The organism is Variovorax sp. GW821-FHT09B01, from assembly GCF_059418345.1.
In genome coordinates this window covers 1-54,938 of the sequence record NZ_JBWKPQ010000034.1, presented here as the reverse complement: position 1 = coordinate 54,938, position 54,938 = coordinate 1, and the positions used below count along the sequence as shown (strand labels likewise).

Here is a 54,938-nt window from a genome sequence, read left to right as displayed (position 1 = left end):
CTGCGCTCGATCGCGCGCGCCAACGACCGCAACGCGGTGGCGATGCGCGAACTCGAGGCGCGCGGCACGCGCATCGAGGCGCTGCCGCCGGCCGTCGTCGAGGCCCTGCGCGAGGCCACGCGCGTGGAGCTCGATGCCAGCGCGCGCGCCGATGCTGATGCGCGCCGCGTGATCCAGAGCCTGCTGGCCTACAAGGCGCGCGTGGCGCCCTACAGCCTGCAGGCCGACCAGGCCGTGTTCAAGGTGCGTTGAGCCCACCCGCTCAGGGCATCTGGATCGTCGCCAGGTGCGCGCGCACGCCGCGCCTGAAGGTGTAGAGCGCCAGTTGCGGATGCAGCAGGTCGCCCTTGGCATCGAAGGAGATCCTGCCCGTGAGCCCGGCGTAGTCGCGCGTGCGCGCCAGGAAGGGAAGGTAGGTCTCGGGGTTCGCGGAATCGGCGCGGCGCATCGCATCCGCGAGCACCTTCACCGCATCGTAGGAATACAGCGAGACCAGCTCCGGGTCCATGTCGAAGCGCTGGCGGTAGGCCTTCCTGAAGTCGCGCAGCCGGCCTTCGCGGTCGTCCTCGATCTCGCCCGAGGCCGCGCAGAACACCTGGTCGTCGCGCGCCGCGCCGCCGGCCAGCCGCAGCAGTTCGTTGTCGCAGATGCCGTCGCCGCCGAGCACGCTGGCACCGATGCCTAGCTGCTTCATCTGGCGCAGCATCGGGCCGGCCATCGCGTACATGCCGCCGACAAAGATCGCGTCGGGCTGTTGCGCCTTGATCGCCGTGAGGATGGCCGAGAAGTCGCTGCTCCTGTCGCTCGCGTGCTCGCGGCCGACGATCGTGCCGCCCGCGCGCACGGCGGCCTTGGCGAACTCCTCGGCGATGCCGTGGCCGTAGGAGCTGCGGTCGTCGACGATCGCGAAGCGCTTCATGCCCAGCCGCTGCACCGCATGGGTGGCGATGGCGTCGCCGATGCTGGCGTCGCCGGCGACGATGCGGAAGGTGGTCTTGAAGCCCTGGTCGGTGTACTTGGGCGCCGTCACCGAAGGCGAGACCTGCGGAATGCCGGCCTCGCTGTAGAGCCGCGAGGCGGGAATGGCCGAGCCCGAGGTCTGGTGGCCGACCACGCCGTTGACCCTGGCATCGACCAGCTTCTGCGCGGCCGCCGTGCCCTGCTTCGGGTCGCCCGCGTCGTCCTCGGCCAGCAGCTCGAAGCGCGCGCGCTGCCCGCCGATGCGCAACTGCTGGCGGTTGAGTTCGTCCACCGCCAGTTGCCCGCCCTTCTGGTTGGCCTTGCCCGAGACGGCCAGCGCGCCGCTCATGGGCGCGACCAGGCCGATGCGGATGGTCTGCTCCTGCGCGAGCGCGCTGAATGCGAAGCCGGCCAGCGCGCTCGCCAGCATGCGCTTCGCGATGCGTGATGAAGATGGCTTCATGGGGTCTCCCGCGCTTCGAACCAATGGGCCGCGAAATCGCGCACCACCTGCACCAGCTTCTGTTCGCCCTTGCTGGCCAGCCGCACGAGCGCGACCGGGATCGACACCTCGAGCTGCGACTCGACCGTGATGCGCCGCAATCGGCCCGCGGCGATCTGCTCGCCGGCGGCTGCAAGCGCGCCGAAGAAGATCGCGTCGGAGCGCGCCGTCGCGGCGATCAGGGGCTCGAGCTCCTCCGACTCCACGGTGGTCGAGTGGCGCACGTCGTCGCTCAGGCCGTAGTGCTCCTTCGTCAGCGTGGCCACCTCGTCCGACACGTCGGTGCTGAGGATCGGGTACTGCAGCAGGTCCTGCATCGTGACCGCCGCGCGCGCGGCCAGCGGATGGCCGACGCGGCAGATGGCGCCGCCCGCGAGGCCGCCCAGGCGCTCGACCACGAGCTCGTCGGACAGCACCAGCGAGCGCGCGTCGATCAGGATCGCGTCGATCGAGCGGTCGCGCAGTGCGCTCATGAGAAAGCGCGCCGTGCCGCGGCGCACCAGCAGCTTCACGCGTGGATGCGCCTCGAGCACGTGGTTGATGAAGTCCGCGCTCATGCAGGCGCCGGGGCCGGCACCGAAGCCCACGCGCAGCGTGCCTTCGAGCACGGCCTCGTCCTTCACGCCGATCGAGAGGTTGTCGACGTCGACCAGCAGCCGGCGCGCGCGCTCGACCACCAGCGAGCCCGCGGCGGTGGTCGTGCAGCGCCGTCCGAGGCGCTCGATCAGCGGCGCGCCGAGTTCCATCTCGAGCGACTGGATGCTCTTGCTCAGTGCCGATTGCGTGAGATGCAGGTTGGCGGCCGCGCGGCTGAAGGAGCCGGTCATCGCCAATTCGATCAGGTGCGCCAGCTTTCTTGTCTCCATGAGGATCCGGAATAGGTAACTCGAAAATCTTTCGTTAGACGCTGGCTGGACCGGGCACTACAGTCCGCCCCCGGGAGTGCGCACCCCCCAAAAAGCCTGGCGAGCATGCCAGAGATTCACAACTTGAGGAGACTCACAGTGCCCTTCACGCACGCCACGTCGCGCCGCGCATTTCATTCCCTGATCCTGTTCACCACCATCGGTATTTCCGCTTGCGGCGGTGGTGGATCGGGCACTGCCTTCGCACCCATCGTTCCCCCCGCGTCGCCTCCGGCCGAGAGCACCACGCTCAACGCCGGGGCCGTCGCATCGCCCGACCAGTTCGGCGCGGCCGCCGCCAAGCAGATCCTCGACGCGGGCGGCAATGCCGTCGATGCCGGTGTCGCCACGGCCTTCGCGCTCGCCGTGACCCTTCCCGAGGCGGGCAACCTCGGCGGCGGCGGCTTCATGACGACCTGGATGAACGGCAAGCCCTACTTCCTCGACTTCCGCGAGAAGGCACCGGGCGCGGCCACGCCCACCATGTACCTCGACAAGAACGGCGACGTGATCCCGGGCCTGAGCCTCGACGGCTCGCTGGCCGCCGGCGTGCCGGGCTCGGTCGCGGGCATGTGGACCGCGCACCAGCGCTTCGGCAAGCTCAGCTGGGCGCAGGTGCTGGCACCGGCCATCGCCTATGCGCGCAACGGCTTCGTCGCCTACTCGACGGCCGAGCTGACCACCGTCAACAGCCGCTCGAACTTCAACAAGTACTTCGGCGGCAAGATGATCAAGGGCCAGCTGTTCAAGCAGGCCGAGCTGGCCGACACGCTGCAGCGCATCAGCGACAACGGCGGCAGCGAGTTCTACACCGGCAAGACGGCCGACCTGCTGGTGGCCGAGATGGGTCGAACCGGCGGCCTCATCAGCAAGAACGATCTGAAGAACTACCAGGCGGTGTGGCGCGATCCCGTGTCCATCGACTGGAACGGCCACACGGTCTACACCGCGCCGCCGCCGAGCTCGGGCGGCTTCGGCATCGGGCAGCTGCTCAAGATGAAGAAGGACCTCGAACCGCAGTTCGCCAAGGCACCGCTCAACTCGGCGCAGTACGTGCACCTCACGGCGGAGATGGAGAAGCGCGTGTTCGCGGACCGCGCGCAGTACCTCGGCGACTCGGACTTCTACCAGGTGCCGATGCTGAAGCTGCTGGCCGACGACTACCTCAAGGGCCGCGCGGCCGAGGTCAACCCCGCCACGCCGACGCCGCTGGCCAAGGTGAAGCCCGGCCTCGGCACCGACCCCGTGCCGCCGGTCAGCACCGGCGAGAAGCCGCAGACCACGCACTTCTCGGTGGTCGACAAGTGGGGCAATGCACTGGCCATCACCTACACGCTCAACGGCGGTTTCGGCAGCGGCATCGTGGTCGAGGGCGCGGGCTTCCTGCTCAACAACGAGATGGACGACTTCTCCGCCAAGCCCGGCGTGCCGAACCAGTTCGGCGTGGTCGGCGGCGACGTCAACTCGATCCAGCCCAACAAGCGCCCGCTGTCGTCGATGAGCCCGACCATCGCGGTGAAGGACGGCAAGCTCGCGCTGGTGCTCGGCACGCCCGGCGGCTCGCGCATCTTCACGGCGGTCTACCAGGTGCTGGTCAACGTGCTCGACTACAAGCTGCCGCTCGACCAGGCGCAGGCGCAACCGCGCTTCCACCACCAGCTGCTGCCCGACAACGTCATCTACTACGAGGCCGAGCGCTTCCCCGCGGCCACGGCCGACAACCTGCGCGCACGCGGCTGGACCATGCAGGACGGACTGGCCGGCGGCCAGAACATCCAGGCGATCCAGGTCGTGGGCAATGCGCCGGTGCCGGTGTCCGACCCGCGCAATCCCGATGGCCTCGCGCTCGTGATCGCGCCGAAGCCCTGAGGCCCTGACGTGAAAAAGGCGGTGAAGGCGTTGCCGCCTCCACCGCCTTCATCGCCTTACGGATGGCGAACGCCGGTGTGGCGTCAGACCACCGTGCCGCTGACCTCGCCGAGCCCGATGCGCACCGCGCCCGCGCGCTCGCACCAGCCGCGCATCACCAGCGTGTCGCCGTTCTCGAGGAAGGTGCGCTTCTCGCCGTTGGGCAAGGTCACCGCCTGCTTGCCGCCGAGCGTGAGCTCCATCAGCGAGCCGGCCTGGTCGGGCTTCGGGCCCGAGAGCGTGCCCGAGCCCAGCAGGTCGCCGGGTTGCAGGTTGCAGCCGTTCACCGTGTGGTGCGTCACCAGCTGCGCCGCGGTCCAGTAGGCGGCCTCGGTGGTGTTGCCGAGCGTGAGGCGCACCGGCGCTTCGCCGGCTTCGCGCATCTTCGCGGTCTGCAGCAGCACCTCGAGCGTGATGTCGAGCGCGCCGGCGGCGCGGTTCGACGGCGCATCGAGATAGGGCAGCGGCTGCGGATCGCCCTCGGGCCGCTCGAACTTCGCGCGGAAGGGCGCGAGCGCTTCCATGGTCACGATCCACGGCGACAGCGTGCTCGCGAAGTTCTTCGCGAGGAAGGGGCCGAGCGGCTGGTATTCCCAGGCCTGAAGGTCGCGCGCCGACCAGTCGTTGAGCAGGGTCACGCCGAACAGGTGCTCCTCGGCCTCGCCGATGGCGATCGGCTCGCCGAGCGCATTGCCGCGGCCGATGAGGAAGCCGAGCTCGAGTTCGTAGTCCAGGCGCTTCGACGGGCCGAAGCTGGGCTCGGCGGCATCGGGCGCCTTGGTCTGGCCCTGCGGGCGCTTGAAGACCTGGCCGCTCACGCCGATCGACGAGGCGCGGCCGTGGTAGCCGATCGGCACCCACTTGTAGTTGGGCATCAGCGGCTGGTCGGGACGGAACAGCTTGCCGATGGTGGTCGCGTGGTGGATGCCGGTGTAGAAGTCGGTGTAGTCGCCGATGCGGCAGGGCACGGTCATCTCGGCCTGCGCCTGCGCGAGCAGCGCCTTCGACCAGGCGGCCTGCTTGTCGCTGCCTTCGGCGAGGCCGGCCGAGAGCGCGGCGCGCAGCGCCTGGCGCTCCTTGGTGCCCGCGGCCATCAGCGCGTTCATGTCGTCGCTGTCGACCAGGCCCGCGGCGCGCAGGTCGAGCACCTGGTCGCCGATGGCGACGCCGATGCGGAAGGCCTCGGTGCTGCCGGCGGCGCGGAAGCGGCCGAAGGGCAGGTTCTGGATCGGGAAGTCGCTGCCGGCTTCATTGGCCGAGGCGACCCAGCTGCGCAGCTTCGGGTCGTGGGTGGCGTTCAGTGCGGTGGTCATGGATGTGTCTTTCGTTGCGGTGTTCGGTTCACTCGGCCGTCATGCCGGCCTTCTTCGCCACCTCGCCGAGCCGCTGGTACTCGGTCTGCGTGAGCGTGGCCAGTTCCTGCGCGCTCGAGCCGCGCGGCGAGAAGCCGGCCTGCGCCAGCTTGGCCTTCACGTCGGGCTGCGCGAGCGCCTCCACGAAGGCCTCGTTGAGCGCCTTCACGATCGGCGCCGGCAGGTTGGCGGGGCCGTAGACGCCGAACCAGGGCTCGAGCGCATAGCCCTTGAGGCCGGCCTCGGCGATGGTCGGCACCTCGGGCAGCGAGGGCGAGCGCGTGGGCCCGGCCACGGCCAGCGCGCGCAGTTTGCCGGCCTGGATGTGCGGCAGCGAGGCCGGCAGGTTGTCGAACATCAGGCCGATGTTGTTGCCCAGCATGTCGGTGATGGCCGGGCCGCTGCCCTTGTAGGCCACGTGCGTCAGCTCGGTGCCGGTCATCTGCGCGAACATCACGCCGGCCAGGTTCATCGAGGTGCCCGCGCCCGCGGTGGCGTAGGGCATGCCGGGGGTCTTCTTCGCGGCCGCGATCAGGTCGGCCACCGACTTGATCGGCGAGGCCGCCGGCACTTCGAGCACGATGGTCGAGGTGCCCAGCAGGCTGATGGCGGTGAAGTCCTTGCGCGGATCGAAGGCCATCGACTTGTAGATGTGCGGGTTCAGCGCATTGGTCGAGATGGCGCCGAAGCCGATGGTGTAGCCGTCGGGCGCGGCCTTGGCCACGGCGTCCATGCCGATGTTGCCGCCCGCGCCGCCGCGGTTGTCGATCAGCACCGGCTGGCCCAGCTTCTCCGACACCTTCTGGCCCACGGTGCGCGCCACCAGGTCGGTGGTGCCGCCCGGGGTGTAGGGCACGATGAAGCGGATCGGCTTGGCGGGGAAGTCCGCGGCCTGCGAGAGCAGGGGCGTGGCGAGCAGCGCGAGGACCGCGGCGCGGCGCGTCAGGGCGAAGACGGGGCTCATGGCTTGAACTGGTCCTTGAGGCCGGCCCAGCAGTCGGCGTAGTCGGTGTCGAGCGCCTGGCTCTGCAGCGCGAAGTTTGTCGGGATGAAGCGGTAGCGGCTCTCGAACATGAAGGCCAGCGTGTTGTCGAGCTTGTGCGGCTTGAGGTCGGCGTGGGTGGCCTTGTCGAAGGCTTCCTCGTCGGGGCCGTGCGGCACCATGCTGTTGTGCAGGCTCGCGCCGCCGGGCTTGAAGCCGCCGGGCTTGGCGTCGTACTCGCCGAGCACCAGGCCCATGAACTCGCTCATCAGGTTGCGGTGGAACCACGGCGGACGGAAGGTGTTCTCCATCACCATCCAGCGCGGCGGGAAGATCACGAAGTCGCAGTTGGCGGTGCCGGGCGTGTCGCTGGGCGAGGTCAGCACGGTGAAGATCGAGGGATCGGGATGGTCGAAGCTGATCGAGCCGATCACCATGAAGTGCGCGGTGTCGTACTTCACGGGCGACAGGTTGCCGTGCCAGGCGACCACGTTGAAGGGCGTCTGCTTCATCGGCGCGTGCCAGAAGCGGCCGCCGAACTTCTTGACGATCTCGTAGCCGCCTTCTTCCGCTTCGAAGGCCGCCACCGGCGCCTGGAAGTCGCGCGCGTTGGCCAGGCCGTTTGAGCCGATCGGGCCGAGCTCGGGCAGGCGGAAGTGCGCGCCGTAGTTCTCGCAGACGTAGCCGCGCGAGAGTCCGTCGGGCAGCGCCACCTTGAAGGCCATGCCGCGCGGCAGCAGCGCGATCTCGCCGGGCTTCACCTCGAGCACGCCGAGCTCGGTGGTGATGACCAGCCGGCCCTGCTGCGGCACCACCAGCATCTCGCCGTCGGCGTTGACGAAGGCGCGCTTGTCCATCGAGCGGCCCGCCAGGTACATCAGCGAGCCGATGCCGACCTGCGACTCGGCATCGCCGTTGGCCGCGATGGTGTGCATGCCGTCGACGAAGTCATGTTCCCCCGCGCCGTCCAGCGGCTGCGGATGCCAGCGCAGCGGCTCGGGCGGCAGCGCGATCTCGCGGTCGGCGCCGGTGGTCCAGTGCGCCTGCGCATAGGGCTGGTAGCGGCCCGACACCACCGAGGGCTGGCGGCGGTAGAGCCAGGTGCGGCGGTTCTCGTGGCGCGGCGCGGTGAAGGCGGTGCCCGAGAGCAGCTCGGTGTAGAGGTCGAAGGGCCCGCGCTGCGGGTTGTTGCGGCCCTGCGGCAGCGCGCCGGGCACGGCCTCGGACGCGTATTCGTTGCCGAAGCCGCTCTGGTAGCGGCGCTCGGTGGCGGGAGTTGCGGCGGTCATGGTGTCCTCACTGGATGGTGTTCATTTCGCGGCCGCGAGCGCTTCGCGCAGCACGGGCAGCGAGCCGATGTGGTTGGCCAGCAGCAGCACGAGGCGCGCGTTGTACGCATGGCTCTCCTCGGTGCTCAGGCCCTGGTGCGCCTCGATCAGCGCTTCGTAGAAATCGTCGGGCGCCTCGAGGTGCGCGTCGGTGATCAGCGTGGGGGTGGATGCGGTCATGGGCAATGTCTCGCTGCGTGTCGTCTCAGGCCCGGGCCAGCGCGCGGTCGAAGGCCGCGCGGATCTGCGCGGGCGACGGTGCGCGCCAGCGCGCGCTCACATGCTGGTCGGGACGCAGCAGGTAGACGGTGCCGGGCCGCGCATCGTAGCGCCGCACGGCCAGTTCGCTCGCCGCGCCCGCGGGTACGCGTACCGTGCGCAGCGGCAGCGCCGCGGCCTCGATGGCGCGCAGGCTCTGCGCGACCGCTGCGTCGTCGGCATCGCCGAACACCAGCGCCGTGAAGCCGTGCGCGCGGCCGAGCTCGCGCAGCAGCCAGCCGCTGCCGCCCTCGGCGAGCGCCACCGGCGCGTCGGCTGCGGCCGCGCCCGGCACCATCGCGCCCGCGAAGCCGTCGCCGTGTGCGTCGGGCGTGTTGAGCGGCGAGCCGCGCAGCACCGAGGGCACCGACAGCCGGCCGCTGTTGACCAGCGTGCGCGCGAAGGCGTGCCGCCGCGTCAGCGCCAGCACCGCGTCGCGGAACAGCCGGCTGACCTCGCTCTTGGGCGTGATGAAGTCGGTGGCGCGCGTGGAGTTGCGGATGTTCTCGTCGGCCGCGTATTCGCGCTCGCCGGCGTAACTGTCGAGCAGCGCATCGGGCGCCTCGCCGCGCACCACGGCGGCCAGCTTCCAGGCCAGGTTGTCGGCGTCCTGCACGCCCGAGTTGGCACCGCGCGCGCCGAACGGCGACACGCCGTGCGCCGAGTCGCCCGCGAACAGCACGCGGCCGTGGCGGAAGCTGTCCATGCGCTGGCAGGCGAAGGTGTAGACGCTGGCCCAGCCGATCTCGAACTGCACGCCCGCGTGGCCGATGCTGTCGAGCAGCGCGCGCACGCGCGGCACGATGCGCTCGGGCTTGCGCTCCTCCACCGGGTCGGCCTCCCAGCCGAGCTGGAAGTCGATGCGCCACATGCCGTCGGCCTGCTTGTGCAGCAGCACGCTCTGGCCCGGATGGAAGGGCGGGTCGAACCAGAAGCGGCGCTCGGTCGGCAGCTGCGCGTCCATCGTGATGTCGGCGATCAGGAAGCGGTCGCGGAACACGCGACCCTTCGATTCCTGGCCCAGCAGCTGGCGCAGGTTCGAGCGCGAGCCGTCGCAGGCGCTCACGTAGTCGGCGGCCAGGCGGTACTCGCCCTCGGGCGTTTCCACGGTCAGCGTCGCGCCCTCGGCGTCCTGCGCGATGCCGGTGACCTTGTTGTTCCAGCGGATGTCGATCAGCGGCAACTGCGCCGCGCGCTCGGCCAGGTAGCCCTCGACGTAGTACTGCTGCAGGTTGATGAAGGCCGGGCGCTCGTGGCCGGGCTCGGGCAGCAGGTCGAAGCGGTAGACCTGCTCGTCGTGGAAGTAGACCTTGCCGATGTTCCACGACACGCCCTTGTCGACCATGCGGTCGCCGCAGCCCAGCCGGTCGAAGACCTCGAGCGTGCGCTTGGCGAAGCAGATCGCGCGCGATCCGGTCGACAGCGTGTTGTCGTTGTCGAGCAGCACCACCGGCACCTGGCGCAGCGCGAGGTCGATGGCCAGCGCCAGGCCCACGGGGCCGGCGCCGACCACCACCACCGGGTGGCGCGCGGGCGGGGCCGCGTCCTGGTCGGGGTGGCGGCGGTAGTCGAAGCGCAGGCTCTGGTAGTCGACCTGCGCGGCTTCGGTGGCGAGTGCGTTCACGTCCGTTGTCTCCGTCTCTTCTGTCCTGCCGCTCCCTCGGCGGGGAGGGAGCGCCCGTCTCAGCCTTCGAGCGCCTTCCACATCTCCACGTCGCGCTCGGCGGTCCACACGCGCGGGTCGACGTGGCCCGAGGCCTCGTCGTAGGCGCGGCTCACGTCGAAGGGCATGCAGTGGTCGAAGATCACCCACTGGCTGTACTTGGGCTTGAGCTTCTCGTAGGTGTCCTTGTAGACCGCGTTGAGGTCGCGCCCGGCCTTCACGCCTTCCTGCACGCTGGCGTAGACGTCGGCGATGAAGTCGCGCGTGCCCGTCAGGCCCTCGGCCACGGCCTCGGGCGTGGTCAGCGCGGCGCCGCGGCCCGGCACCAGCGCGGCGGGCTTGAGGGCGGCGACGTTGTCGAGCGTCTGCGGCCAGTCCTTGAAATAGGCGTCGCCCGCGTACGGCGTGGCGCCGAACTCGACCAGGTCGCCCGAGAGCAGCGCGCGTTCCTGCGGCAGCCAGACCACGGTGTCGCCCTTGGTGTGGCCGCGGCCGAGCTGCAGCAGCTGCACCTCGAGCTTGCCGAGCCACAGGGTCATCTTGCCGGTGAAGGTCATGGTGGGCCAGGTCAGGCCCGGCGGCACGGTCTCGACGTTCTGGAACAGGCGCGGGAAGCGGCCGATCTCGCTGGCCTTGTCCTGCTCGCCGCGCTCGACGATCAGGTCGCGCGTGTCCTGGCTCGCCAGGATGTGCTCGGCGCCGTAGCCGGCCGCGCCCAGCACGCGCACCGCGTGGTAGTGCGTGAGCACCACGTACTTGATCGGCTTGTCGGTCACTTCGCGGATGCGGCGCACCACGTCGGCCGCCATCGCGGGCGTGGCCTGGGTGTCGGCCACCAGCACGCAGTCGTCGCCGATCACGATGCCGGTGTTCGGGTCGCCCTCGGCGGTGTAGGCCCAGGCGTGTTCCGAGATCTGGCTGAAGGTGACCTTCTTCTCTTCCATGTCGGCCTGGCTGGCGAATTTCTTGGCTTGGCTCATCGTGTGTCTCCGGTGGAGTGTTTGGAGGGTGGGGTGGCGGGTGGTTGAAATTCGTTTAGGGCGAACGAATTTGCAGTTAACGAATTTGCGCGAGTGTAAGCCGCGAATCGCTTCATGTCTAATCCCCACTCCATGAACGAAGCACAACCTGACGCCGACCGCGCCCAGCGCGGCATCCAGAGCATCGAGGTCGGCGGCCAGCTGCTGCGCGCGCTGGTGCACCACGGCCGGCCGATGGCGCTCAAGGACCTGGCGCGCGAGGCCGACATGACGCCCGCCAAGGCCCATCCCTACATGGTGAGCTTCGGCCGGCTGGGGCTGATCGAGCAGGACCGCGCGAGCGGCCACTATCTGCTCGGCCCGCTGGCGCTGCAACTGGGCCTGATCAGCCTGCAGCAGGCCGACCCGGTGCACATCGCCACCCCGGCCATCGCCCAGCTCGCGCAGCAGACCGGCCACACCATCGCGCTGGCGGTCTGGGGCGCGCGCGGCGCGACCATCGTGCGCACCGCCGAATCGCCCTCGCCGGTGCACGTCAACATGCGCCACGGCACGGTGTTCTCGCTGACCAACACGGCCTCGGGCCGGGTGTTCGCGGCCTACCTCGATGCCGAGCGCGTGCGCGAACTGCTCGAGGCCGAGCGCCTGCGCCAGAAGCAGCGCAAGGCCGAGCCCGCGCCGCCGGCCGGCATGCCGCCGGTGCAGCCGCTGCCTTCGTGGGCCGATTTCGAGCGCCAGCTGCAGGAAGTGCGCGCGCACGGCATCAGCCGTTCCGACGGCGAGGTGATCGAGGGCGTGAGCGCCATGGCCGCGCCGGTGTTCGACCACACGGGCGCGATCGTGCTCGCGATCACCGCCATCGGCCCGGCCGGCATCTTCGACACGACCTGGGACGGCGCCATCGGCACCGCGCTCAAGGGCTGCGCGGACGCGGTGTCGCAACGGCTGGGGGCGAGCCGCCGATGAACGCGTCGCACGCCATGGCCGCGGGCCTCCAGGCCCTCTCGCTGTCCGTTTCCCTCGCCTTCGCCGGCGGTGCCGCCGCGGCCGACGACGGCCCTTGGCCCACCGCCGGCTGGACCGTCGCCACGCCCGCCTCGCAGGGCATGGACCCGGCCGAGCTCGCGCGGCTGGTCGAGCTCGGCGCCACCCACCAGCTCGACAGCCTGCTGGTAGTGCGCCACGGCCGCATCGTGGTGGAGGCCTACTACGCGCCGTTCCGCCCCGGCCTGCGCCACGCGGTCAACTCGGTCACCAAGGCCGTGGTCGGCACGCTCGCGGGCATCGCCATCGAGGAAGGCAAGCTGCGCCTCGACGACCCGGTGTTCGACGGCGCCACCGATCCCCAGCGCGGCGCGGTCACGGTCGCGCACCTGCTCGACATGACCTCGGGCATCGACTGGACCGAGCCGCTCAACGACCGCGGCAAGCCGGTCTCGCTGATCGAGATGGAGCGTGCGCGCGACTGGGCCGCCTACGTGCGCGGCCGCCCGATGGCGCAGGCGCCCGGCGCCGGCTTCAACTACAACAGCGGCAACTCGCAGCTGCTGTCGGCCCTGCTCGCGGGGCGCACCGGCGGCGACCTGCAGGCCTATGCCACCGAGCGTCTGTTCAAGCCGCTGGGCATCGCCGACCTGCGCTGGCGCCAGGACCCGCAGGGCGTGCCCGTCGGCGGCTTCGGCTTGGCGCTGCAGCCGCGCGACATGGCGAAGATCGGCCAGCTCTACCTGCGCGGCGGCCGCTGGGAAGACCGCCAGCTCGTGCCGGCCGCCTGGGTCGCGAAGAACCTCGCGGCCACGGTCGAGATGAAGGACCTCGGCACGCCGGGCTTCTTCTACGCCAACGGCTGGTGGACCCTGCCCGCGCGCCGCATCTACATGGCCATGGGCCACAACGGCCAGGGCATCGTGGTGCTGCCCGAGGCCGACGCGGTGGCGGTGTTCACGAGCACGCGCGCGGCGCCGGTGCCGCTCTTGATCGAGCGCATCCTGCGGTCGGTCAAGGCCGGCGGCGCCGTCGCCGACGATGCCGCGGCCCAGGCCGCGCTCGAGGCCGCGGTGGCGAAGGCCACGGCCGAGAAGCCCTCCGAGGTCGGCCCGGTGCCCGACGCGGCGCAGCGCCTCGCGGGCCGCACCTGGCGCTTCGGCGCCAATCCGATCGGGCTGCGCAGCTTGCGGCTCGAGCTCGATCCCGCGAACCCGCGCTACGAGGTCGTGACCGCCGCGCGCCGCCCCGGCGGCGCCGACGAGCGCTTCACCGCGCCGATCGGCCTCGATGGCCTGTTCCGCACCAGCCCCGCGGGCGGCCCGATGCCGGTGGTCGCCACCCGGGGCCGCTGGAGCGATGCGCGCAGCTTCGACGTGGAGGCGCGCATCCTCGGCGAACCGCTGCGCACCCGCTACCTGCTGCGGCTGCGCGAAGATGGCGCCGAGGGCATCGACCTCGTCTTTTCCAACTCCTATGGCTTCCAGGCCGAGATGCGCGGGGAGACCGCGCCATGACAATGAATTCTTCCTTCGCCAGGCTGTGGCTCTGGATCTTCGGCATCGGCTACGCCGTGTTCGTCGGGCTGCTGCTGCAGACCCTCTTCACGCCCGCGCCCTATGGCGACCTCGCGCGCATCGGGCGCATCTCCGACCATGACTTCGGCTGGCGCATCGACCCGCCGCGCGTCGACCCCGCGCTGCTGCGTGGCGTGCCGCTCGAGCAGGCCGACATCCTGGTCATCGGCGACAGCTTCTCGGCCACGCACCGCTGGCAGTCGCAGCTCGCGAAGGCCGGCTATGGCGTCGCCACCACCTACTGGCAGGGCATCGACGAAACGCTGTGCGATGACTTCGATGGCTGGCTCGCGGCCGGCGGCTTTCGCGGCAAGCTGGTGATCGTCGAGAGCGTGGAGCGGCTGGTCGATTTCCGGCTCGAGCGCTCGCAGGCCTGCCGCGAGATGAAGAAGCCGCTGGCGGCGAATCCCGAGGTGCCGTCGCCGCCGCTCGACAGCGTGCCGGGCTTCGCGCTCAACTGGGAAGGCCAGCTCTACGCGGGCTTCCTCACGCAGCGCTGCACGCGCGCGGCCATCGCCGGCAAGAAGCGCAGCGGCTGCGACCAGCAGACGCGCGCGCACGCGGTGCCCGACGGCTGCGCCCTGTTCAGCAACCGGCGCTGCGAGATGGCGCTGTTCCTGGGCCAGGACGAGGCCAGCCACGAACTCACGGCCGCGCACGCCGCGCAGCTGCAGGCCTTCGGCAAGGCGCGCGGCACGGTGCCGATCCTCTGGATGATCGTGCCCGACAAGACCACCACCTATCTCAAGCCCGCGCATTCGCGGGACTTCGTGAAGGCCTTCGGCGACGCCGGGCTCGGTCCCGACCTGTTCGCGTTCGCGCAGCAGCAGAAGACCGCGATGCGCGACTTCTACATGCCCAACGACACCCACATCTCGATGCAGGGGCAACTGGTGCTGGGCGACCGCATGGTGCAGGCGGTGAAGGAGAAGCTGGCCGCGCCGGCCGCGCCGCGCGGGGGCTGAGGCCGCGAGGCCGTTCAGCCCTTGCGGCCGCCGAACAGCACCAGCACCCCGCCCACCACGATCGCCGCGACACCGGCCCAGGCCGGGAAGTTCACGGTCTGCTTCTCCTTGACCGACAGCTCGATCGGCCCGAGCTTGGCCTGATGGGTCTCGCGCGTGAAGCTGAAGCCGCCGAGGCCCAGCCCGGCGATGCCGGCGACGATCAGGATGATGCCGACGATGCGGGTGGCGTTCATGGTGCGTGTCCTCCGTCCGTGGGCCGATGCGGGGTGCCGCGGCTGGCGGCAGCTTACTACCGCGGCTGCTGCTGTTGCTGCTGGTCCACCCACTGCACGATCTCGGCGATCGCCGCGTCGCTGGCCGCGGCCAGCGCCTTCACGCCGCCCGGTGCATCGGCGCTCGGCGCGGGCCGGCGCACGGTGATCAGCTTCTGGCCCATCACGCGGTCGCCGCCGGTGCCGCTGCGCACGAGCGTGACGCGCAGCCGCACCAGGCCCACGCTCGCGCCCGGCGAATCGAAGTAGTGGCTGAACTCGTCGAGCGACAGGCGCAGCGTGTCGGGCACGCGGCCCTCGGCGCGCGCGATGGTCGCGCTCTCTTCGGGGCCCAGCACGGTGCGGCGCTCGGCCAGCGTGTCGCGCAGCCGCTGGCGCAGCAGCTGCGCGGGCGACAGGCTCCAGCGCGACTGGCCATAGGGCTTGAGTTCGTTGGCGTCGGCATAGCCGAGCCGGTAGAGGATCTGCGTGCCGTCGAGCCGCGGATTGGCCTCGATCTCGGGCAGCGCGATCATGGCCTGCGCCGCCGGCGCGCTGCTCGCCTGCTGCGCCGCCATCGGCCCGGGACCGAAGTCGTAGAGCGTGGCGCGCTGGGGCTTGTCGGGCAGCGCGCCGCAGCCGGCCAGCAGCAGCGCGAGGCCAAGGCCGAGAGCGAGAAGGGGATGCGTGGCGTTCTTCATGGTCGTTGTCCTGCCATCGTGGATGCCGCGGCCTCAGGGCCTGGCGCCGTTGCCGCTCGCGGCCGGCGGCGTGAAGCCCGGCTCGCCCGGTCCGGCCGCCGCGCCGCCGTTGCCGAACAGCAGCGATTGCGGGTTGTCGTTGATGCTGTCGGCCGCGCGGCCGAGCCGGCGCACCGCGTGCGAGGTGTCGTCGGCCACGCGGTTCACGCGCGGCAGCGTGGCGGCATTGAAGGAGTCGACCGCCTGCGCCAGCGCCTTGGTGCCGTCGCCCAGGCGCTGCACCGGGCCGTCGGGCGCATTGAGCCGGGTCACGGTGCCGTTGAAGTTGTTCGCCACGCGCGAGACGTCGCCCGCGGCCTTCTTCACCGAGTCGAGCGTGTCGGGCAGCCGCTGCAGCACGGGGGCGACGCCGGTCTTCACGGTGCCGTCGAGGCGCAGCATCAGCTGGTTGGCGCTCGAGGTCGCGGCCGCGATGTTCTCCAGCGCATCGGCCACGCGCTTCTGGTTGTCGTCGTTGAGCAGGCGGTTGGCGCGCTTCGTCACCTCCTCGACCTGGTTGATGATCGCCTCGCCGCGGTCCTGCAGCTGGGCCAGCATCGAGGGCTTGAGCGGGATGCGCGGCGGGTCGCCGTTGTCGGGCTTGAGCGCCACGTTCGATTCGCCCTTGTCGTCCAGCGCGATGAAGGCCAGGCCGGTCACGCCCTGGTAGCTCAGCGTGGCGAAGCTCGAGGTGGTCAGCGGCACGCGCTCGTCGACCGTGATGCGCACGCGCACGTTGCCCTTCACCTTGGGATCGAAGTCGATCAGCGTGACCTTGCCGACCGCGATGCCGCGGTAGCGCACCATCGCCTGCGGCTGCAGGCCGCTGACCGCGTCGCGCGTGGAGAGCTCGTAGATGTTGCGCACGGTGTTGTCGCGCGTGAACCAGACCACCAGCCCCACGAGCACGGCGAGCAGGCCGAGCACGAAGGCACCGGCGGCGAGGGCATGGGCTTTGTTTTCCATGGACTACCTTTCGGCGCCGCCGGCCTCGGGCCGCGGCGCATGTCGTTCGGGGGCGGGTCGGTCGTGCAGCGCCTCCAGGGCGCGTTGGCCGCGCCCACCGAGAAAGTACTCGTGGATGAAGGGATGCGGGTAGGCGATCACCTCGCGCGCGGTGCCGCTGGCGATGACCTTCTGGTCGGCCAGCACCGCGATGCGGGTGCTCAGGTCGAACAGCGTGTCGAGGTCGTGCGTGACCATCACCACCGTGAGGCCGAGCTCGCGGTGCAGCCCGCGCAGCAGGTCGCAGAAGCTGTCGGAGGCCTCGGGATCGAGGCCGGCCGTGGGTTCGTCGAGCAGCAGCAGCGGCGGGTCCATGATCAGCGCGCGCGCCAGCGCCACGCGCTTGATCATGCCGCCCGACAGGTCGGCCGGGCTGCGGTTCGCATGGCGCGGCTCCAGGCCCACCATCTGCAGCTTGACCAGTGCCGCGTTGCGGATCAGCTCGTCGGGCAGCAGCTTGAGCTCGCGCAGCGGAAAGGCGATGTTCTCGAGCACGCTGAAGGCCGAGAACAGCGCGCCGTGCTGGAACAGCATGCCGACGTTGGCCGCGCCCGCCGCGCTGAGTTCGCCGGGCGCCTGGCCCAGCACCTCGACCGTGCCCTTCGAGGGCTTCTCGAGCCCGAGGATCTGGCGCAGCAGCACCGTCTTGCCGGTGCCCGAGCCGCCGACCAGCGACAGCACCTCGCCGCGCGCGATGCGCAGGTCGAGGTCACGGTGCACCACCTGCTCGCCGTCGGTGTTCTTGAACACCGTCCACAGGCGGCGGATGTCGACCACGGTCTCGGGCGCGGCGGAAGAGGGCGTGGCCTGCGTGTTCATCCGCGGAACCCGATGCCCTTGAACAGCACGGCGAACAGCGCGTCGACCAGGATCACCGCGGTGATCGAGGTCACGACCGACGAGGTGGTGCCGCGCCCCAGGCTCTCGGTGTTGGGCTTGACCTTCATGCCGAAGTAGCAGCCGATCAGCGCGATCAGGATGCCGAACACCGCCGACTTGGCGGTGGCCAGCCAGAGGTTGGCGATCGGCACCGCGCGCGGCAGCGCCGAGAGGAAATAGGCCGGCGAGATGTCGAGCGCCGCGTCGGCCGCGAGCATGCCGCCCAAGAGCGCCGCCATCGAGGTCCACAGGCTGATCAGCGGCATCGCGATGGCGAGCGCCAGCACGCGCGGCATCACCAGCCGGAAGCCGTGCGGGATGCCCATCACGCGCATCGCGTCGAGCTCCTCGGTCACGCGCATCACGCCGATCTGCGCCGTGATCGCCGAGCCCGAGCGGCCCGCGATCAGCACCGCCGCCAGCACCGGCCCGAGCTCGCGCACCAGCGACAGGCCGAGGATGTTGACCACGAAGGTCTCGGCGCCGTACTGGCGCAGCTGCTGCGAGATCAGGTAGGCCAGCACCACGCCGATCAGCAGGCCGACCAGCGCCGTGATGTGCAGCGCCGTCGCGCCGAACTGGTAGAGATGGCCCGAGAAGTCGCGCCAGGGCCCGCGGTGCGGCGCCGCCAGCAGCCTGCCGACGTCGATCGTGAGCTGGCCGATCAGGCCGACGAAGTCGCGCGTCACGCCCATCGCGCGCGGGCCGTTGTGCGAGAAGTCGCGCAGCCGCTCGACCAGCGTCTTCGGCGGTTCCTCGGGCGTGCCGACGGTGTACTGCGCCACCTGGTCGAGCACCGCCTTGTGCTGCGGCGCCAGCTCGAGCGTGGCCGGCCAGTCGTGGCGCCAGCGCTCCCACAGCAGTTGTGCGCCGATGTGGTCGAGCTGCGCGATCGGGCGCAGGTCCCAGGCCGCGTCGTCCTGCTTGGGCAGCGCGTCCAGGCTCTTCGCGAGCGCCTGCCAGTCGGAGGCCGAGGACATCGCCAGCGTGGTCCAGCGGCCGCTCGCCACGATCCAGCGCTTGCCGTCCTGTTCGCGCGACTCGATGCGGGGTCTCGCGGCGACGTCGGCTGCAGCGGGGCTGTCGGCAGGCGGCGTGGTGGAGGGCATGGTCCGGGGGAGCGGGTGGGAAGAGGAGGAGGAAGAAGGCGGAAGAGGCGCGGGACGAACCAAAGGTTTCAAAATGCAGCGCGCATCGTAACCGTAGGCCCCGGGGCGCCATGTGCGACCGAACCCTCGATTACGTAGGGAAGCACGCCGTTTTTCCTGAGGCCTTTCTTAACTTTTCGTGAAACCGTTCGGGGCGCGCAGCAGGGTCATTCATACCTTCTCAGGTCCAGGCGCGCGTCAGCGCATCCCAGGCGCTCGCGATCACCGGCTCGTTGCGCCGCGCCGCCAGCGACACGAAGCGCAGCGCGCAGTCGAGCTGCACCCGATCGGCCAGCACCAGCCCGTGGGCCTGGCTCTCGCGGATCGCGATCGAGTCGCGCAGCAGGCTCAGGCCCACGCCCGACTTCAGCAGGTCGAGCATCGAGGCCTCCTGGTCGACCAGCGCCACGCGGCGCGGTGCCAGCCCCAGCGGCCCGAACACGCGCTCGAGCAGCCGGTGGTGCGCCGATTCGGGCGGCGTCGCGAGCCAGGGCAGCGCCGCCAGTGCCTTCCAGTCGCGCCCCGTCACCTGCGGTCCCCAGCCGGCCGGCGCCACCACGCGGTAGGTGAAGCGCGTGAGGGTGCGCGCGGCCAGCGCGGCATCGCCGCCGGCCGCATCGCCCTCCGCATCGAGATGGAAGCCCACGTCGAGCTCGCCGCGCAGCACCTGTGCCAGCACCGTGCCGCTCATGCCGTGGCGCAGCTCGGTCTCGATCTGCGGCGCCGACTCGACCAGTTCGCGCAGGAACATGCCCAGGCGCGTGAACTCGGGATCGAGGATGGTGCCGATGCGCAGCGCGCCGCGCACCGTCGACTGCAGGTTGCGCGCCGCCTGCTGCAGGTCGCCCACCGCGGCCAGCACGCGCTCGGCCTGCGGCAGCAGCGCCGCGCCGTCGGCCGTGAGCGCCAGCCCGTGCGGCGTGCGCGTGAACAGCTGCAGGCCGGTGTCCTCGGCCAGCCGCTTGAGCTGCAGGCTCACGGCCGGCTGCGTGAGGTGCAGCCTGGCGGCGGCGCGCGAGACGCTGCCTTCGCGCGCGGCCAGCACGAAGGCGCGCAGAATTTGCAGGTCCATCGCGGCGGCGGCAGTCATATAAATCGGATTTATACGCCATCTGATTCGATTTCATTGGCATTCCTGGCGTGGATTGGGCCAAATCAGGCGCAGCGGCTCAGAGCCGCTCCATGAGTACGGGAAATATCGATGACGGAGACAAGCCCCTTGAGCAACGACACCACCTTCGACTACATCGTCATCGGCGCCGGCACCGCCGGCGCGCTGCTCGCGAACCGGCTCAGCGCCGACAAGGACAAGCGCGTGCTGCTGGTCGAGGCCGGCCGCAAGGACGACTACCACTGGATCCACATTCCGGTGGGCTACCTCTACTGCATCGGCAATCCGCGCACCGACTGGCTCTACAGCACCGAGCCCGACGCCGGCCTCAACGGGCGCGTGCTGCGCTATCCGCGCGGCAAGACGCTGGGCGGCTGCTCGAGCATCAACGGCATGATCTACATGCGCGGCCAGTCGCGCGACTACGAGCAGTGGGCCGCGCTCACCGGCGACGAGGACTGGCGCTGGCAGAACGTGCTGCCGGCCTTCAAGAAGCACGAGGACTTCTACCTCGGCGCCGACGAGATGCACGGCGCGGGCGGCGAGTGGCGGGTCGAGAAGCAGCGGCTGCGCTGGGACATCCTCGACGCCTTCGCGGCCGCCGCGGTCGAGGCCGGCGTGCCGCACACCACCGACTTCAACCGCGGCAGCAACGAAGGCGTGGGCTACTTCCAGGTCAACCAGAAGAACGGCTGGCGCTGGAACACGGCCAAGGCCTTCCTGCGGCCCACCTGCTACGGCCGGCCCAACTTCGAGCTCTGGACCGGCGCGCAGGTCTCGAAGCTGGTGATCGAGCGGCTGGCCGACGGCACGCAGCGCTGCACCGGCGCCCGGATCTGGAACGGCCACGAGATGGTGACGGCGCACGCCACGCGCGAGGTGATCCTGAGCGCGGGCAGCATCGGCTCGCCGCAGATCCTGCAGCTCTCGGGCATCGGCCCGGCCGAGCTGCTGCGCCAGCACGGCATCGAGGTGGTGGTCGACGCGCCCGGCGTCGGCGCCAACCTGCAGGACCACCTGCAGATCCGCGCGGTCTACAAGATCGACGGCGCGCCCACGCTCAACGTGCTGGCCTCGTCGCTGGTCGGCAAGGCGCGCATCGGCCTCGAGTACCTGCTGAGCCGCAGCGGCCCGATGAGCATGGCGCCCTCGCAGCTCGGCGCCTTCACGCGCAGCTCGCCCGACCGCGAGTGGCCCAACATCCAGTACCACGTGCAGCCGCTGTCGCTCGATGCCTTCGGCGAGCCGCTGCACGCGTTCCCGGCCTTCACCGCGAGCGTGTGCAACCTCAACCCGACCAGCCGCGGCACGGTGCGCATCCGCTCGAAGCGCTTCGAGGACGCGCCCGCGATCGCGCCCAACTACCTGAGCACCGATGCCGACCGCAAGGTGGCGGCCGACTCGCTGCGCGTGACGCGCCGCATCGCCGAGCAGCCCGCGCTCGCCAAGTACAAGCCGCAGGAATGGAAGCCCGGCGTGCAGTACCAGAGCGACGAGGACCTCGCGCGCCTGGCCGGCGACATCGCGACCACCATCTTCCATCCGGTGGGCACCACCAAGATGGGCGCCGACAACGATCCGATGGCGGTGCTCGACGCGCGGCTGCGCGTGCGCGGCGTGCAGGGCCTGCGCGTGGTCGATGCGGGCGCGATGCCGACGATCACGAGCGGCAACACCAACAGCCCTACCTTGATGATGGCGGAGAAGGCGGCGGGCTGGATCCGCGCGGACGCCGGGCGCTGAGAGCGAGAAACCGTCCGGGCTGAGCCTGTCGAAGCCTTGCGTGGCGCTTCGACGAGCTCAGCGTGAACGGTTTTCCTTCTTCGAACGCAAGGCAGCAGCCGGGGCACGTCCCCGGCCGGCGGCTTCTTCGAGCCGCACCTTCGCGCCTTCGAGCATCAGGTCCACGCCGATCTCGAACAGCGCATCGGGCCCGGCCGCGCGGTAGGTGGCGAAGGCCTCGGCCAGCAGCGGGCGCGAGGCCGCGGCGGCATCGAGCGTCTGCTGCTGCATCGCGGCGTCGGCCGGCGTCGCCTGCTGCTCGAGCACGCAGCCCACGGTGTAGCGGCCCAGCGCGATCAGCAGGGTCATCGCCTGCGCGGGCGGCACGCCCAGACGCACCACGGCCGCGAGCTGGGCCTCCACCATGTCGAGGTCGCCCGGGTCGGGCTCGGAGCCCGCATGCAGGCGCGCGCCGTCGCGCCGCGCCAGCAGCGCGCGCCGGAAGCTGCGCGCGTTCTCGCGCAGGAAGCTCTCCCAGCTCTCGTCGGGCAGCGGCAGCTTGCGGTGGTGGCTGCGGCGCAGGATCTCGCCGTTCATCGCGTCGAGCAGCGCGCGCTTGTTCTTGAAGTGCCAGTAGAGGGCGGGCTGCTGCACGCCGAGCCGCTCGGCCAGGAGGCGGGTGCTGAGCTTGTCCATGCCGACCTCGTCGAGCAGCGCGAGCGCCGCCTGGAGGATCACGTCGCGGTCCAGTTTCATTCAGTTGTCGTGCTTGCCGGGTGTCGATCCGGGAGGGTACTTCACGGCGCGTAATTTATCGCTGATAATTCCTTATCAACGATAAATTAACCATGTCTTCCATTTCCCTCCCATTCGCCGGAAACCGCCACGCGCAGGCGGTGATCCTCGCGATCGTCACGCTCGATGCCATCGGCATCAGCCTCGTCATGCCGATCGTGCCGAGCCTGCTGCGCGAGGTCGGCCACAGCGGCGAGCTCGGCTGGCACTTCGGCGCCTTCCTCTCGCTCTACGCGCTGATGCAGTTCCTCTGCGCGCCCGTGCTCGGCGCGCTCAGCGACCGCTTCGGCCGCCGGCCGGTGCTGTTGATCTCGGTGCTGGGCGCGGCGGTCGACGCGCTGTTCATGGCCTTCGCGCCCTCGCTGTGGCTGCTGTTCGTGGGCCGCGCGATCGCCGGCATGACGGGCGCGAGCATGGCCGTGGCCTCGGCCGCCATCGCGGACCTCACGCCCGAGCACCAGCGCGCGCGCTGGTTCGGCCGCATGGGCGCCTGCTTCGGGCTGGGCTTCATCGCCGGGCCGGCGCTCGGCGGCGTGCTCGGCGACCACGGCGTGCGCCTGCCCTTCATCGCGGCGGCCGTGCTCAACGGCCTGACCTTCCTGGTCGGCCTGCTGGTGCTGCGCGAATCGCGGCCGCCGGCGCTCGCCGCGCAGCCCTTCGACCGCGGCGTGCTGCATCCGCTCGCGCCGCTGCGCTGGGCAGCGAGCTTTCCGGCGCTGCTGCCGGTGCTCGGCGTGTTCCTCGTGCTGGTGCTGGTGGGCGAGGTCGCGGGCACGACCTGGGTGCTCTACGGCGAGGACCGCTACGCCTGGAACGCCAGCATGGTCGGCATCTCGCTCGCGGTCTTCGGCCTGCTGCAGGCGCTGGTGCAGGGCTTCGTCGCCGGGCCGCTGGTCGAGCGCTGGGGCGAGCGCACGGCGATCGCGGTCGGCACCATCGCCGACGGCACCGGCTATGCGCTGATCGCCTTCGCCTCGCACGGCTGGATGGTGCTGGCGCTGCTGCCCTTCCTGTGCCTGGGCGGCATCTGCGCGCCCGCGCTGCAGTCCACGCTGTCGGCGCGCGTGGGCGAGGCGCAACAGGGGCGGCTGCAGGGCGTGCTCGCGAGCATCGCCAGCCTGGCCTCGGTGTTCGGCCCGCTGCTGATCAGCCCGCTGTACTTCGCGTTCCGCGCGCGCTTCCCGGGCATCGTGTGGCTGGCCGGCGCGGTGCTCTACCTGCTGTGCCTGCCGGTGCTGCTGCGCCGCACGCGCTGAGCACCCGCGCCAGCGCGGTCACTTCTCGATCGACTTGTTCCAGCGCGCGTTCCAGGCCGGCCGGTTGGCGTTGATGCTCTCCCAGTCGATGGTGACCGCGGTCTTCATCCACTGGTTGATCTCGGCCACCTGCGTCGCGCCCTCGCCCACGGCCGGGGCCTTGGGGTTGGTCGGGATCTGCGCGCCATACTGCAGCACGTTGGCCTGCGCGAGCGGGCTCAGCAGGAATTCGGCGAGCTTCTGCGACAGCTCGGGCTCGCTGTTGTTGGCGATCACGCACTGGCCCACCATCAGCACCACCGCGCCTTCCTTGGGCGGCGCGTATTCCACCGGAATACCCTTGACCTTGAGCGCGGCCACGGCCGTCGGCGTGAGCGGGAAGATCGCGGCCTCGCCGGTCTGCACCATCTCCGAGAGCTTGGCCGAGCTCGGGATGTACTCGAGCACGTTCGGGCCGATGGTGGTGGGCCAGGCCTTGAAGCCGGGTTCCACGTTCTTGTCGTTGCCGCCCTGGATGCGGTTGAACATCAGGAAGCCGTGCAGCCCGAAGGACGAGGACGACATCGACTGGAACACCACCTTGCCCTTGAACTTCGGATCGGCCAGGTCCATCCACGAGGTGGGCGCGGCCCAGCCCTTCTCCTTGAACATCTTCGCGTTGTAGGCCAGGCCGGTCATGCCCAGGCTCACGCCGCTGGCCATGTCGTCCTTGAAGCGCGCGGCCGGGTAGATCTCGGCCAGCGAGGGATTGGGCTTCTGCTTCTGGCACAGGCCCATGCCGATGGCGCGCACCATGATGCCGTCGTCGAGGAACATCACGTGCATCTGCGGCCGGTCCTTGTTGGCCTGGGCCTTGGCGAGGATGTCGGAGGAGGTGCCGGGCACCACCACCACCTTCGCGCCGTAGAGCTTCTCGAAGGCCGGGAAGACGTATTGCGTGTACGCCTTCTCCATCGTGCCGCCGTTCATGCCGATGTAGAGCGTCTTCGTCTGCGCGTGGACCGCGCCGCCGAAGCCCGCGAGGGCGGCCACCGCGGTGGCGGCGAAGGTGAGGAAAAAGGAAGTGCGGTCGCGTCGTGCCATGGTGGGACTCTCCGTTCAGTGTCGAGGGTGGATCTGCGGTTGCGGTGGGTTGCTCTTGTCGTGTTCAGTGCGAGGCCGATGCGGCGGCTTCGGCGGGCCGCGCGGCCTTCGCGTCGGGAAAGAAGCGCTCGATCGCGAAGGCCTCGATCGGCGTGGTGCTGCGGCCATCGCGCGCCAGCTCGGCCAGCACCTCGCCCGCGGCCGGGCCGATCTGGAAGCCCGCGCCCGCGAAGCCGAAGCCGTGGAACAGGCCGGGCGTGGTGCGGCTCGGCCCCAGCACCGGCTGGCGGTCGGGCAGGTAGCCCTCGGTGCCGCTCCAGGTGCGGATGAAATGCGCATGCGCGAGCCGCGGCAGCAGTTCGATCGCCTGCGTCGACAGCGTGGCGATGGCGTCGCGCTCGGAGCGCGCGCGCTCGGCATCGAGCCCGATGCCGGCGCCGCCGCCGAGCACGAGGTTGCCGCGCGCGACCTGGCGGCAGTAGATGCCGCCGCCCTCGACGCCGAGGCTCCAGTCCATGAAGAAGGGCAGGGGCTCGGTCACCGCCATCGCGGGATGGCCCGACTGCAGCGGCACGGCCTCTCCGAAGTGGGTGGCGATCGGGCCCGACCAGGCGCCCGCGCAGTTCAGCAGCACCGGCGAGCGCACCTCGAGCGTGCCCTCGGCATGCGTGGCGCGCAGCCGGAACAGCGTGCCGTCGTGCGCGACCTCGTCGACGCGGTGGCGTTCGAACACCCGCGCGCCCGCACGCTGCGCCGCGAGCGCGAAGGCCGGCGACACCAGCCGCGGATTGGCCTGCCCATCCTCGATGCACAGCGAGCCGCCGAGCGCGCGCGCGCCGAGCCAGGGGCAGTGCTCGCGCAGCCGCGCGCCCGTCACCAGCTCGAGCCCGAGGTCGAAGCCGGCGTCGCGCACGCTCGCGCGGTAGCGCTCGAGCGCGGCCATGTCGTCCTCGCTGCGGCCGATCTTGAAATGGCCCGAGCGCTGGTACTCGCCCTCGGTGCCGATCAGTTCGCCGAGCCGGCCCCAGATGCGGTGCGCGAGCTGCGCCAGCGGCAGCTGGCTCAATGGCCGGCCCTGGCGCCGCACGCCGCCGTAGTTGACGCCGCTGGAGCGCGAGCCGCAGAGGTCGCGCTCGAGCAGCACCACGTCCAGGCCCATGCGCCGCAGCGCGAGCGCGGCCGACGAACCGACGATGCCGCCGCCGACGATCGCAACGTCAGTGCGCAGGGTGCGGGTGGTGCTCATGCCTTCGCTCCCTCGGCGGGGCCTTGCGTGACGAGCCGGATCGGTATCGGCTTGACCGGCGCCTGCCCGCGCAGCCGGCCGACCTGCGCGAGCGGCTGGCCGGTCGCGTGCGCGAGGATCTCGGCCGCGGCCACGCCGCACATGCGGCCCTGGCAACGGCCCATGCCCACGCGCGACAGCGCCTTGAGGCGGTTGAGCTCGTCGGCGCCATTGACCGCGACGGTCTGGCGCAGCGTGCCGGCCGTGACGTTCTCGCAGCGGCAGACGACGAGCTCGTCGGGTGCGTGGGCGGCCCAGTCCCGCGGCAGCGGAAACGCGCGTTCGAGCCCGCGGCGAAAGCCCGTCAGCGCATCGAGCTTGCGTTCGAGCAGCGCGGCGCGCGCGCCATCGACCGCCACGCCCTGGTCCGCGAGCAGCGCGAGCGCCGCGCGCTCGCCGGCCCACTCGGCCGCGTCGGCGCCCATGATGCCGGCGCCATCGCCCGCGAGGTACACGCCCGCCACGCTCGAGCGGCCCGCCGCGTCGCGCACGGGAAGGTGCGCGCGATGCATCGGCGCGAATTCGAAGCGGCAGCCCAGCAGGTCGGCGAGCTGGGTCTCGGAACGCAGCGCATAGCCGAAGCCGACGGCATCGCAATCGATGCGGCGCTCCTCGCGGCCGTCGTGCCAGGTGACGCCGGTGACGCGGCTCGCGGCATCGTCGCCAATCACGCGCAGCGGCCGCACGCCGCCATGCAGCGGCACGCCATGCGCACGCAGCCAGGCGACGAAGTAGACGCCCTTCGCGAGCACCGCGGGCTGCCGCAGCATCGCGGGGGTGGCCGCGACCTGGTCTGCGAGGCGCGCGGTGTCGAGCACGGCCGCGACCTGCGCGCCGGCCTTCGCATACTGGTAGGCCACGAGATAGAGCAGCGGCCCCGTGCCCATGAACACCACGCGCTGCCCGATGGCGCAGCCCTGGAACTTGAGCGCCACCTGCGCGCCGCCGAGCGTGTAGACGCCGGGCAGGGTCCAGCCCGGCAGCGGCAGCACGCGGTCGGTGGCGCCGGTGGCCACGATCAGCGGGCCATGCGGCACGCGCGCGGTGCTGCGTGTCGGGCCGTGCAGCACGTCGAGCACGCCGCCTTGTGCATTCCACACCAGGCTGTCGGGCCGGTGGTCGATGCGATCGCGCAGGCCGTCGAAGGCCGCATGCACCGCGTTCGCGCGCCCGGCTTCGAAGCCGTAGAGCGTGGCCGCCGCGCGTTCGACGAAGTTGGCGGGCGGGCGGCGGTAGATCTGTCCGCCGGCGCGCGCGGCCTCGTCGATCACGACCGGGCGTAGCCCATGCGCGACCAGTGCCTGTGCCGCGCGCACGCCGGCCGGTCCGGCGCCGACGATCACGGGAGGAAGTGCCGCCGTCGTCATGCCTCGCCCCGCCCGGTGACCAGCGCCATGCCCGGCGCGATGAAGGTGGAGCAGGCGCGCAGCCGTTCGCCCTCGGCGGTCGCGATCCAGCAGTCCTGGCAGGCGCCCATCATGCAGAAGCCCGCGCGCGGCGCGTCGCTGAACTCGTTGCGGCGCAGCTGGGCGGCCTGCGTGAGCACGGCGGTCAGCACCGTGTCGCCGGCCAGCGCCGACGCGGGCGCGCCGTCGAGCGTGAAGGGCACGGTGGCGCGGCCGGTCTCGGCCACGCGGTGCAGCAATGCATGGGTCGGCATCTACTTGCGTCCCACCAGCACGCGGTCCAGGCCATAGAGCCGGTCGAGCACCACCATCGCGACCGCGGTCACGGCCACCATCAGCGCCGACACCGCGGCCATCAGCGGGTCGATCGATTCGGTGGCGTACATGTACATGCGCACCGGCAGCGTCACCGTGCTCGGCGAGGTGACGAAGATCGACATCGTCACTTCGTCGAAGCTGTTGATGAAGGCCAGCATCCAGCCGCCCGTGACGCCCGGCAGGATCATCGGCAGCGTGATGCGGCGGAACACCGTGGCCTGGCTCGCGCCCAGCGAGAGCGCGGCCTGCTCGGCGCTGCGGTCGAAGCCCACCAGCGCCGCCACCACCAGCCGCAGCGTGTAGGGCGTGACGATCAGCGCATGCGCCATCACCAGCCAGCCGAAGCTGCCGGTGCCGCCCACCAGCGCGAACAGCCGCAGCAGCGCGACGCCGAGCACCAGGTGCGGAATGATCAGCGGCGACAGGAACAGGCCGTTGAGGAAGTCGCGGCCCGGAAAGTCGTAGCGCGTGATCGCCATGCCGGCCGGCACCGCGAGCAGCGTCGCGATGGTGGCCGCGCTCAGCGCGAGCCACAGGCTGTTCCAGAACGACTGCATGAAGTCGGGATGCGCGAACACCGCCTCGAACCAGCGCAGCGAGAAGTGCGTGGTCGGGATGGTCAGCGTGTTCTCGGGCGTGAACGCGACGATGCAGACCACCAGCAGCGGGGCCAGCATGAAGGCGATGACGAGCGCGTTGAACGCGAGGGCGATGGGGCCGTTCTTGCTCATGACCTCACCCCAGCGCCTTCTTGTAGCGGCCTTCTACCAGCCGGTTGTAGCTGAGCATCACCACGAGGTTGGCCACCAGCAGCGTGAGCGCCACGGCCGCGCCCAGCGGCCAGTTGAGCTCGCTCAGGTACTCGTCGTAGACCACGGTCGCGACCATCTTGAGGCGACGTCCGCCGAGCAGGCCGGGGATCGCGAACGAACTCGCCGCGAGGCCGAACACGATCAGGCTGCCCGAGAGGATGCCGGGCATCACCTGCGGCAGCACGATGCGGCGCAGCGTGGTGAAGGGCGTGGCATTGAGCGAGAGGGCCGCGTTCTCCACGCCGGGATCGAGCTTCTGCAGCGAGGTCCAGACCGGGATCACCATGAAGGGCAGCATCACGTGCACCAGCGCGATCACCACGGCCGCGCTGGTGTAGAGGATCTTCACCGGGCCGATGCCCACCAGTTGCAGCAGCGCGTTGACCGCGCCCTCGGGGCCCAGCAGCATGCTCCAGCCGAAGGCGCGCACCACCACCGACACCAGCAGCGGCGCCAGCACCACGAGCAGCAGCACCGAGCGCCAGGGGTTGCGCATGCGGCTCAGCACATAGGCCTCGGGCGCGCCGATCAGCACGCAGATCAGCGTGACCAGCGCCGAGATCCAGAAGGTGCGCCAGAAGATGCCGTGGTAGTAGTCGTCGCCGAACACCTGCGCGTAGTGCGCGAGCGTGAACTCGCCGGCGCGCGGGCCGCTGGCCGGGTCGTAGACGTTGAAGGACAGCACGGCCGTGAGCAGCAGCGGCACCACGAGCAGCGCGATGAACAGCGCCAGCGCGGGTCCGGACAGCCACCAGGGCGTGGCCTTGCGGGAGATGCCGCTCATGCCGCCACCGCCTCGTCGTCGCGCAACAGCCGCGTGCAGTGCGCGGGCCAGTCGATGCCGGCCGCGTCGCCTTCGTCGAGCGCGGCGCGGCCGTCGTTGGGGCTCAGCACCATCAGCTCGCCGGCCGGCGTGGCGAGGCGGTAGAGCCACTGGCTGCCGAGGAAGAAGCGCTCCTGCACCGTGCCGTCGAGCCGGCCGCTGCCCGCGGGCACCAGCTGCAGCTTCTCGGGGCGCACGCTCATCAGCACGGCGGCGCCGCTGTCGTAGCCACCTTCGCCGACCTCGACCGCGAGCGGCCCGACCGCCACGTTGCAGCTGCCCGTGCCGCAGGCCGTGACACGGCCCGGCAGCAGGTTGGCCTTGCCCACGAAGGTGGAGATGAAGCGCGTGCTCGGATGCTCGTAGACGCGGTGCGGATGGTCGATCTGCGTCGCGCGGCCGCCTTCCATCACCACCACGCGGTCGCTGATCGACATCGCCTCGCTCTGGTCGTGCGTGACCATCACCGTGGTGGTGCCGACCTTGCGCTGGATCTGGCGCAGCTCGAACTGCATCTCCTCGCGCAGCTTGGCGTCGAGGTTCGACAGCGGCTCGTCGAGCAGCAACACCGGCGGCTCGATCACCAGCGCGCGCGCCAGCGCCACGCGCTGCCGCTGGCCGCCCGAGAGCTCGCGCGGGTAGCGCGCGGCGTGGGCCTCGAGGTGCACCAGCGCCAGCGCCTGCTGCACGCGTTCGCGGCGCTCGGCCTTGGGCATCTTGCGCATCTCGAGGCCGAAGCTCACGTTGTCGGCCACCGTCATGTGCGGAAACAGCGCATAGCTCTGGAACACGATGCCCAGGCCGCGCGTGTTGGCCTTGGCATGCGTGATGTCCTGGCCCGCGAGCTCGATGCGGCCGCTGGTCACGGCCTCGAAGCCCGCGATCATCTGCAGCGTGGTGGTCTTGCCGCAGCCCGAGGGGCCGAGCAGCGAGACGAACTCGCCCTTCTCGACCGTGAGGTTCATGGCCGTCACCGCGCGGGTGCTGCCATAGGACTTGGACACGTCGCTGAGCCGCAGGAATGACATGGAACGCCTTTCGTCGGAGATCGGAATTCACGGCCGGCGCGCCTGCGCCGGGGCCATGAATGCGTGAGTGCTTTCGATTCACTCTATTGCAACGATCGCGCCAGACCGCCACGGGTATTCCATTAATCAGAATATTTCTTCAATTTATTCCGTTCAATGGAATATGATGGCCCGAGCAAGATCGACGTATTCCAAGGAAACGGGACATGGAAACCACAACCGCGGCCAGCGGCGGCGTGCCGCGCATCTTTTCGGTGATCCGGGCGCTCGGCGTGGTGCAGGCCGAGGGCGGCCGCGTCACCCAGATCGCGCGCGCCGTCGGCCTCACGCAGGCCACCACGCACCGCCTGCTGCAGTCGCTGATGGCCGAGGGCGTGGTCGAGCAGGACGAGCGCAGCAAGCTGTACCGGCTGAGCATCGAGTTCTTCGCGCTCGCGGCCAACGCCGGCAATCCGGGCGACCTGCGCACCCTGTGCCGGCCCGCGCTGCTGCGCCTGTGCGCGAGCCTGGGCGACAGCATCTTCCTGCTGGTGCGCAGCGGCTTCGATGCCGTGTGCCTCGACCGCAGCGAGGGCCCGTTCCCGATCCGCTCGTTCACCGGCGACATCGGCGGGCGCATCGCGCTCGGCGTGGGGCAGGGCGCGCTCGCGATCCTGGCCTTCCTGCCCGAAGGCGAGCGCGAGGAGGTAATCCGCTTCAACCTCTCGCGCGTGCGCGAGTACGGCGTGTACGACGAGGTCTACCTGCGCACCGAGATCGAGCGCGTGCGCCAGAGCGGCTTCGCGGGCCGCAACACCGGCCTGCTCGAGGGCATGGCCGGCGTCGCCGTGCCCATCCTCGACCGCGAGGGCCGCGCCGTGGCCGCGCTGAGCGTGGGCACCATCGCCGACCGCCTCAATGCCGACCGGCTGCCGACCGTGGTCGACCTGCTGCAGCGCGAGGCGGTGGCGATCGGGCCGAGGATCAATCCCTTCGATGCCTCGCTGCGCCGGCCGGCGCAGAGCCTGGCGGGGTCGCCGGCGGGGCAGAAGATCACTGCTTGAGCTTGCGGTCCTCGTTCTTCGCTTCCTGCATCGCCTCGGGCTCCAGTTCCTCGGCATAGCGATTGAGCCGGATGAAGAGGCCCCAGCCGGCCATCATCAGCCCGACCGCGCCCAGCATGGCGGCCGCGTGCAGCATCAGTTCCGGCGCCTCGCGCGCCTTGAAGGTCGCGACCAGCCCTTCGACCGCGACCGCCACCACGATCACCACCATGAAGCGCGACAGGAAGCGTCGCACCCGGGTCGGCGCGCCGATGTGGGCGTCGCGCACCACCTCCTCTTCGACCACGGTCTGGGAGATCTGCAGCGCCACGACGGCGGCCGCGAGCAGGCCCACCGCCTCGATGATCGCTTCGGCCGCCGGCAGGTCGAGGTCGTGCACGACCGCGCCCCAGCCGGCGCGCGCCGCGATCACGATCAGAACCAGCGACGCGATGGCGAAGGCGAGCGCCATCAGCGCGTGGACTGCGGCATAGAGGGTGTGGATCAGCTTCATGGCAGGGGCGGCGAAGTGAGGGTGCCGCATCGTCGGCGCCGGGCGCAAATCGGTGCGTAGGCGCGCGAGCCGTTTCGAGGAACGCGCGTGGCGGGTGATGCCTGCGCGGAGTCAGACGACCGAGTTCCTTCGCCAAACGCATCAAGTCCTTCCATATTTTCACTAGCCAACCCTGCCCACTTCGCAGATATTGGCGCGGTTCCCCCGACCCCGGTCGCCTTCCTTCTTCTTTCTTCCCGACTCCCCCGCGGAGCGCGCCCATGTCCGAAGTCCACACCTCCGTCTCCCTGCCCTCCGAAGTCGAACAACTGCTCCAGCGCCTGGGCGTGCCGCGCGAGTCCCACGTCGGCGGCGCGCTGACGGTGCGCTCGCCGCTCACGGGCGAGGTGATCGCGCAGGTCGCGCAGACCACGCCGGCCGCGGCCACCGAGACCATCGCGCGCGCGCATGCGGCCTTCAAGGCCTGGCGCGCGGTGCCGGCGCCGCGGCGCGGCGAGCTGGTGCGGCTGCTCGGCGAGGAACTGCGCGCGGCCAAGCGCGACCTCGGCCGGCTGGTCACGCTCGAGGCCGGCAAGGTGCCGTCCGAGGGCGCGGGCGAGGTGCAGGAAATGATCGACATCTGCGACTTCGCGGTCGGCCTGTCGCGCCAGCTCTACGGCCTCACGCTGGCCACCGAGCGCGCCGAGCACCGGATGATGGAAACCTGGCATCCGCTGGGCGTGTGCGGCGTGATCTCGGCCTTCAACTTCCCGGTCGCGGTGTGGTCGTGGAACGCGGCGCTGGCGCTGGTGTGCGGCGACCCGGTGGTGTGGAAGCCGTCCGAGAAGACGCCGCTGACCGCGCTCGCGGTGCATGCGATCGCGGCGCGCGCCATCGAGCGCTTCGGCGCCGACGCGCCCGAGGGCCTGCTCGGCCTGCTGCTGGGCCAGCGCGACATCGGCGAGCTGCTGGTCGACGACCACCGCGTGGCGGTGCTGTCGGCCACCGGCTCCACCGCGATGGGCCGCCAGGTCGGTCCCAAGCTCGCGGCCCGCTTCGCGCGCGCCATCCTCGAACTCGGCGGCAACAACGCGGCCATCGTCACGCCCTCGGCCGACCTCGATCTCACCCTGCGCGCGATCGCCTTCGCGGCCATGGGCACGGCGGGCCAGCGCTGCACCACGCTGCGCCGGCTGTTCGTGCACGAGAGCGTGTACGACAAGCTGGTGCCGCGCCTGATCAAGGTGTATGGCGGCGTGAAGGTCGGCGATCCGCGCGAGGCCGGCACGCTGGTCGGTCCGCTGATCGACCGCGCGGCCTTCGAGGGCATGCAGAAGGCGCTCGACGAGAGCCGCGATGCCGGCGCGATCGTGCATGGCGGCGGCCGCGTCGAAGGCATCGGCGGCGCCGAGGCCTACTACGCGCGCCCGGCGCTGGTCGAGCTCAAGGCGCATGCCGGCGCGGTGCTGCGCGAGACCTTCGCGCCGATCCTCTACGTGGTGCGCTATGCCTCGCTCGACGAGGCGATCGAGCAGCACAACGCGGTGGGCGCGGGCCTGTCGTCGTCGATCTTCACGCTCGACATGCGCGAGGCCGAGCGCTTCCTCTCGTGCGCCGGTTCCGACTGCGGCATCGCCAACGTCAACATCGGCCCGAGCGGCGCCGAGATCGGCGGTGCCTTCGGCGGCGAGAAGGAGACCGGCGGCGGCCGCGAGGCCGGCTCCGACAGCTGGAAGGCCTACATGCGCCGTGCGACCAACACCATCAACTATTCGACGGCACTGCCTCTCGCACAGGGCGTGACCTTCGATATCGGCGACTGATTTCCCGCGACGCAGGCTTTGGCCGCGGCGGCGCATGAGCGTCGCTGCGGGCGGATGCCTGCGCGAGCGCCTGACCCATCACCACAACGACGAGGAGACGACGACATGAATTTCATCCCATCCCTGCACCCGCTCAAGGCCGCGGCCGCCACGCTGTTGCTGGCCCTGGCCGCCACGGCCGGCGCGCAGCAACCGGCGCCCGCGGGCACGCTCGAGAAGATCGCCGCCAGCGGCAAGGCGGTGCTCGGCGTGCGCGAGGCCTCGCCGCCCATGGCCTACATGCTGGGCGCGGGCGAGAAGTACGTGGGCTACCACGTGGAGCTGTGCGAGCGCGTGCTCAAGGACATCGTGCCGGCCGCGAAGCTCGAGTACATGGCGGTCACCGCGCAGAACACCATCCCGCTGGTGCAGAACGGCACGCTCGACATCGGCTGCGGCCCCACCACCAACAACCTCGCGCGCCAGCAGCAGGTGGCCTTCGCGCTCACCACCTACGTGAGCGAGGTGCGCATGGCCACGCGCGTCGACTCGGGCATCACCACGCTCGACCAGCTCGCGGGCCGCACCGTGTCGGCCTCCACCGGCACGACGGCGGTGCAGTTGCTGCGCAAGCGCGAGCGCAGCAACAACGTGAGCATCAACACCATGCTCGGCAAGGATCACCTCGAGAGCTTCCTGCTGATGGAGTCGGGCCGCGCCGATGCCTTCGTGCTCGACGACAACCTGCTGGCCGGGATCATCGCGAACTCGAAGAACCCGACGGCCTACCGCATCGTCGGCGAGCCGCTGGGCTCGGAGCCGATCGCGCTGCTGTTCCGCAAGGACGACCCGGCCTTCAAGGCGGCGGTCGATGGCGCGCTGCGCCGCCTCATGAAGAGCGGCGAGCTCGAGCGCATCTACACCAGGTGGTTCGTGGCGCCGATCCCGCCGAAGAACACCAGCCTGAACCTGCCGATGAGCGCGATGCTCAAGCAGCTGGTGCTCGAGCCCAACGACAAGCCGCTGGAGAGCTACGCCAAGTGAGTCCCGCTACCGCCGCTTCTTCTTCCTCGGACTTCGTGCCGGCGCAGCGCGTGCGCGCGCTCGGCGTGTCGGAGATCCTGCGCATCACCGACCATGCCAATGCGCTCAAGCGCGCGGGCCGCCCGGTGATCGTGCTGGGCGCGGGCGAGCCCGACTTCGACACGCCCGACAACGTGCGAGAGGCCGCGGTGCGCGCCATCGGGCGCGGCGACACGCGCTACACGGTGCTCGACGGCAGCCCGGCGATGAAGGCGGCGGTGCAGCTCAAGTTCAGGCGCGACAACGCGCTGGACTTCGGCCTCGACGAGATCAGCGTGAGCGCGGGCGCCAAGCAGGTGATCTTCAACGCGCTGATGGCCAGCCTGGATCCGGGCGACGAGGTGATCCTGCCCGCGCCCTACTGGACCTCGTACGCCGACATCGTGCGCATCTGCGGCGGCGTGCCGGTCGGCGTGCCCTGCGGCGACGCGCAGGGCTTCCGGCTCGAGGCCGCGCAGCTCGAGGCGGCGATCACGCCGCGCACGCGCTGGCTGTTCCTGAACTCGCCCTCGAACCCGAGCGGCGCGGCCTACGGCGCCGACCAGCTGAAGCCGCTGTGCGAGGTGCTGCTGCGGCATCCGCGCTTGTGGGTGCTGGCCGACGACATCTACGAGCACATCCTCTACGACGGCCTGGCCTTCGCCACGCCGGCGGCGGTGGAGCCGCGGTTGCGCGAGCGCACGCTGACGATCAACGGCGTGTCGAAGGCCTATGCGATGACCGGCTGGCGCGTGGGCTACGGCGCCGGGCCGCGCGCGCTGATCGCGGCGATGGCCGTGGTGCAGAGCCAGACCACCTCGTGCCCCTCGTCGGTGAGCCAGGCCGCGGCGATCGAGGCGCTGACCGGGCCGCAGCAGATCGTGGCCGAGCGGCGCGACGACTTCCAGCGCCGGCGCGACTTCGTGGTGGCCGCGCTGAGCCGCATCGACGGCCTGCATTGCCCGCGGCCCGAGGGCGCGTTCTATACCTTCGCGCGCTGCCAGGGCCTGCTGGGCCGGCGCACGCGCCGCGGCGCGCTGCTGGCCAGCGACGCGGACTTCTGCCGCTACCTGCTCGAGGACTTCGAGGTGGCGGTGGTGCCGGGCAGCGTGTTCGGGCTGGCGCCCTATTTCCGCATCTCGTACGCGACCTCGATGGCGCAGCTCGAGGAGGCCTGCGCGCGCATCGCGGCGGCCTGCGCGGCGCTCGAATGAATCCGTCCTTCTTTCTTCTTCTCCCTCGCATCGGAGCCCTCTCGTGACCCCCACCTCCCGCACCGGCGGCCAGCTCCTGGTCGACCAGCTCGTCCTGCACGGCGTCGAGCAGCTGTTCTGCGTTCCCGGCGAAAGCTTCCTCGCGGTGCTCGATGCGCTGCATGACGCCTCGATCGCCGTCACCGTCTGCCGCCAGGAGGGCGGCGCCACCATGATGGCCGAGGCGCAGGGCAAGCTCACCGGCCGGCCCGGCGTGTGCTTCGTCACGCGCGGACCGGGCGCGACCAATGCCTCGGCCGGCGTGCACATCGCGCACCAGGACTCGACGCCGCTGCTGCTGTTCGTGGGCCAGGTGGCGCGCGAGGCGCTGGGGCGCGAGGCCTTCCAGGAGCTCGACTACGGCGCGGTGTTCGGCACCATGGCCAAGTGGGTGGTGCAGATCGACGACCCCGCGCGCGTGCCCGAGCTGGTGTCGCGCGCCTTCCACGTGGCGACCTCGGGCCGGCCCGGCCCGGTGGTGATCGCGCTGCCCGAGGACATGCTGACCGAGGCCGCCGCGGTGGCCGATGCGCTGCCCTACGCGGTGACCGAAACCCATCCGGGCGCGGCGCAGATCGCCGAGCTGCAGCAGCGCCTCGCGCAGGCCGAGCGGCCGGTGGTGGTGCTCGGCGGCAGCCGCTGGTCGGCCGAGGCCGCGCAGCAGTTCGCGCAATTCGCCGAGGCCCACTCGCTGCCCGTGTACTGCTCGTTCCGGCGCCAGATGCTGCTGTCGGCCGAGCATCCCTGCTACGCGGGCGATCTGGGGCTGGGCGCCAATCCGCGCATGCTGCAGCGCATCCGCGAGGCCGACCTGGTGCTGCTGGTCGGCGGCCGGCTGTCGGAGGTGCCGTCGCAGGGCTACGAGCTGCTGGCCATTCCGCAGCCCGCGCAGGCGCTGGTGCACGTGCATGCCGATGCCGACGAGCTCGGCAAGCTCTACCGGCCCGTGCTGGGCATCCATGCCACGCCGCGTGCCTTCGCCGAGGCGGTGGCCGGGCTGAAGCCGGCGCAGGCGCCGGCCTGGAAGTCACGCACTGCCGAGGCGCGCGAGGAGTTCCTGCGCTGGAGCGATCCGGCGCCGATCCGCGTGCCGGGTCCGCTGCAGATGGGCGAGGTGATGCAGCACCTGCGCGAGGTGCTGCCGCACGACACCATCTTCTGCAACGGCGCGGGCAACTTCGCGACCTGGGTGCACCGCTTCTGGCCGTTCCGCGCCTTCGCGAGCCAGCTCGCGCCCACCAGCGGCTCGATGGGCTACGGCCTGCCGGCCGGGGTCGGCGCGAAGCGGCTGTGGCCGCAGCGCGAGGTGGTGGTGTTCGCGGGCGACGGCGACTTCCTGATGCACGGCCAGGAGTTCGCGACCGCGGTGCAGTACGGGCTGCCGATCCTCGTGGTGCTGCTCGACAACGCCATGTACGGCACCATCCGCATGCACCAGGAGCGCCACTACCCGGGCCGCATCAGCGCCACGCAACTGAAGAACCCCGACTTCCGCGGCTATGCCGAGGTGTTCGGCGGCCACGGCGAGCGCGTCACGAGCACCGCCGAGTTCGGCCCCGCGCTGGCGCGCGCGCGGGCCAGCGGCAAGCCCGCGATCCTGCACTGCGTGCTCGATCCGGAGGCGATCACGCCGTCGACCACGCTGCAGGCGATCCGCGATACCGCGCTCGCGAAGAGCGCCTAGCGCAGGCCGCCGATGTACTTCGGCGGCGGCTGCCGCCCGCTGCCGTCGGGCAGCCGCGCCGCGGCCTCGAGCCGCGCGGCGCGCGCCAGCGGCTCCATCGCCTGCTCGAGCCGCAGCGCGATGGCCGCGAGCTCGTCGTCGTGGGTCTCGGCCGCATGCGCGCGCGCGAAGCGCACCATCTCGGTGGCGTACTCGGCATTGACGGCCATCCACTCGGTGTCGGTCACGCGGCCGTGCTTGCGGCGCAGGGCCACGTGCAGGCGCGCCGCGAGCGCGATGCGCTCGCTTTCGGACAGGACGTGGCCATCCATCGCGGTTCAGCCTCCGATGTGTTCGCGGTGCTGGGCCAGGTCGAGCCCCTGCACCTCGCTGTCGGGATCGACGCGCAGCCCCACCAGCACGCGCACCAGGAACAGCACGATCGCGGTGCCGGCCGCGCTGTAGACCGCCACGCCGCCGACCGCGATCGCCTGCGTCAGCACGTTGCCGCTGGCGCCCGAGATGGCCTTGTCGGCGAACACGCCTGTGAGCAGCGCGCCCACGATGCCGCCGATGCCGTGCACGCCGAACACGTCGAGCGAATCGTCCGCGCCCAGCAGGCGCTTGAGGCCGGTGGCGCCCCAGTAGCAGGCCAGGCCGGCGATGGCGCCGATGGCCAGCGCCGAGGGCGGCGTGACGAAGCCCGCAGCCGGCGTGATCGCCACCAGCCCCGCGACCAGCCCCGAGCACAGGCCCAGCAGCGAGGGGCTGCGGCGCACCGTCCACTCGGCGATCATCCAGCTCGCGGCGCCCGCGGCGGCCGCCACGTGCGTGACCAGCATCGCGAGGCCCGCGCGTCCGTCGGCCGCCACCGCCGAGCCCGCATTGAAGCCGAACCAGCCCACCCACAGCAGGCTGGCGCCGGCCATGGTGAAGGCCAGGTTGTAGGGCTCGAAGGGCTCGCGGCCATAGCCGCGGCGCGGGCCCAGCGCATAGGCGCAGACCAGCCCCGCCACGCCCGCATTGACGTGCACCACCGAGCCGCCCGCGAAGTCGAGCGCGCCCATCTGCGCGAGCCAGCCGCCGGGCTCCCAGACCCAGTGCGCGATCGGCGCATAGACCAGCACGCTCCACAGCAGCGCGAACCACAGCACGGCCGAGAAGCGCATGCGCTCGACGAAGGCGCCGAGCACCAGCGCGGTGGTGATGATCGCGAAGCTCAGCTGGAACATCGCGTAGACCGTCTCGGGCACGTTGGGCGCCACGTGGCTCACGGCCAGCGTGCCGGCGTCCTTCAGGTAGTCGAAGCCCGCGAACCAGAAGCGCCCGGTGCCGCCGAGCCAGGGCCAGCCGGGCGTGAAGGCCAGCGAGTAGCCGAGCGCGAACCAGGTCAGCGACACCACCGCGGCGATGGCGACCACGCAGGCCATGGTGGCGAGCACGTTCTTGCGCCGCACCATGCCGGCGTAGAAGAGCGCGATGCCCGGCAGCGTCATCAGCAGCACCAGCACCGTGGAGGTCATCATCCACGCGGTGTCCGCGGCGCTGATGGAGGCTTGCGGTACCAGGGCCATGGCGGCGGTCTCTTCTTGGAGTGGTGGTCCGGACTCTGTGCACAAGTCGTGCCACATCGTTAACTGCGTGAAACACTTTGGTTTGCTACGCCGTGCGCGAAAGTAAGGCAAAGCGGGTAATTCCCAATGCACTGCGGCGGTGCACCCCCTAAAGTCCAGCCACTCGCGAACGGGCCCTGCTCGTGCTGCCGAGGGCCGAGGAGACAAATTCCCGATCGACAAGAACAATCATCCAAAAGGCTACATCCGAGAGCCGGGTTGAAAAATTCAGAAGCGCCGCTGGTCGGCGCTTTTTTTTGCCTGTCGCTTTCGCATCTGCGCCCCGATTCCTTGCCTTGAAAAGCGGCCAGAGAGTCGGATGTGTCGACCTCTGTAGCTACTCTTTCGATAGCGATGCCGATGCGACAATCGCGGCCATGGAAATGTGGCTGATGACCGCGGCCTCGCTGCTCGCGGGGTTCGTGGATGCGATCGTGGGTGGGGGTGGACTGATCCTGGTGCCGGCGCTGTTCGCCGCCTTCCCCGGCGCGCCGCCGGCCACGTTGCTGGGCACCAACAAGAGTGCGTCGATCTGGGGCACGGCCGCTTCGGCGGCGCAGTTCAGCCAGCGCGTGCAGATGCGCTGGGGCGCGCTGTGGCCGGCCGCGCTGGCCGGTTTCTGCGGCGCGCTGGCCGGCGCCTGGGGCGTCACCCAGTTCCCGGGCGATTTCCTGCGCCGCGCGCTGCCCGCGATCCTGCTGGCGGTGCTGCTCTACACCCTGGCGCGCAAGGACATGGGGCGCCACCACGCGCCGCGCTTCACCGGCCGCGCCGAAACGCTCGCGGCCTGCAGCATCGGCCTGGGCATCGGCGTCTACGACGGCTTCTTCGGCCCCGGCACGGGCAGCTTCCTGGTGTTCCTGTTCGTGCGCTGGATGGGCTACGACTTCCTCAACGCCTCGGCCTCGGCCAAGGTCATCAACGTGCTCACCAACGGCGCGGCGCTGCTGCTGCTCGCGCTCAAGGGCCACGTCTGGTGGCACTACGGGCTGGCGATGGCGGTCGCCAACGTGGCCGGCAGCCTGATCGGCACGCGCGTGGCGCTCAGGCACGGCGCGGGCTTCGTGCGGATCGTGTTCATGGTCGTGGTCAGCGTGCTGATCCTCAAGACCGCGTACGACGCCTTCCTCCAATAGAAAAGGCCCCGGGGCGAACCGGGGCCTTTTCTTTCATGGGATGCGCGGGGCGCTCAATCCTCGACGAAGGCTTCCTCGCGCTTGGACTTCACCGCAGGCAGCAGCACGATGCCCAGCAGCAGCGCCGCGGCCACCAGCAGGCCGGCCGACAGCGGCCGCGTGACGAACACGCTCCAGGCGCCGCGCGACAGCAGCAGCGCGCGGCGCAGGTTCTCTTCCATCATCGGCCCGAGGATGAAGCCCAACAGCAGCGGGGCCGGCTCGGTGCGCAGCTTGAGGAACAGGTAGCCGACGAAGCCGAAGATCGCGACCATCCAGACGTCGAAGGTGTTGTTGTTGGTCGAGTACACGCCGATGGCGCAGAACAGCACGATCGCCGGGAACAGGAACTTGTAGGGCACCGTCAGCAGCTTGATCCACATGCCGATCAGTGGCAGGTTCAGGATGATCAGCATCGCGTTGCCGATCCACATCGAGGCGATCAGGCCCCAGAACAGCTCGGGGTTGCTGGTCATCACCTGCGGACCGGGCTGGATGTTGTGGATCGTCATCGCGCCCACCATCAGCGCCATCACGGCGTTGGGCGGAATGCCCAGCGTCAGCAGCGGAATGAAGGAGGTCTGCGCGCCGGCGTTGTTGGCCGACTCGGGCGAGGCCACGCCGCGGATGTTGCCTTTGCCGAAGGGCACTTCGCCCGGGCGCATCTTGATCTTCTTCTCGAGCGCATAGGCCGCGAAGGCCGCCAGCAGCGCGCCGCCGCCCGGCAGGATGCCCAGGGCCGAACCGAGGGCCGTGCCGCGCAGCACCGCGGGCGTCATGCGCTTGAAGTCGTCCTTGGTGGGCCACAGGCCCTTGACCTTGTGCGTGAAGACCTCGCGCTCGTCGTCGGGCTGCGAGAGGTTGCCGATGATTTCGCCGTAGCCGAACACGCCCATGGCGATCACCACGAAGCCGATGCCGTCGGTCAGTTCGGGAATGTCGAAGCTGAAGCGCGCCACGCCCGAGTTCACGTCGGTGCCGACGATGCCCAGCAGCAGGCCCAGCACGATCATCGCCACCGCCTTGAGCAGCGAGCCCGAGGCCAGCACCACGGCGCCGATCAGGCCCAGCACCATCAGCGAGAAGTACTCGGCCGGACCGAACTTGAAGGCCAGCTCGGTCAGCGGCGGCGCGAAGGCGGCCAGGATCAGCGTGCCGACGCAGCCCGCGAAGAACGAGCCCAGGCCCGCGGCCGCGAGCGCCGGGCCCGCGCGGCCCTGCCTTGCCATCTGGTAGCCGTCGATGCAGGTCACGACCGAGGACGACTCCCCGGGCAGGTTGACCAGGATGGCGGTGGTCGATCCGCCGTACTGGGCGCCGTAGTAGATGCCGGCCAGCATGATCAGCGCCGAGACGGGCGGCAGCGCGTAGGTCGCGGGCAGCAGCATCGCGATGGTGGCGACCGGGCCGATGCCCGGCAGCACGCCGATCAGCGTGCCCAGGATGCAGCCGACCAGGCAGTACAGCAGGTTGGTGAAGGTGAAGGCGACGCCGAAGCCGGTCGCGAGGTTGTGGAACAGTTCCATGGCGGTGTGCTCCTCAACCGGCGATGAAGGTGGGCCAGACCTGGATCTGGAGCTTGAGCGCCCAGATGAAGGCCACGTAGCTGCCCGCCGCGAGGATGGTGGCGAGCACCAGCACGTCGCGCAGGTTGAAGTGTTCGCCCGCCATGCTCGAGATGATGGTGAGCGCGTAGATCGCGATGATCATTCCCATGGCCGGCAGGCCGATGCTCGGCAGGCCGCCCAGCAGCACGCCGAAGGCCAGGTTGGCGCCCAGCACGTAGGCCAGCGGCTTCCAGGCCCATTTGCCGATCGGGTCGCCGTCGGTGGTCTCGACCACCATGGCCTGGAACATGATCCCCAGCCCGAGCAGCGCGAGCAGGATGCCCAGCATGAGCGGGAAGTAACCGGGACCCATGCGGGCCCCGTCGCCGATGTTGTATGCGGTGGCGCCGATGGCGAAGGCGCCGCCCACGGCCGTGAACATGACTCCTGAAAAGAAGTCGGCCTGGCTCTTGATTTTCATGTCTCTCGACCCTCTGTTTTGGAGGGATGAGGGTCGTTTCCGGCGGCTGACCGCTGGCTGACCTGACCGGTAGGGACTAATGCGTAGCGCTTACTACGGGTAAGCCCGCGCGGCCCCGAGACGGGGGTGGCGCAGAAACGAAAAAAGCTCCCGAAGGAGCTTTTTCAGTGAAAGGCGGCAGGGCCGCCATTCGATGGGGTGCGAGGGCTTAGTAGCCGCCGCGGCCGTAGCCGTCGTCGCTGCCACCGCCGCCGCCGTAGCCGCCACCGCTGCGGCCACCACCGCCGCCGCCGTAGCCGCCGCCACCGCCGCTGCGACCACCGCCGCCGCCGCCGTAACCGCCGCCGCCGCCACCACCGCCGTAACCGCCGCCACCACCACCGTAGCCGCCGCCACCGCTACGGGGCGGGCGGGCTTCCATCGGACGGGCTTCGTTCACGGTCAGGGCACGGCCCTGGACCGGCTGGCCGTTCAGGCCGGCGATCGCGGCTTGCGCCTCGGCGTCGGTACCCATTTCCACGAAGCCGAAGCCCTTGGAGCGGCCGGTGTCACGTTCCATCATGACCTTGGCGCTGACGATGGCACCGTAGGCGCCGAAAGCTTGCTCCAGGTCGTTGTCACGGATCGAGTAGGCGAGATTGCCCACGTAAAGTTTCTTGCCCATGAAAGGGACTCCTCAACTCAAAAAAACCAAATAACAGAAAAAGCGATGGAGTCCCAGAATCACAACAAACAAAGGCGCTGTGCGCGAAACTGACCGATCACCGGATAACGTGCACGGGAGCCGATGGCTCACTGACACGTAGCGGCGATTATCCCGGTTTGGCCGGGAAATCAAGCTTTTAATTGCACATTCATCGGGAAACCTCTGATCCCGACGGGCGGTTTCGCAACGGTTTGAGCAGGCCGGAGAGCCCGTTGTGGTCTATTTCATGCATCAAGGCGAGCAGCCGGCCGATCTCTCCCGGGGGAAAACCCTCGCGCGCGAACCAGGTCAGGTAGTTGCCCGGCAGGTCGGCGATCAGCGTTCCCTTGTATTTGCCGAAGGGCATCGCCAGCGTGACCAGGCGCTCGAGGTCCTCGGGTTTCATCAGCGGCCTCCCGCGCGCTTGACCGTGTGGCCCAGCTTGGTGAGCGTGGCGATCACCTGTTCGCGGTGGTCGCCCTGGATCTCGATCGTGCCGTCCTTCACCGTGCCGCCGGTGCCGCAGGCCGCCTTGAGCTGCTTGCCGAGCGAAAGCAGGGCCGCCGCGTCGAGCGCCACGCCCTTCACCACGGTCACGCCCTTGCCTTTTCTGCCCGCGGTCTCGTGCGACACACGCACAATGCCATCGGCGGCGCGCAGCCGCGCCTGCTCGGCGAGGTCCTTGCAGCGGCATTGCGCCAGCGGTTCGCCGCAATCGGGGCACATGCGGCCGCCGGCCTCGGTCGAATACACCAGCCGGGTGGCCGCCGGGTTGTCCTTGTGGGTTGCCATGTTCTTGCGTTCTCTTCGTTCCCGATCTCTTTTCTACCAGCCCAGACGAGCCTTTCCGATGCACCTGCCGCCCGCCTTCTTCCGTGGGGAGACCGCCGCTTGACCGCTGCGCCCACCCCGTCCTTCGCATCGCTGGGGCTGGCCCCGGCGCTCGTGCGCGCCGCCGCCGAACGCGGCTACGCCGAGCCGACCGCGATCCAGGCCGCGGCCATTCCCGCGATTCTGCAGGGGCGCGACCTGCGCGGCTCGGCCCAGACCGGCTCGGGCAAGACCGCGGCATTCTCGCTGCCGCTGCTGCACCGGCTGGCCGCCGACTCGGCCGGGGGTGAGCGCCGGCTTCGCGCGCTGGTGCTGGTGCCCACGCGCGAGCTCGCGGCCCAGGTCGGCGAGACTTTGCGCGACCTGGCGCGCGCACTGCCCGACCGGTTGCGCATCGCCGTGGTGTTCGGCGGCGTGTCGATCAATCCGCAGCTCATGGGCCTGCGCGGCGGCGCCGACCTGATCGTCGCCACCCCGGGCCGGCTGCTCGACCTGGTCGAGCACAACGCGCTGCGGCTGGACGCGATCGCCACCCTGGTGCTCGACGAGGCCGACCGCCTGTTCGACCTGGGCTTCGCCGAGGAGCTGGGCCGCATCCTCGCGCAGCTGCCGGCGAAGCGGCAGAACCTGCTGTTCTCGGCCACCTTCCCGCAGGCGATCCAGGCGCTGGCCGACCGCATGCTGCGCGACCCCGAAACGATCGACGTGCAGGGCGAGCCCGGCACCGCGCCCGACATCGTGCAGCGCGCGATCGAGGTCGACAGCACCCGCCGCACCCAGCTTTTGCGCCACCTGCTCGAGCAGCACGGCGAGGCCTGGGGCCGCGTGCTGGTCTTCGTCGCGACCCAGCATGCCGCGCAGACCGTGGCCGAGAAGCTCTACCGCCACGGCATCTATGCCGTGCCCTTCCACGGCGACATCTCGCAGGGCGCGCGCACCGACATCCTCGACCAGTTCAAGCAGAGCCGTTGGGACGTGGTGGTGGCCACCGACCTGGCCGCGCGCGGCCTCGACATCGCGCGGCTGCCGGTGGTCGTCAACTACGACCTGCCGCGTTCGCCCACCGACTACGTGCACCGCATCGGCCGCACCGGCCGCGCGGGCGAGAGCGGCCTGGCGATCAGCTTCGTGACGCCGGCCTCCGAGGCGCATTTCCGCCTGATCGAGAAGCGCCAAAACCGGCGCGTGCCGCGCGAGCGCATCGAGGGCTTCGAGCCCACCGAGGTCGCGCCGCCCTTGGTCGACGCGAGCGGCACGGGCGGGATCAAGGGCACGCGGCCGAGCAAGAAGGACAAGCTGCGCGCGGCGCAGGCCGCGGAAGCGGCGAAGGCCGGCAAGCCGCCGGCAGGGAGTTGAGCCCGCGCGCTCAGTGCCCGTGGAACCGTGCCGGCGGGTACGACGCCAGTTCCGCCAGCAGCAGCGTCCACGCGCGCGCGCCCTGCTGGATCGACGCCAGCCGGAAGAACTCGTTCGGCGCGTGCACGTCCTCGTCGGGCAGGTTGAAGCCGAACATCAGCGTGTCGATGCCCAGCGTCTCCTTGAACAGCGCGGTGACCGGCACGCTCGCGCCCAGGCGCACATGGATCGGCCGCCGGCCGCTCTCGCGCTCGAGCACGGCCTCGGCTGCGCGCACCAGCGGATGCGCGGGCGCGAGGGTGGAGGCCGGCGAGCCCTCGTGCAGCGCGACGGTCTCGAGCGTGCAGCCCGGCGGGCAGTGCGCCTGCAGGTGGCGCAGCACGGCGCGGATGACGGCGCCCGGATCCTGGCCCGCGACCACGCGCGCGGTCAGCTTGGCGCCGGCCTCGCAGGGCACGATGGTCTTGCCGCCCTCGCCGGTGTAGCCGCCCCACAGGCCGTTGACGTCGAGCGCGGGGCGCAGCGTGATGCGCTCGCGCGCGCTGTAGCCGGGCTCGCCGTGGTCGCTGCCGCCCACGTCCGCGAAGAAGGCCGCCTCGTCGTAGGGAAAGGCCGCGGTGTCGGCGCGCTGCCGCGGCGTCGGCGGCTGCGCGCCGGCATGGAAACCCTCGACCGCCACGCCGCCGTCGGCATGGTGCAGCGAGGCGATGAGCCGCGCCATCTCGTGCAGCGCGTTGCGCACGCCGCCGCCGTAGCGGCCCGAGTGCAGGTCCTTGTGCGCGCTGCGCAGGCGCACCTCGAGCTGCGCATTGCCGCGCGCGCCGGTGTTGATCGTCGGCACCTCGGCGCTCGCGCGGCCGCCGTCGGCCGACAGCACCGCGTCGGCCCGCAGCAGCGCGCGGTGGCGCTCGACCAGGCGGCGCAGCGAGGGGCTGCCGGTCTCCTCCTCGCCCTCGAGGAAGACCTTGATGTTGACCGGGCAGCCGCCGCGCACCGCGAGGAAGGCGGCGATGGTCTCGAGCGCGATGGTGGTCGAGCCCTTCACGTCGGAACTGCCGCGCGCATAGAGCCGGCCGTCGACCGTGGCCGGCTCGAATGGCGGCGTGCGCCACAGCGCGAGCGGGTCGGCGGGCTGCACGTCGTAGTGGCCGTAGACCATCAGGGTCGGCTTGCCGGGCGCGCCGTTCCATTCGCCGTACACCGCGGGCTCGCCGCCGCCGTCGAGCAGCTGCACCTCGTGCAGGCCGATGGCGCGCAGCCGCTCGAGCAGGAAGCGGCGCGCCGTGTCCATGCCGGGCGCGAAGGCCGGGTCGGCGCTCACGCTCGGAATGCGCAGGAAGTCTTCGAGCCAGGCCACGATGGGCTGCTGGCGCGCCGCGAGGTGGTCGATGACGGCCTGCGTGCCGGCGTCCGCGGAAGGGGAGTCTGTGGAATGCATGGTGGTGTTCATCAGTAGATCGGCGGGAACGCGCCCGGCCCCCACAGCGTGTCGCAGCGGTGCGTGCGCTCGAAGTCGCCGCGCGTGACGCCGATCGCGGGATAGCCGAAGGCGATCAGCGCGGGGTCGGCCGGGGAGGCGAAGCGCGGCCAGGGCGTGGCGACCGGCGTGCCCTGGTTCGGATCGCCGCTGCGCACGAAGTTGAGCAGGTAGCTGCTCATCTGCGCGGCGAGCGCCCGGCGCTGCGTGGCCACGGCGGCGTCGCCGCCCGCGGCCGTGGTGTCGGCGGCATCGAGGTACGGATAGCCCGCGAGCTGGTCGGCCATGTCGCCGAAATAGAAGCTGTCCATGCCGTGCGCGCTGCCGTAGTAGAAGGCCGAGGGCTTGGCGGGGAAGGACAGCACCGGGTCGGTGAACTCCCAGCCGTAGACCGGCACCCAGGCCGAGAGCGCGCCGCGCCGCGCGCTGTTGCCGCAGGCGTACATGCCGTCGCCGATGGCGCGCGCGACGCCCTGCGCCGGCACCGCGAAGCGAGAGAGCGGGTAGGCCGCCTCGATGGCCGTGGTGTCGAAGCCCGCGGGCGCGAGGCCGCGCAGGTAGAACGGGTAGACGTCGGCGCCGAGCCTGGTGTCGACGAACAGGGTGCCCTCGTCGTACACGCCGCCGATCATCACCGGCACCTGGTTGAAGTTGCCGCTCTCGAAGGCGCGCGCCGGCACCTGCGTGAGCACCTGCGCGTCGACCGTGGGCCGCCACTTGCTGCCGCCCACGGCCAGCAGCGCCGAGGCCGGCAGGCCGCGCAGGCAGGCGACGGTGGCGGCGTCGTCGGCCTTGCCGGCGCAGCCCAGCCTGGCGACCGCGGCATCGCCGATGCCCAGCGCCGTGTCCATGCCCTGGTTCGAGTACTCGCCGCCACCGCCGCTCTGCATCACGGCGCGGTGGAACAGGCCCCGGGCCTTCGGCGACTGCAGCAGCGAGAAGCTCTGCGTGGCGCCGGCCGAGGTGCCCCAGATCGTGACCTTGCCCGCGTCGCCGCCGAACGAAGCGATGTTGCGCTGCACCCATTCGAGCGCGGCGATCTGGTCCATCAGCGCGAAGTTGCCGAGGCTGCCGTCGCGGTTGAGCGCGCGCAGCGAGCGGTTGGCGAGGTAGCCGAGCGCGCCGAGCCGGTAGTTGAAGCTCACCACCACGACGCCGCCGCGCGCCGCGAGCGTGCCCGAGGCCTGCGAGCCCGAGCCGAGCACGAAGGCGCCGCCGTGGATGTAGACCAGCACCGGCAGCCGGTCGCCGGGTTTCGCGTCCGCGGGCTTCCAGACATTGAGATAGAGGCAGTCCTCGGCCGAGCGGCCGTCGACATTGGTCTCGGGCGCCTGCAGGCAGGCGGTGCCGAAGGCCTGGGCCTGCAGCGTCGCGTCGTGCGCGGCGGGCGGCCGCGGCGGCGCCCAGCGCAGGTCGCCGACCGGCGGGCGTGCATAGGGAATGCCGAGGAAGGCGACCAGCCCGTCCTGGCGCTGGCCCGCGACCGGGCCTTCGGCGGTGCTGGCGAGCGCGAGGTCGGGCGCGGCCGGCGGTGGCGGCGCGGGCGTGGCGACCGGTGGCAGCGCGAAGTTCGCGGCACCGCCGCCTCCACCGCCGCAGGCCGCGAGCGCGGTGCACAGGATCGCGGCCAGGGCCAGCGGCAGGGCGCGACGAGGCGCCCTTCGATCGAGGGTCGTCATAAGTCTCCTTCGGGCCGGCGAGCGGCCTCTCTTCAGTCGATGGGGGGAAAGAAAAAGCGGCGCGCTCAGGGCGACTCGTAGCCCACGGTGCGCACCAGCTCGCGGTAGCGCGCGATCTCCGCGCGGTAGAACTTCTCGGCCGCCTCCAGGCTCATCGGCTGGAAGATCGTCTTGGCCTGCGCCTCGAGCTGGGCGCGCGCATGGGCATTGGCGAGCCCGCTCTCGATCGCGGCGTTGAGCCGCTCGGCCACCGGCTGCGGCGTGCCCTTCTTCACCGCGTAGGCGGTCCAGATGCTGAAGTCGAAGCCCTTCATCGACACCGAGTCCGCGCTCGAGGGCACGTCCTCGAACGGCGCCGGCAGGCGGCCGCCCGAGAGCGCGCCGATCACGCGCAGCTTGCCCTGGCGCGCGTAGTCGGCATAGAAGGCCTGGTAGGGCATGAAGGCGAAGTCGATCTGGCCGCCGAGCAGGTCCTGCAGCAGCGGCGCGCCGCCCTTGTAGGGCACGTGCGTGGCGTTCGCGCCGGCGCGCTTGGCGAACAGCTCGCCCAGCAGGTGGTAGAGCGTGCCCGGGCCGGTCGAGCCGTAGCTCAGCGGCGCGTCCTTGGCGCGGGTGCGCGCCAGCGCCACCAGCTCGTCGAGCGTGCGCGCGGGCAGCTTGTCGTTGACCACCACCACCAGCGGCGAGATCGCGACCGGCGCCACCAGCTGGAAGTCCTCGGGGCGGTAGCGCACGCTTCGGTTGACCATGCCCGAGAGGATCAGCTCGCTGGGCGAGCCCTGGAACAGGGAGTGGCCGTCGGCCGGTGCCGCGAGCACCTTGTTGGCGGCGATGGCGCCGGCCGCGCCGCCGAGGTTCTCGACGATCACCTGCCCACCCAGCGCCTTGGCCACCGGCTCGGCGAGCGCGCGCGCCGTGAAGTCGCTGGCCGCGCCGGCCGGGTACGGCACCATCAAGGTGACCAGCTTCGAGGGAAAGGTCGCGGGCTGCGCCCAGGCGCCGGAGCCCACGGCCGCAAGACCGGCGAGGGCCACGGCGAGCGCCAGGGCGCCGCGGCGGCGGGACAGCCCGGGCGACAGCCGGGAGAAGCGTTGCGAGAAGCCGTGCATGGGGCGATTCCTTGGGTCGAAAGCAGTACGCGACGGATGCTAGAAATCGCCCCTCTATCTGTCCAATGCATTGTTTTTCTGCTTATCATGATCTGGACTCATGATCGGCACGCCATGAATTTGCAGCAACTCGAGCACCTGCTCGCGCTCGCCGAAACCGGCTCCTTCAGCCGCGCCTCCGAGAAGGTGCACCTCACGCAGCCCGCGCTCAGCCGCAGTATCCAGATGCTCGAGCAGGAGCTCGGCATGCCGCTCGTCGACCGCATCGGCAAGCGCAACGAGCTCACGCCCTTCGGCGCGATGGTGCTGGCACGCGCGCGGCGCATCTCGAGCGAGGCGCAGGAGCTGCGCCGGGCCGCGGCGCTGTTGAGCGACGGGCAGGCGGGCCAGCTGCGGCTGGGCCTGGGCGCGGCGCCGGGCGCGCTGTTCTCGGCGCCGCTCCTGATCCACATGCTGCGCGACTACCCGCGCGTCGGCCTCGAGCTGCATGGCGGCGGGCCCGAGCAGCAGCTCGCGGCGCTGCGCGCGCGTGCCATCGATGCGCTGCTGATCACCTACCGCGCGCTCTCGCCGAGCGAGGACCTGCGCATCGAGGTGCTGCCCACCCTGCGCTCGGGCTTCGTCTGCCGGCGCGGCCATCCGCTGGCAAGGCGCCTGCGCGAGGCGGGCGCGCTGGCCTTCGCCGAGCTCGCGCGCTTTCCGCTGATCTCCACGCGCGTGAGCGACGACGTCGCGCGCCGCCTGGTCGAGCGCTACGGCAGCGAGGCCAGTCCGCAGCGCTGGCTGCAGGTGTCCTCGGAAGAGATCGGCGTGCTGGTGGAAGCCGTGCGCAACACCGACGCGATCTTCCTCGGCGTGCTCGCCGTCACGCGCGCGCTGCGCGACGGCGGCGAACTGGTCGAGCTGGCCGTGGCGCCGCAGGCCGGGCTCGATGCGCAGTTCGCCTTCGTCACGCTCGAGGGCCGCACCGAGGCGCCCGCGCTGCAGATCGTGCGCGGCTTCTGCATGGCGCTGGCGCGCAGGGAGTCGGCGGCCGAGCAGGGGTAGCCGTCAGCCGGGGTCGGCCGCGAAATCCACCTGGTGCCGCGCGATCCGCAGATCGCCCAGCGCCTCGCGCACGCGCAGGTGCGCCGGATGCGTGGCATAGCCGTCGAGCGAGGCCTGGCTGTCGAACTCCGAATACAGCACCACGTCGCAGGCATACGCGACGCGGCTCGAGTCGACGCCGACCTCGATGCGCAGCAGGCCCGGGACCTGGCCGCGCAGCGACTCGAACTGCTGCTTCACGAACTGCGTGGCGCGCGCCTTGTCCTCGGCCGTGTCGGCGCGCAGGTCCCACATCACGATGTGCTTGAACATGGCGCGGGGATGCTGGCCTGCTGCGGCCAGAGGGAATGAAAGACGAAGATCACGCGAGGGCTCCAGCTGCTCGCGGGGCAGGGAAGGAGCCCGCGGCGTGCGGACGATGGTATGCAGGCGCGGCGCGAAAGACCGCGTCGCCGCTGGAGAACTGTTTTCCGCTGGTGGCGCTCCGGGCTCAGTCGCGCGGCGGCCGCTTCGCGATGCCCATGGTCTTCGCGAGGATGCCGAGCATCACCTCGTCGGCGCCGCCGCCGATCGAGGCCAGCCGGCCGTCGCGGTACAGCCGCGAGACGCGGTTCTCGAGCGTGAACCCCATGCCGCCCCAGAACTGCAGGCAGGTGTCGGCCACCTCGCGCGTGAGCCGGCCGGTCTTGAGCTTGGCCATCGAGGCCAGCTCGGTCACGTCCTGGCCCTGCACGTGCAGGTCGCAGGCGCGGTAGGTCAGCGCGCGCAGCGCCTCGACCTCGGTCTTGAGCTCGGCCAGCTTGAACTGCACCCACTGCTGGTCGGCCAGCGTGCCGCCGAACAGCTTGCGCTGCTGGGCCCATTCGATGGTCTGCGCGATGCAGTCGTCCATCGGCTCGAGCGAGCTGGCCGCGCACCACAGCCGCTCTTCCTGGAACTGCTGCATCTGGTAGACGAAGCCCTGGCCTTCCTCGCCGATGCGGTAGCGCTGCGGCACGCGCACGTTGTCGAAATAGATCAGGCCGGTGTCGCTCGAGTGCATGCCGATCTTGCGGATCTTCTTCGCCTTCTCGATGCCGGGGCTGTCCATCGGCACGATCACCAGCGACTTGTTGCGGTGCACCGGGCCGTCGCCGGTGTTGACCAGCATGCACATCCAGTCGGCCTGCAGGCTGTTGGTGATCCACATCTTCTGGCCGCTGATGAGGTAGTCGTCCCCATCCTTGCGCGCATGGCTCTTGAGCCCCGCCACGTCGCTGCCCGCGCCCGGCTCGGACACGCCGATGCAGCCCACGGTGTCGCCCGCGATCGCCGGCGCGAGGAACTCGCGGCGCAGTTCGTCGCTGCCGAAGCGCGCGAGCGCGGGGGTGCACATGTCGGTCTGCACGCCGATCGCCATCGGCACGCCGCCGCAGCTCACGTGGCCCAGCGCCTCGGCCAGCGCCATCGCGTACGAGTAGTCGAGGCCGGCGCCGCCGTAGGCCTCGGGCTTGTTGAGGCCCAGCAGGCCCAGGTTGCCGAGCTTCTTGAAGACCTCGTGCGCGGGGAAGGTCTCGGCCGCCTCCCACTCGTCGACGTGCGGATTGATCTCCTCGTCGATGAAGCGGCGCAGGGTCTTCTGGATCTCGAGGTGTTCGTGCGTGTAGTGCATGGTGTCCGTACGGGCGGGGCGCTCCCGGCCCCGATCGCAGGAACTCTAGGCGCGCCCCGGCCGTGGGGCTTGCGCCAACTAGCTGGTGCGCGCGCGGCGCGCGGTGGCCGGTGCCGGCCGCGCGTTCGAGGCGGCCGAGATCGGCGACTCGATGCTGTTGCCGGTGAGCACCCAGTAGATGAAGATCAGCACCGCGCCGGCCGTGCCGAACACCGTGAGGCCCATGTAGCTGCCGCCGATGGCGAGCGCATCGACCGGGGCGGCGGCGGTGCAGACCATGGTGGCCGCGCTCATGCCCACGTAGTGCATGGTGCAGACCGCCAGGCCCATCACGGCTGCGGCGCCGATCTGCAGGCTCAGCTTGCGCACGTTGAAGGCCAGCCACAGCGCGGCGGCGGCGGCGCTGATGGCGATCAGCACCGACAGCCCGACCGCCATCGGATCGAACTGCATCGACGCGCGCATGTTCATCGCGAACATGCCCATGTAGTGCATCACGCACACGCCCAGGCCCGCCAGCAGGCTGCCCGCGAGCCAGCCCGCGCGGCTGAACTTGCGGCGCCCGCCCGCGAGGTAGAGCGCGATGCCCGAGATCAGGATCGCGGCCACCAGCGAGACCACGGTCAGCGGCATGTTGTAGGCGATCGAGACCGGCAGCCGGTACGCCAGCATGCCGATGAAGTGCATCGACCAGATGCCGATGCCGCCGAGCGCCACCGCCGCGCAGGCCACGGCCGCGAGGTTCGGGCGGCCGTCGGCGCCGACCATGCGCCCGGCGCAGATCAGCGCGGTCAGCGAGCCGGCGAAGGAAATGAAGTACGACAGTGCCACCAGCCCCAACGAGTATTCGGGCGACAGCAGCTGGCCTGCGACGAGCGGTGTCATGGTTGTCCTTTCGACAGGAAGACGGCACCGCTCGCCCCCGGAAATCGGTGGTACCGGACCGTTCCGGGCGAGTTTGTAATGTTTGTTTTTAAAAGTAAACTGGTTTTTTGCAATTCTGTTTAGATTACTTTTCTCTTAATTTTTTAGCGCTGAGGCCGGATCCGGTATATCGCGTTGTTCCGGTCCGCCGCCATGTAGACCGTGCCGTCGGGCCCGACCGCCACGCCGGTCACCACGTAGGGCGGCGGCAGTCCGGGCCCGGGCGCCAGCCCGATCGGCAGGTTCTCGGCGATGGTGCGGCGCGAGCCATCGGCCGGGTCGATCTCCACCAGCCGCCGCGCCGCGCTCTCGGCCACCACGAAGCTGCCCCAGGGCGTCTGGGCCAGGCCCTCGGGCAGCGCGAGCTTGTCGGCGATGGTGCGCAGCGGCGCGCTGGCATCGAGCGGAATGCGCAGCAGCTTGCCGGCCGCCTCGGTCACGTAGAGCGCGCCGTCGCGGCCGATCACCATCTGCACCGGCCCGTTGAGCCCGCTCGCGATCACCTGCCGCTCGGCGAACTTCGCGCCGCTCGCGCGCGTGATGCTGCCGGTGGCGATCTCGGCGTAGATCACGCTGCCATCGGGCATCGGGATCGCATCGAACGGCGCCTTCAGGCCGTGGATCGTCTCCACCGTCTTCAGCGTCTGCCGGTCGACCAGCTGCACCGTGCCCGTGAACCACGAGCTCAGCGCGAACAGCCGCGCCGAGAGCCCGACCGCGAACGGGTACTCGAGCTCGGGCTCGCGCTGCATGCGGAACACGTCGCGCACCTCGCCGTTGCGCACGTCCACCCGCCGGAAGCCGAACACGTCGGCGACCCAGAGGTCGTTGCCGTCGAGCTTCATGCCGGCCGGCACCGCGAGCTTGCCGCCGGTGAGCGTGCGCAGCTCGCCGGTCGCGGGCTCGAAGGCCATGACCTCGTTGTCGGCCATGTTCGAGATGTAGATCGTGCCTTCGGGCGCGATCGCGAGGTTGTCGAGCGAAGGCTTGAGCTGCTTCGCGACCGTCTTGCGGCCGGTGGCGAGCTCGACCTTCACGAGCTCGCCGCTGCGCGCGTCGACCACCCAGAGATTGCCCTTGCCGTCGAGGTTGGCCGCGGCCGGGATCTGGAAGCCGTCGGCGATCGGCGTGATGCGCCCGTCGGCCGGATCGATCTTCACCACCTGGTTCTTGAACCACAGCGGTCCGTAGAGCATGCCGTCGGGCCCGACCTCGAAGCCGTTGAAGCCGCCCATGTCCTTGCGGATCAGCCGCGGCGGCTTCTGGCCCGCGCGGTCGATCTCCCACAGCGCGTCGCCGAGGAACACCTGCGAGGCGTAGAGCTTGCCGTTGCGCGGGTCGAAGGCCAGGGAGTTGAGGCCGGGCAGGTCCTTCGCGAGGACGCGCAGGGGGGCGGTGTCGTGCTCGCGGTAGCGCAGCATGCCCATGAGGTAGTTGGTCCATGCCATCTCGCCTTGGGGGCCGATGGCGATGTCGTCGGACTGGCCTTCGGGGGCGTCGATCAGGATCTTGGCTGCACCTGTTTTTCGGTCGACTTCCCAGAGGGTGTTGCCGAGGACCGAGCCTGCTAGCAGGCGGCCCTTCTGGTCGATGGCGAGGCCGTGGACGCCGGAGAAGGAGGAGGGGGGGACCAGGGGCTCTGGGGGGTGCCAGGCTGTGGGTCTTGTGGTGACGAGGGGTGGGGACGGTACGGGTGCCGGCTCTGGTGTCTGTGCGACTGCTGGGGGCGTTGACGGTTGGCTTGTTGTCGTTGTTGTCGTGCTGCAGGCGGCGAGCCAGACGGCCGTGGTGGCGATCGCGAAGCGACGGAACAGGGGGCAGGTGGGCACGGGGTCTCCTTCTCTCTTCTCTTTGTTCGGCGTTGTTTGAGGCGCGCGGGGGAGTCTAGGGAATGTGGAGGGGGAATTGGTCGCTGGTGAGACAGGGGTTTGGGTTTTCTTAAGGTGCTCTTCTTGTTGAGATCGTTGGCCGGGTCTCGCCCCGGCGGGCGAGTCACTTTCTTTTGCTTCGCCAAAAGAAAGTAACCAAAGAAAAGGCGA

At 70.5% G+C, this 54,938-nt stretch carries 52 protein-coding genes (1 of these 52 running past the window's edge); 15 read left to right on the top strand and 37 right to left on the bottom strand.

What is annotated here, in order from left to right; all coding sequences use genetic code 11:
- Nucleotides 1-252, top strand: partial view of a TRAP transporter substrate-binding protein gene (locus tag AC07RV_RS42710; protein ID WP_296780408.1) — the final stretch only. The gene continues 843 nt to the left of window position 1, outside the view; only the last 252 of its 1,095 coding nucleotides appear in the window; its start codon lies beyond the left edge, outside the window; its stop codon occupies nt 250-252.
- A 10-nt stretch (nt 253-262) separates the two neighbouring features.
- On the opposite strand, the gene AC07RV_RS42705 is transcribed toward AC07RV_RS42710, so the two are convergent.
- Complete coding sequence (locus tag AC07RV_RS42705) at nt 263-1,423, bottom strand: branched-chain amino acid ABC transporter substrate-binding protein (protein WP_296780410.1); 1,161 nt, start codon at nt 1,421-1,423, stop codon at nt 263-265.
- Nucleotides 1,420-2,328, bottom strand: coding sequence for a LysR family transcriptional regulator (locus AC07RV_RS42700; protein ID WP_296780413.1), 909 nt, complete (start codon nt 2,326-2,328; stop codon nt 1,420-1,422). Before AC07RV_RS42700 ends, AC07RV_RS42705 begins: the two co-directional genes overlap by 4 nt.
- 105 nt (nt 2,329-2,433) lie before the next feature.
- Here AC07RV_RS42700 and ggt point away from each other — a divergent pair, with 105 nt between their 5' ends.
- Entirely contained in the window at nt 2,434-4,236 is a 1,803-nt protein-coding gene (ggt, locus tag AC07RV_RS42695; protein WP_444814234.1) for a gamma-glutamyltransferase, read from the top strand.
- 83 nt (nt 4,237-4,319) lie between these two features.
- On the opposite strand, the gene fahA is transcribed toward ggt, so the two are convergent.
- From fahA to AC07RV_RS42665, 6 genes are read right to left on the bottom strand one after another with little or no spacing between them, the layout of a single operon-like run.
- On the bottom strand, nt 4,320-5,588 hold the full coding sequence (gene fahA / locus AC07RV_RS42690; protein ID WP_296780415.1) for a fumarylacetoacetase: 1,269 nt from the start codon (nt 5,586-5,588) through the stop codon (nt 4,320-4,322).
- A gap of 28 nt (nt 5,589-5,616) precedes the next feature.
- The gene (locus AC07RV_RS42685) at nt 5,617-6,591 is read right to left on the bottom strand and encodes a Bug family tripartite tricarboxylate transporter substrate binding protein (RefSeq protein ID WP_296780418.1); all 975 of its coding nucleotides are present in this window, start codon (nt 6,589-6,591) and stop codon (nt 5,617-5,619) included.
- Entirely contained in the window at nt 6,588-7,898 is a 1,311-nt protein-coding gene (hmgA, locus tag AC07RV_RS42680) for a homogentisate 1,2-dioxygenase (RefSeq protein ID WP_296780422.1), read from the bottom strand. The genes AC07RV_RS42685 and hmgA overlap by 4 nt, the downstream gene beginning before the upstream one ends.
- A gap of 21 nt (nt 7,899-7,919) precedes the next feature.
- Nucleotides 7,920-8,117, bottom strand: a complete 198-nt coding sequence (locus AC07RV_RS42675; RefSeq protein WP_057593179.1) for a DUF2783 domain-containing protein — start codon at nt 8,115-8,117, stop codon at nt 7,920-7,922.
- 25 nt (nt 8,118-8,142) lie between these two features.
- The gene (locus tag AC07RV_RS42670) at nt 8,143-9,819 is read right to left on the bottom strand and encodes an FAD-dependent oxidoreductase (RefSeq protein WP_296780424.1); all 1,677 of its coding nucleotides are present in this window, start codon (nt 9,817-9,819) and stop codon (nt 8,143-8,145) included.
- A 59-nt stretch (nt 9,820-9,878) separates the two neighbouring features.
- Entirely contained in the window at nt 9,879-10,838 is a 960-nt protein-coding gene (locus AC07RV_RS42665) for an MBL fold metallo-hydrolase (protein WP_057593181.1), read from the bottom strand.
- A 132-nt stretch (nt 10,839-10,970) separates the two neighbouring features.
- On the opposite strand from AC07RV_RS42665, the gene AC07RV_RS42660 reads away from it, so the two are divergent.
- Genes AC07RV_RS42660 through AC07RV_RS42650 form a run of 3 tightly spaced genes read left to right on the top strand, consistent with a single transcriptional unit; the run spans nt 10,971 to nt 14,364 of the window.
- Nucleotides 10,971-11,804, top strand: a complete 834-nt coding sequence (locus AC07RV_RS42660) for an IclR family transcriptional regulator (protein WP_057593182.1) — start codon at nt 10,971-10,973, stop codon at nt 11,802-11,804.
- Complete coding sequence (locus AC07RV_RS42655) at nt 11,801-13,339, top strand: serine hydrolase domain-containing protein (RefSeq protein WP_296780427.1); 1,539 nt, start codon at nt 11,801-11,803, stop codon at nt 13,337-13,339. The genes AC07RV_RS42660 and AC07RV_RS42655 overlap by 4 nt, the downstream gene beginning before the upstream one ends.
- Nucleotides 13,336-14,364 carry an alginate O-acetyltransferase AlgX-related protein gene (locus AC07RV_RS42650; protein ID WP_296780430.1) on the top strand — a complete coding sequence of 343 codons (1,029 nt, stop codon included), beginning with the start codon at nt 13,336-13,338 and terminating at the stop codon, nt 14,362-14,364. Before AC07RV_RS42655 ends, AC07RV_RS42650 begins: the two co-directional genes overlap by 4 nt.
- Before the next feature lie 14 nt (nt 14,365-14,378).
- On the opposite strand, the gene AC07RV_RS42645 is transcribed toward AC07RV_RS42650, so the two are convergent.
- The 6 genes from AC07RV_RS42645 to AC07RV_RS42620 all read right to left on the bottom strand — a co-directional run bounded on the left by AC07RV_RS42645 (nt 14,379) and on the right by AC07RV_RS42620 (nt 19,462).
- Complete coding sequence (locus AC07RV_RS42645; RefSeq protein WP_057593185.1) at nt 14,379-14,600, bottom strand: hypothetical protein; 222 nt, start codon at nt 14,598-14,600, stop codon at nt 14,379-14,381.
- A 56-nt stretch (nt 14,601-14,656) separates the two neighbouring features.
- Entirely contained in the window at nt 14,657-15,319 is a 663-nt protein-coding gene (locus AC07RV_RS42640) for an ABC-type transport auxiliary lipoprotein family protein (protein ID WP_296780432.1), read from the bottom strand.
- Between the two features lie 33 nt (nt 15,320-15,352).
- A complete protein-coding gene (locus AC07RV_RS42635) occupies nt 15,353-16,324 on the bottom strand; it encodes an MlaD family protein (RefSeq protein ID WP_296780435.1) in 972 nt (323 codons plus the stop codon).
- A 3-nt stretch (nt 16,325-16,327) separates the two neighbouring features.
- Nucleotides 16,328-17,182, bottom strand: a complete 855-nt coding sequence (locus AC07RV_RS42630; protein WP_296780437.1) for an ABC transporter ATP-binding protein — start codon at nt 17,180-17,182, stop codon at nt 16,328-16,330.
- On the bottom strand, nt 17,179-18,351 hold the full coding sequence (locus AC07RV_RS42625; RefSeq protein ID WP_296780440.1) for an MlaE family ABC transporter permease: 1,173 nt from the start codon (nt 18,349-18,351) through the stop codon (nt 17,179-17,181). Before AC07RV_RS42625 ends, AC07RV_RS42630 begins: the two co-directional genes overlap by 4 nt.
- 220 nt (nt 18,352-18,571) lie before the next feature.
- Nucleotides 18,572-19,462 (bottom strand): LysR family transcriptional regulator, encoded by an 891-nt coding sequence (locus tag AC07RV_RS42620; RefSeq protein ID WP_296780442.1) that lies wholly within the window; start codon nt 19,460-19,462, stop codon nt 18,572-18,574.
- A 147-nt stretch (nt 19,463-19,609) separates the two neighbouring features.
- Here AC07RV_RS42620 and AC07RV_RS42615 point away from each other — a divergent pair, with 147 nt between their 5' ends.
- Nucleotides 19,610-21,244 (top strand): GMC family oxidoreductase, encoded by a 1,635-nt coding sequence (locus tag AC07RV_RS42615; RefSeq protein WP_296780445.1) that lies wholly within the window; start codon nt 19,610-19,612, stop codon nt 21,242-21,244.
- A 57-nt stretch (nt 21,245-21,301) separates the two neighbouring features.
- On the opposite strand, the gene tetR is transcribed toward AC07RV_RS42615, so the two are convergent.
- Nucleotides 21,302-21,979 (bottom strand): tetracycline resistance transcriptional repressor TetR, encoded by a 678-nt coding sequence (gene tetR / locus AC07RV_RS42610; protein WP_296780447.1) that lies wholly within the window; start codon nt 21,977-21,979, stop codon nt 21,302-21,304.
- A gap of 92 nt (nt 21,980-22,071) precedes the next feature.
- Between tetR and tet the strand changes: the two genes are divergently transcribed.
- Nucleotides 22,072-23,274 (top strand): Tet(A)/Tet(B)/Tet(C) family tetracycline efflux MFS transporter, encoded by a 1,203-nt coding sequence (gene tet / locus AC07RV_RS42605; RefSeq protein WP_296780449.1) that lies wholly within the window; start codon nt 22,072-22,074, stop codon nt 23,272-23,274.
- A gap of 18 nt (nt 23,275-23,292) precedes the next feature.
- On the opposite strand, the gene AC07RV_RS42600 is transcribed toward tet, so the two are convergent.
- The 7 genes from AC07RV_RS42600 to AC07RV_RS42570 all read right to left on the bottom strand — a co-directional run bounded on the left by AC07RV_RS42600 (nt 23,293) and on the right by AC07RV_RS42570 (nt 30,029).
- Nucleotides 23,293-24,357, bottom strand: a complete 1,065-nt coding sequence (locus AC07RV_RS42600) for an ABC transporter substrate-binding protein (protein ID WP_296780451.1) — start codon at nt 24,355-24,357, stop codon at nt 23,293-23,295.
- Nucleotides 24,358-24,421: 64 nt separating this feature from the next.
- Nucleotides 24,422-25,603 (bottom strand): NAD(P)/FAD-dependent oxidoreductase, encoded by a 1,182-nt coding sequence (locus AC07RV_RS42595; protein ID WP_296780453.1) that lies wholly within the window; start codon nt 25,601-25,603, stop codon nt 24,422-24,424.
- On the bottom strand, nt 25,600-27,009 hold the full coding sequence (locus AC07RV_RS42590; protein ID WP_296780455.1) for an FAD/NAD(P)-dependent oxidoreductase: 1,410 nt from the start codon (nt 27,007-27,009) through the stop codon (nt 25,600-25,602). Before AC07RV_RS42590 ends, AC07RV_RS42595 begins: the two co-directional genes overlap by 4 nt.
- Nucleotides 27,006-27,302 (bottom strand): (2Fe-2S)-binding protein, encoded by a 297-nt coding sequence (locus AC07RV_RS42585; RefSeq protein ID WP_296780457.1) that lies wholly within the window; start codon nt 27,300-27,302, stop codon nt 27,006-27,008. The genes AC07RV_RS42590 and AC07RV_RS42585 overlap by 4 nt, the downstream gene beginning before the upstream one ends.
- Nucleotides 27,303-28,097 carry an ABC transporter permease gene (locus AC07RV_RS42580; RefSeq protein WP_296780459.1) on the bottom strand — a complete coding sequence of 265 codons (795 nt, stop codon included), beginning with the start codon at nt 28,095-28,097 and terminating at the stop codon, nt 27,303-27,305.
- A gap of 4 nt (nt 28,098-28,101) precedes the next feature.
- On the bottom strand, nt 28,102-28,962 hold the full coding sequence (locus tag AC07RV_RS42575; RefSeq protein ID WP_296780461.1) for an ABC transporter permease: 861 nt from the start codon (nt 28,960-28,962) through the stop codon (nt 28,102-28,104).
- Nucleotides 28,959-30,029: an ABC transporter ATP-binding protein gene (locus AC07RV_RS42570; RefSeq protein ID WP_296780463.1), complete on the bottom strand. Its 1,071-nt coding sequence runs from the start codon at nt 30,027-30,029 to the stop codon at nt 28,959-28,961. The genes AC07RV_RS42575 and AC07RV_RS42570 overlap by 4 nt, the downstream gene beginning before the upstream one ends.
- A 206-nt stretch (nt 30,030-30,235) precedes the next feature.
- On the opposite strand from AC07RV_RS42570, the gene AC07RV_RS42565 reads away from it, so the two are divergent.
- Nucleotides 30,236-31,072 (top strand): IclR family transcriptional regulator, encoded by an 837-nt coding sequence (locus AC07RV_RS42565; protein WP_057597266.1) that lies wholly within the window; start codon nt 30,236-30,238, stop codon nt 31,070-31,072.
- Here AC07RV_RS42565 and AC07RV_RS42560 read toward each other — a convergent pair.
- A complete protein-coding gene (locus AC07RV_RS42560; protein ID WP_057597265.1) occupies nt 31,062-31,565 on the bottom strand; it encodes a hypothetical protein in 504 nt (167 codons plus the stop codon). The genes AC07RV_RS42565 and AC07RV_RS42560 overlap by 11 nt on opposite strands.
- 260 nt (nt 31,566-31,825) lie before the next feature.
- Between AC07RV_RS42560 and amaB the strand changes: the two genes are divergently transcribed.
- The 4 genes from amaB (at nt 31,826) to AC07RV_RS42540 (ending at nt 37,345) form a co-directional block, all read left to right on the top strand.
- The gene (gene amaB / locus AC07RV_RS42555) at nt 31,826-33,367 is read left to right on the top strand and encodes an L-piperidine-6-carboxylate dehydrogenase (protein WP_296780466.1); all 1,542 of its coding nucleotides are present in this window, start codon (nt 31,826-31,828) and stop codon (nt 33,365-33,367) included.
- A gap of 105 nt (nt 33,368-33,472) precedes the next feature.
- On the top strand, nt 33,473-34,390 hold the full coding sequence (locus AC07RV_RS42550; RefSeq protein ID WP_296780468.1) for an amino acid ABC transporter substrate-binding protein: 918 nt from the start codon (nt 33,473-33,475) through the stop codon (nt 34,388-34,390).
- Nucleotides 34,387-35,622 carry a pyridoxal phosphate-dependent aminotransferase gene (locus tag AC07RV_RS42545; protein WP_296780469.1) on the top strand — a complete coding sequence of 412 codons (1,236 nt, stop codon included), beginning with the start codon at nt 34,387-34,389 and terminating at the stop codon, nt 35,620-35,622. The genes AC07RV_RS42550 and AC07RV_RS42545 overlap by 4 nt, the downstream gene beginning before the upstream one ends.
- 43 nt (nt 35,623-35,665) lie before the next feature.
- Entirely contained in the window at nt 35,666-37,345 is a 1,680-nt protein-coding gene (locus tag AC07RV_RS42540; protein WP_296780470.1) for a thiamine pyrophosphate-binding protein, read from the top strand.
- Here AC07RV_RS42540 and AC07RV_RS42535 read toward each other — a convergent pair.
- A complete protein-coding gene (locus AC07RV_RS42535) occupies nt 37,342-37,656 on the bottom strand; it encodes a hypothetical protein (RefSeq protein ID WP_057597260.1) in 315 nt (104 codons plus the stop codon). The genes AC07RV_RS42540 and AC07RV_RS42535 overlap by 4 nt on opposite strands.
- Nucleotides 37,657-37,662: 6 nt before the next feature.
- Complete coding sequence (locus tag AC07RV_RS42530) at nt 37,663-38,898, bottom strand: ammonium transporter (protein WP_057597259.1); 1,236 nt, start codon at nt 38,896-38,898, stop codon at nt 37,663-37,665.
- A gap of 416 nt (nt 38,899-39,314) precedes the next feature.
- Between AC07RV_RS42530 and AC07RV_RS42525 the strand changes: the two genes are divergently transcribed.
- Nucleotides 39,315-40,073, top strand: coding sequence for a sulfite exporter TauE/SafE family protein (locus tag AC07RV_RS42525; protein WP_296780471.1), 759 nt, complete (start codon nt 39,315-39,317; stop codon nt 40,071-40,073).
- A 53-nt stretch (nt 40,074-40,126) separates the two neighbouring features.
- Here the strand turns inward: AC07RV_RS42525 and AC07RV_RS42520 are convergent, their stop codons facing one another.
- From AC07RV_RS42520 to AC07RV_RS42500, 5 genes are all read right to left on the bottom strand, one after another.
- A complete protein-coding gene (locus AC07RV_RS42520) occupies nt 40,127-41,638 on the bottom strand; it encodes a tripartite tricarboxylate transporter permease (protein ID WP_093351011.1) in 1,512 nt (503 codons plus the stop codon).
- Between the two features lie 13 nt (nt 41,639-41,651).
- A complete protein-coding gene (locus tag AC07RV_RS42515) occupies nt 41,652-42,140 on the bottom strand; it encodes a tripartite tricarboxylate transporter TctB family protein (RefSeq protein WP_093351008.1) in 489 nt (162 codons plus the stop codon).
- A 208-nt stretch (nt 42,141-42,348) separates the two neighbouring features.
- Complete coding sequence (gene rbp / locus AC07RV_RS42510; RefSeq protein WP_093351005.1) at nt 42,349-42,804, bottom strand: RNA-binding regulator; 456 nt, start codon at nt 42,802-42,804, stop codon at nt 42,349-42,351.
- A 190-nt stretch (nt 42,805-42,994) separates the two neighbouring features.
- On the bottom strand, nt 42,995-43,231 hold the full coding sequence (locus tag AC07RV_RS42505; RefSeq protein WP_057597643.1) for a DUF3820 family protein: 237 nt from the start codon (nt 43,229-43,231) through the stop codon (nt 42,995-42,997).
- Nucleotides 43,231-43,617, bottom strand: a complete 387-nt coding sequence (locus AC07RV_RS42500) for a translation initiation factor Sui1 (RefSeq protein WP_057597644.1) — start codon at nt 43,615-43,617, stop codon at nt 43,231-43,233. Before AC07RV_RS42500 ends, AC07RV_RS42505 begins: the two co-directional genes overlap by 1 nt.
- A gap of 99 nt (nt 43,618-43,716) precedes the next feature.
- Between AC07RV_RS42500 and AC07RV_RS42495 the strand changes: the two genes are divergently transcribed.
- The gene (locus AC07RV_RS42495; RefSeq protein ID WP_296780472.1) at nt 43,717-45,012 is read left to right on the top strand and encodes a DEAD/DEAH box helicase; all 1,296 of its coding nucleotides are present in this window, start codon (nt 43,717-43,719) and stop codon (nt 45,010-45,012) included.
- A 10-nt stretch (nt 45,013-45,022) separates the two neighbouring features.
- On the opposite strand, the gene AC07RV_RS42490 is transcribed toward AC07RV_RS42495, so the two are convergent.
- From AC07RV_RS42490 to AC07RV_RS42480, 3 genes are all read right to left on the bottom strand, one after another.
- Entirely contained in the window at nt 45,023-46,450 is a 1,428-nt protein-coding gene (locus tag AC07RV_RS42490) for a dipeptidase (protein WP_296780473.1), read from the bottom strand.
- Nucleotides 46,451-46,461: 11 nt separating this feature from the next.
- The gene (locus tag AC07RV_RS42485) at nt 46,462-48,168 is read right to left on the bottom strand and encodes a carboxylesterase/lipase family protein (RefSeq protein WP_296780475.1); all 1,707 of its coding nucleotides are present in this window, start codon (nt 48,166-48,168) and stop codon (nt 46,462-46,464) included.
- 65 nt (nt 48,169-48,233) lie between these two features.
- Entirely contained in the window at nt 48,234-49,277 is a 1,044-nt protein-coding gene (locus AC07RV_RS42480) for a tripartite tricarboxylate transporter substrate binding protein (protein ID WP_296780477.1), read from the bottom strand.
- Between the two features lie 114 nt (nt 49,278-49,391).
- Between AC07RV_RS42480 and AC07RV_RS42475 the strand changes: the two genes are divergently transcribed.
- Nucleotides 49,392-50,324, top strand: a complete 933-nt coding sequence (locus tag AC07RV_RS42475) for a LysR family transcriptional regulator (protein WP_296780479.1) — start codon at nt 49,392-49,394, stop codon at nt 50,322-50,324.
- A gap of 3 nt (nt 50,325-50,327) precedes the next feature.
- On the opposite strand, the gene AC07RV_RS42470 is transcribed toward AC07RV_RS42475, so the two are convergent.
- The 4 genes from AC07RV_RS42470 to AC07RV_RS42455 all read right to left on the bottom strand — a co-directional run bounded on the left by AC07RV_RS42470 (nt 50,328) and on the right by AC07RV_RS42455 (nt 54,347).
- Nucleotides 50,328-50,636, bottom strand: coding sequence for a Dabb family protein (locus tag AC07RV_RS42470; protein WP_296780481.1), 309 nt, complete (start codon nt 50,634-50,636; stop codon nt 50,328-50,330).
- Nucleotides 50,637-50,814: 178 nt separating this feature from the next.
- Nucleotides 50,815-51,975 (bottom strand): acyl-CoA dehydrogenase family protein, encoded by a 1,161-nt coding sequence (locus AC07RV_RS42465; RefSeq protein ID WP_093350984.1) that lies wholly within the window; start codon nt 51,973-51,975, stop codon nt 50,815-50,817.
- Nucleotides 51,976-52,053: 78 nt separating this feature from the next.
- On the bottom strand, nt 52,054-52,860 hold the full coding sequence (locus AC07RV_RS42460; protein WP_296780485.1) for an MHYT domain-containing protein: 807 nt from the start codon (nt 52,858-52,860) through the stop codon (nt 52,054-52,056).
- A 143-nt stretch (nt 52,861-53,003) separates the two neighbouring features.
- On the bottom strand, nt 53,004-54,347 hold the full coding sequence (locus AC07RV_RS42455) for a hypothetical protein (RefSeq protein WP_296780488.1): 1,344 nt from the start codon (nt 54,345-54,347) through the stop codon (nt 53,004-53,006).
- Nucleotides 54,348-54,938 lie beyond the last annotated feature (591 nt).

Coding starts and splice junctions, on each gene's coding strand:
- amaB (WP_296780466.1), top strand. CDS start 31,826: ATGTCCGAAGTCCACACCTCCGTCTCCCTGCCCTCCGAAGTCGAACAA.
- AC07RV_RS42655 (WP_296780427.1), top strand. CDS start 11,801: ATGAACGCGTCGCACGCCATGGCCGCGGGCCTCCAGGCCCTCTCGCTG.
- AC07RV_RS42515 (WP_093351008.1), bottom strand. CDS start 42,140: ATGAAAATCAAGAGCCAGGCCGACTTCTTTTCAGGAGTCATGTTCACG.
- AC07RV_RS42630 (WP_296780437.1), bottom strand. CDS start 17,182: ATGAACACGCAGGCCACGCCCTCTTCCGCCGCGCCCGAGACCGTGGTC.
- AC07RV_RS42580 (WP_296780459.1), bottom strand. CDS start 28,097: ATGAGCAAGAACGGCCCCATCGCCCTCGCGTTCAACGCGCTCGTCATC.
- AC07RV_RS42470 (WP_296780481.1), bottom strand. CDS start 50,636: ATGTTCAAGCACATCGTGATGTGGGACCTGCGCGCCGACACGGCCGAG.
- AC07RV_RS42590 (WP_296780455.1), bottom strand. CDS start 27,009: ATGACGACGGCGGCACTTCCTCCCGTGATCGTCGGCGCCGGACCGGCC.
- AC07RV_RS42635 (WP_296780435.1), bottom strand. CDS start 16,324: ATGGAAAACAAAGCCCATGCCCTCGCCGCCGGTGCCTTCGTGCTCGGC.
- AC07RV_RS42535 (WP_057597260.1), bottom strand. CDS start 37,656: ATGGATGGCCACGTCCTGTCCGAAAGCGAGCGCATCGCGCTCGCGGCG.
- hmgA (WP_296780422.1), bottom strand. CDS start 7,898: ATGACCGCCGCAACTCCCGCCACCGAGCGCCGCTACCAGAGCGGCTTC.
- AC07RV_RS42575 (WP_296780461.1), bottom strand. CDS start 28,962: ATGAGCGGCATCTCCCGCAAGGCCACGCCCTGGTGGCTGTCCGGACCC.
- AC07RV_RS42455 (WP_296780488.1), bottom strand. CDS start 54,347: ATGGCATGGACCAACTACCTCATGGGCATGCTGCGCTACCGCGAGCAC.
- AC07RV_RS42500 (WP_057597644.1), bottom strand. CDS start 43,617: ATGGCAACCCACAAGGACAACCCGGCGGCCACCCGGCTGGTGTATTCG.
- tetR (WP_296780447.1), bottom strand. CDS start 21,979: ATGAAACTGGACCGCGACGTGATCCTCCAGGCGGCGCTCGCGCTGCTC.
- AC07RV_RS42465 (WP_093350984.1), bottom strand. CDS start 51,975: ATGCACTACACGCACGAACACCTCGAGATCCAGAAGACCCTGCGCCGC.
- AC07RV_RS42520 (WP_093351011.1), bottom strand. CDS start 41,638: ATGGAACTGTTCCACAACCTCGCGACCGGCTTCGGCGTCGCCTTCACC.
- AC07RV_RS42530 (WP_057597259.1), bottom strand. CDS start 38,898: ATGGCCCTGGTACCGCAAGCCTCCATCAGCGCCGCGGACACCGCGTGG.
- AC07RV_RS42505 (WP_057597643.1), bottom strand. CDS start 43,231: ATGAAACCCGAGGACCTCGAGCGCCTGGTCACGCTGGCGATGCCCTTC.
- AC07RV_RS42625 (WP_296780440.1), bottom strand. CDS start 18,351: ATGCCCTCCACCACGCCGCCTGCCGACAGCCCCGCTGCAGCCGACGTC.
- rbp (WP_093351005.1), bottom strand. CDS start 42,804: ATGGGCAAGAAACTTTACGTGGGCAATCTCGCCTACTCGATCCGTGAC.
- AC07RV_RS42600 (WP_296780451.1), bottom strand. CDS start 24,357: ATGGCACGACGCGACCGCACTTCCTTTTTCCTCACCTTCGCCGCCACC.
- ggt (WP_444814234.1), top strand. CDS start 2,434: ATGCCAGAGATTCACAACTTGAGGAGACTCACAGTGCCCTTCACGCAC.
- AC07RV_RS42475 (WP_296780479.1), top strand. CDS start 49,392: ATGAATTTGCAGCAACTCGAGCACCTGCTCGCGCTCGCCGAAACCGGC.
- AC07RV_RS42485 (WP_296780475.1), bottom strand. CDS start 48,168: ATGACGACCCTCGATCGAAGGGCGCCTCGTCGCGCCCTGCCGCTGGCC.
- AC07RV_RS42665 (WP_057593181.1), bottom strand. CDS start 10,838: ATGAGCCAAGCCAAGAAATTCGCCAGCCAGGCCGACATGGAAGAGAAG.
- AC07RV_RS42620 (WP_296780442.1), bottom strand. CDS start 19,462: ATGGACCTGCAAATTCTGCGCGCCTTCGTGCTGGCCGCGCGCGAAGGC.
- AC07RV_RS42460 (WP_296780485.1), bottom strand. CDS start 52,860: ATGACACCGCTCGTCGCAGGCCAGCTGCTGTCGCCCGAATACTCGTTG.
- AC07RV_RS42650 (WP_296780430.1), top strand. CDS start 13,336: ATGACAATGAATTCTTCCTTCGCCAGGCTGTGGCTCTGGATCTTCGGC.
- tet (WP_296780449.1), top strand. CDS start 22,072: ATGTCTTCCATTTCCCTCCCATTCGCCGGAAACCGCCACGCGCAGGCG.
- AC07RV_RS42490 (WP_296780473.1), bottom strand. CDS start 46,450: ATGCATTCCACAGACTCCCCTTCCGCGGACGCCGGCACGCAGGCCGTC.
- AC07RV_RS42560 (WP_057597265.1), bottom strand. CDS start 31,565: ATGAAGCTGATCCACACCCTCTATGCCGCAGTCCACGCGCTGATGGCG.
- AC07RV_RS42565 (WP_057597266.1), top strand. CDS start 30,236: ATGGAAACCACAACCGCGGCCAGCGGCGGCGTGCCGCGCATCTTTTCG.
- AC07RV_RS42685 (WP_296780418.1), bottom strand. CDS start 6,591: ATGAGCCCCGTCTTCGCCCTGACGCGCCGCGCCGCGGTCCTCGCGCTG.
- AC07RV_RS42480 (WP_296780477.1), bottom strand. CDS start 49,277: ATGCACGGCTTCTCGCAACGCTTCTCCCGGCTGTCGCCCGGGCTGTCC.
- AC07RV_RS42570 (WP_296780463.1), bottom strand. CDS start 30,029: ATGTCATTCCTGCGGCTCAGCGACGTGTCCAAGTCCTATGGCAGCACC.
- AC07RV_RS42700 (WP_296780413.1), bottom strand. CDS start 2,328: ATGGAGACAAGAAAGCTGGCGCACCTGATCGAATTGGCGATGACCGGC.
- fahA (WP_296780415.1), bottom strand. CDS start 5,588: ATGACCACCGCACTGAACGCCACCCACGACCCGAAGCTGCGCAGCTGG.
- AC07RV_RS42585 (WP_296780457.1), bottom strand. CDS start 27,302: ATGCCGACCCATGCATTGCTGCACCGCGTGGCCGAGACCGGCCGCGCC.
- AC07RV_RS42550 (WP_296780468.1), top strand. CDS start 33,473: ATGAATTTCATCCCATCCCTGCACCCGCTCAAGGCCGCGGCCGCCACG.
- AC07RV_RS42640 (WP_296780432.1), bottom strand. CDS start 15,319: ATGAAGAACGCCACGCATCCCCTTCTCGCTCTCGGCCTTGGCCTCGCG.
- AC07RV_RS42595 (WP_296780453.1), bottom strand. CDS start 25,603: ATGAGCACCACCCGCACCCTGCGCACTGACGTTGCGATCGTCGGCGGC.
- AC07RV_RS42705 (WP_296780410.1), bottom strand. CDS start 1,423: ATGAAGCCATCTTCATCACGCATCGCGAAGCGCATGCTGGCGAGCGCG.
- AC07RV_RS42525 (WP_296780471.1), top strand. CDS start 39,315: ATGGAAATGTGGCTGATGACCGCGGCCTCGCTGCTCGCGGGGTTCGTG.
- AC07RV_RS42660 (WP_057593182.1), top strand. CDS start 10,971: ATGAACGAAGCACAACCTGACGCCGACCGCGCCCAGCGCGGCATCCAG.
- AC07RV_RS42675 (WP_057593179.1), bottom strand. CDS start 8,117: ATGACCGCATCCACCCCCACGCTGATCACCGACGCGCACCTCGAGGCG.
- AC07RV_RS42645 (WP_057593185.1), bottom strand. CDS start 14,600: ATGAACGCCACCCGCATCGTCGGCATCATCCTGATCGTCGCCGGCATC.